This window comes from Salipiger sp. (assembly GCF_059781815.1).
The window spans coordinates 1-45,721 of the sequence record NZ_JBYNAH010000005.1; the positions used below are offsets into that span (position 1 = coordinate 1).

Sequence of the window (45,721 nt, forward strand, 5' to 3'; positions counted from 1 at the left end):
GCGCGGTGCCGGGCCTGCTCGCCGGGGCGCTGGAGCGGGGGGTGCGCATCGTCGCCGCCCGCGACGGCTGCTGCCCGGCGAGCCGGGAGCGCCTTGCGCGCGGATGGAACAAGAGCGCGGCCGCCGAGGCGCAGGCCGCGCAGCATCTGGGCCAGCTCGAGACCCTCGGGGTCGAGCTGGTCTGGGCCTCGCAACTCGACGGCGCGGTGGCGGGTGGGGCCGCCCCTGCGCCGGTGCCCCCGGACCCCGCCCCCGCTGCGCCGGAACCGCGCGGCGGCGGGGTGTTCGGCTGGGCCGATGCGAAGGCCTTTGAGGACGAGGAAGTGCGGCTGCAGAGGGGCGTGCTGGTCACGCCGCTGGCGGCCGAGGAATTGCGGGCCCGCCACGTGCGGCTCGTGCGGGTGTGAAGGAGAGCGACATGCATCTGGGACGCGTCATCGGAACCGTCGTCTCGACCAGCAAGGACCCGAGCCTGTCGGGTTCGAAACTGCTGATCGTCGCGCGGCTCAACGAGCAACAGGAGCGCGACGGCTTCACCGAGATCGCCGTCGACACCGTGGGGGCCGGCCATGGCGAGCTGGTCATCGTGACCGCCGGCAGCGCCGCGCGGCAGGCCGGGACGCTGGGCGGCTCGGTGGCCGATGCCAGCATCGTCGGCATCGTCGACACGGTCGAGACACACTGAGAGGAGGGCGCGACATGCAGACCGCAGAGCTGATCGACCGCCTTCTCGGAGACGCGCTGGCCACGGGGGCGCAGGGCCCGGTGACGCTGGCCGAGGCGCTGCGGCTCGCCGCCCGCGCCGAGGGCAAGGCGGCAGAGATCGGCGTGCCGGTCTCGGTCGCGGTGGTCGATGCGGAGGGCGCGGAGCTGCTGTTTCACCGCATGGCGGGCAGCCTTCCGGCCAGCGCGCCGCTCGCCCGCGACAAGGCCTGGAGCGCCGCCGCCTTCCGCATGAGCACCGAGGCGCTGGGCCATCAGGCGCAGCCGGGCGGGATGCTTCCCGGCGTGGAGACGAGCTGCGGCGGCCGCGTGGTGCTCTTCGGGGGCGGGCTGCCGCTCTTGCGGGGCGGGCGGATCGCCGGGGCCATCGGCATCAGCGGCGGCACGGTGGCGCAGGATATTGAGATCGCCGCCCATGCGCTGGGCGGAATTTTCGAACAGGCGGGCTGAGGCCCGGAGACGGAGTGGAACGATGAACGACGCAGATATCAGCAAGACAGTCGAAGCCTTCCTCGGAGGGCGCGACACCGCGGTGCTCGAGAAGCCTCCCGTCGCCGCAGCCCCAGTTTCGTCAGTGGCCCCGCCCGCCGTGCCTGAGCCGATAGCCGAGCGCGATCTGGTGGCCGAGATCCTCGCCGGGATCGCCGCCAAGACGCCCGGCCAGACGCCCGCCCAGATTTCGCCCGAGACACCGGCAAAACCCAGACGCGCCTTCGAGCCGGGCAGCAAGGGCTGCACCTGGGAGGCCGCCAAGGCCGAGGCCCCGGACCTGGTGTCCGAGGTGCTGACACGGGTGCTCAATGCGCAGGGCGCCGAGGACGAGCTGCCGCTCCCCGAGAGCCTTGCGGCCTCCTTTGAGGCGATCTCGGAGACCGGCTTTACCGCGCTTGGCGATGGCGTCTTCGCCACCATGGACGAGGCCGTCGAGGCGGCGGATGCGGCGCAGAAACAGTATCTCTTCTGCTCGATGGCGGCGCGGCAGCGCTTTGTCGACGGCATCCGCGAGGTGGTTCTCGCGCCCGCGATGCTCAACCGGCTGGCGCGCATGGCCGCCGAGGAGACCGGCATGGGCAACGCCGCCCACAAGGTGATCAAGAACCGCCTCGCCGCCGAAAAGACGCCCGGCACCGAGGATCTGACCACCGATGCCTGCACCGGCGACAGCGGCCTGACGCTGGTCGAGTATTCGGCCTATGGCGTGATCGGCGCGATCACCCCCACCACAAACCCGACCGAGACCATCATCTGCAACGGCATCGGCATGCTGGCCGCCGGCAACTCGGTGGTGTTCAGCGTGCACCCGCGCGCCACCAAGGTCTCGCTGATGCTGATCAAGCTGCTCAACCGCAAGCTCGCGGCGCTGGGCGCGCCGGAGAACCTCATCGTCACGGTGCAGAAACCCTCGATCGAGAACACCAACGCCATGATGGCCCATCCCAAGGTGCGGATGCTGGTCGCCACCGGCGGCCCGGGCATCGTGCGCGCGGTGATGGCGAGCGGCAAGAAGGCCATCGGCGCCGGCGCCGGCAACCCGCCGGTGGTGGTCGACGAGACCGCCGATCTCGACAAGGCGGCGCAGGACATCGTCAACGGGTCGAGCTTTGACAACAACCTGCCCTGCATCGCCGAGAAGGAGGTGATCGTCGTCGAGCAGGTGGCCGATTACCTCGTGGCCCAGATGCAGAGCCGGGGCGCCTATCTGGTTTCCGATCCGGCCCTGATCCGCAAGCTCGAGGAGACCGTGCTCAACGACAAGGGCGGCCCGGCCACCGATTGCGTCGGGAAAAGTGCGGCGCACCTGCTGGAAAAGGTCGGCATCAAGGCCGGCCACGACGTCAAGCTGATCCTGATCGAGCTGCCGAAGACGCACCCCTTCGTGCAGGAGGAGCTGATGATGCCGATCCTTCCGGTGGTGCGCGCGCCCAGCGTCGACGAGGCCATCGACCTCGCTGTCGAGCTCGAGAAGGGCAACCGCCACACCGCGATGATGCATTCGACCAACGTGCGCAAGCTGACCAAGATGGCCAAGCTCATCCAGACCACCGTCTTCGTCAAGAACGGGCCGTCCTATGCCGGGCTCGGGGCCGGGGGCGAGGGCTTCAACACCTTCACCATCGCGGGTCCGACCGGCGAGGGGCTGACCTCGGCCAGATCCTTTGCCCGCAAGCGGCGCTGCGTGATGTGCGAAGCGCTCAACGTGCGCTGAGGGCCGGGCGAGAAGAGAGAAGAGACGGGAGAGCGACCATGAACATGCGGATCATCAACGCACCGCAGGAGGGCGTGCTCGACATGCTGAAACGGCGTGTCGCCCCGCACACCCGCAAATGGGTGGAAGAGCACCACATCTCGGCCATCGGGATGGTGCAGGCCAGCGTGCCCGACCTCTTCTACTACTCCGACATCGCGCAGAAGGCCTCGGACGTGTTCACCGTCGAGCTGTTCGGGACCTGCCCGCAAACCACCACGACCCTTGCCGTCTTGGGAGAGACCTCCGCCGTGAAGGCGGCGATGGAGGCCATCGAGGCAGGGCAGTCGGCCGGGTTCTGACCCTTCGCGGGGCAGCGGCCGCCAGAGACAGAAAAAGGACGCATCATGACCGACACCGACTATGACTGCGAAGGCATCGTCTTCGACATCCAGCGCTACTCCATCCACGATGGCCCCGGTGTCCGCACGATCGTCTTTCTCAAGGGCTGCCCGCTGCGCTGCCGCTGGTGCTCGAACCCGGAAAGCCAGGCGCCGGAGCCCGAGCTCTTCTACCGCGATGCCAGCTGCATCAAGTGCGGCGGCTGCAAGCCGGTCTGCCCGGTGCAGGCGCTGTCGCGCGACAATCCAGGCTTTGTGGATCGCGATGCCTGCCTGAAATGCGGCCAGTGCGCCGCGGTCTGCCCGACCGAGGCGCTGACCCTCACCGGCAAGCGCATGAGCGTGCAGCAGGTGATGCAGGAGCTGCGCAAGGACGCCACGCAATACCGCCGCTCGGGCGGTGGGGTCACGCTCTCTGGCGGCGAGCCGCTGTTTCAGCACCGCTTCGCCCGCGAGCTGCTCAAGGCCTGCCACGAGCAGGGCTGGAACACCGCGATGGAGACCACCGGCTATACCAGCCGCGAGATCGTGCGCGATGTGATCCCGCATGTCGATCACGTGCTGATGGACCTCAAGGCGATCGACCCGAAGGTGCACAAGGAGAACACCGGCGTCGACAACCGCATCATCCTCGAGAACGCGCTGGCGATCTCGGAGATCAGCCACACGGTGGTACGGGTGCCGGTGGTGCCCGGGGTCAACGACACGCCCGAGGCGGTCGCGGCGGTGGGGGCCTTTGCCAAGCTGATGCACGGCGTGGGCGAGGTCCACCTGCTGCCCTACCACACCTTCGGCGAGAACAAGTACGCATTGCTCGGCCGCGACTACCCGATGGGCGACACGCCCAACCTGAGCGCCGCCGACATCGCGCCGCTGGCGGCGGTGGTCGAGGGCATGGGTCTCGACTGCGTCGTCGGGGGCTAGGGAAGGGGAGGCCGAGATGAGCACCTACACCACATCCGAGTCGGTGACCGAGGGCCACCCGGACAAGGTCTGCGACCAGATCTCCGACGCCATCCTCGACGCCTATCTCGCCCGCGATCCGCTGGCGCGGGTGGCGGTCGAGACGCTGGCCTCGGGCAACACGGTTCACATCGCCGGCGAGGTCACGGCCAAGGCGCATGTGGAGATCGCGCCGCTGGTGCGCGGCGTGCTGCGCGAGATCGGCTATGACGACCCGGCGCTGGGCTTCGACGCCGAGGGCTGTTTCATCCTGACCGACCTGCACGAGCAGTCACCAGACATCGCGCAGGGCGTGTCGCGCAGCACGGCGCTGGGCGCCGGCGATCAGGGCGTGTTCTACGGCTATGCCTGCGACGAGACGGTCTCGCTGATGCCGGCGGCGATCCACTATGCCCACCGGCTGACCGAGGCGCTGGCGGCGGCGCGGCACGAGGGCCGGCTGCCCTGGCTGCGGCCCGATGGCAAGGCGCAGGTGTCGTTCCGCAACGACGCCGATGGCCAGCCCTGCGAGCTCACAAGCCTCGTGGTCTCGACTCAGCACGCCGAGGAGGTCACGCGCGAGGAGATGGTGCGCGGGCTCTTGGCCGAGGTCATCGTGCCGGTGATGGGGCCGTGGCTGCGCCATGACACGCGGGTTCTGATCAATCCCACGGGGCGCTTCGTGCGCGGCGGGCCGGCGGCGGATACCGGGGTGACCGGGCGCAAGATCATGGTCGACACCTATGGCGGCATCGGCCGCCACGGCGGCGGCGCCTTCTCGGGCAAGGACGCCACCAAGGTCGACCGTACCGCCGCCTACATGGCGCGCTACATCGCAAAGACCGTTGTGGCGGCGGGACTTGCACGAAACTGTGAAGTGTCACTGGCATTTGCGATAGGTCAGTTTCTGCCGGAGATGGTGGATGTAAAGATTCACCCAGAGTGCGGAATCGACGTCGACACACTCGCGCAGGTCATCCGGGAGGTGTTTCCTCTGTCGGTCTCCGGCATGATCGAAACCCTCGACCTGCGCCGACCCAATTTCCGCAGAACCGCAAGCTACGGCCATTTCGGCCGTGAGGATGAGGGGTTCCGATGGGAATGGACGGATCGGACATCGGCGTTGCGCAGCGCTCTGGAACGGGCGGCGGCGCGCAATGGGACTTCGATCTGTCGCAAGTCGCTCTCCCGGTGCAACGGCCGGGATGTTCGACCGACGGCTCCCGCCGAAAGCGTCTGGCAGATCTGATGAGCGTCGCGACGCTGCAGAAGATCCAGGACAATTTCAGCGCGGCGGTCGGGGCGGCGATGGTGATCGTGGGACCGGACGGGGAACCTGTAACCGAGCCAAGTGGGTTTACCTCGTTCTGTGCCGCGATCCGGAGCCGCCCCGGCTGGCGGGAGCGCTGCTGCCACTGCGACTCTGTCGGTGGCCGTACCGCCCTGTCGAACGGCGAGCCCTGCATCTACAAATGCCATTGCGGGCTGGTGGATTTCGCCGCCCCGATCACCATCTGCGGCGAGTATCTCGGCGCGGTGATCTGCGGCCAGATGAACCTCGTGGAGGATGGCTCGGCGCCGAAATTCATGGACCTGTCGGAGCTCTTCCCGACCGAGGAGGCCTGGCGCCGCGATGACGAGCTGCTGCGGATGTTCCGCGAGATCGGCACCATCTCCTACGACAAGCTGCGCGCCGCGGCCTATTCGCTGTATTACATCTCCTCCTACATCGTCGAGGAAAGCTACCGTAACAGCGTCTCGGAGGAGCTCTACCGCAACAAGCTGCGGCTGATGGAGGAATCCAAGCGCCGGGCCGAGCTCGAGGGATCGCTGCGCGAGGCCGAGCTGCGGGCGCTGTCCTATCAGGTGAACCCGCATTTCCTGTTCAACGTGCTCAACACCATCGGGCGGCTGGCGCTGATCGAGGGGGCGGAAGAGACAGAAACCACGGTGCAGGCCTTCGCCGACATGATGCGCTATATCCTGCGCAAGAGCGGCGCGCCGTTGGTGCCGCTTTCAAGCGAGATCGAGCATGTCGAGAACTACCTCTACCTGCTGACCCTGCGGCTGGGCGACCGCTTCGATTTCGAGATCGTGGCGGGCGAGGGGACGGGCGCGGTGCTGTGCCCGTTCATGGTGCTGCAGCCGATCGTCGAGAACTGCATCAACTACGCCATCGAGCCGCGCGAGAGCGGCGGGGTGATCCGCATCGAGGCCCGGCGCGAGGGCGATGACGTGCTGGTCGACATTATCGACAACGGCGAGGGCATCTCGCCAGAGCGCAAGGCCGCGGCGCTGGCGGGCAACGCGGGGGGCGACGAGCGCAAGAGCATCGGCATCAGCAATGTCGACAGCCGGATGCGGCATTACTTCGGAGAGGATCACGGGCTGGAGATCGTCAGCCCGCACGCGGACGGGCGCGGTACGCTGGTGCGGCTGCGCATTCCCGCCGATTTCGACCCCGCGGCGACTCCGCTGCCGCTGTGATCGCGGCGCCCCGACCGGGGCGCGACAGGAAAGAGAGCAAACCCATGTTCAACATCGTCATCGTCGAAGACGAGGAGCTGGAGCGGCGGGCGCTGCGCAAGATCCTCGAGGACAGGCTGGAGGGCGCGCAGGTCATCGGCGAGGCGCGCAACGGCAACGAGGCGGTCGCGCTGCTCGACACCCGCGAGATCGACCTGATGCTGCTCGACATCCGCATCCCGCGCCCCAACGGCATCGAACTGATGCAGATGGTGCGCGACCGCGGGCTGGCGACAAAGATCATCATCCTCACCGCCTACGATCACTTCGACATCATGAAGGAGGCGATCCACCTCAAGGCCGACGAATTCCTGCTCAAGCCGATCCGCACCGAGGATTTGCTCAAGGCGGTGAGCGGCTGTCTTGGCAGCCTTCCAGAAAAGGCCAGTGCTGCGGCACAGGCGCCGGTGGCGGACCGGGTCGGCGAGCTGATCGACGCCAACGATTACCGCGAGTGCCTGGCCCTGCTGCGCCACAAGGTGGAGAGCATCTATGCCCGCGAGGGCGTCGTGCTGCGCCGCGAGGTGCGCGAGTTGCTCGGAGAGCTGGCGGCGATGATCCGCACGCGCGGGCTCGACCTGCCCAGGGGGCTGGAGCGCAAGCTCGCAGAGCTCGATCAGCGCAATCTCGACCTGCACAGCCATTATCAGGTGCAGGAGCTGGTGTTCCAGATCGCCGACGTGCTGTTCGAGGTGACCGAGCCCGGCGGCGCGCACGCCGCCAACCGCATCGCCGAGGTGCTGAACTATATCGAGCGCAACCTGCACAAGGGCGTCACGCTCGAGGATGCGGCGGAGTTCGCCCGGATCAGCCCGTGCTATCTCAGCCGGCTGTTCCGCAAGGAGATGGACACCACCTTCATCGCCTATGTGAAGACGCAGCGCATCGAGCGCGCCAAGGTTCTGCTGCGCGACAGCGACCTGCCGGTGGGCAATGTCTCGCTCGACCTGTCGTTCAACGACGCGAACTATTTCTGCAAGGCGTTCAAGAAGGAGGTCGGTCTGTCGCCGTCGGAGTATCGCCGGCAGGCACTGCGCGAGCGCGTCGCCTGAGCGCCGGCGTCAGAGCGTGCTCGACGCGCTCTCGCCGCGCAGCTTGTTGACCAGGTCGACCAGCTCGACCAGCGAGCGGATCTCGAGTTTTTCGAGGATACGGGCGCGGTGATGGTCGACGGTGCGCGGGCTGATGCCAAGCGAATTGGCGATCTCCTTGCTCGACACTTCTGCCGGGTTGGTGAGCATGCGCTTGACGATCTCTTCCTCGCGGGCGGTCAGCCGGTTGAACCGGGCCTGCAGAGCGCGCCGCATCTCGAGCGCCTCGCGCTTGGCTGAGGCGATCCCGAGCGCGGTCTCGATGCGCTCGACCAGCACCGACTGACGGAACGGCTTTTCAAGGAAATCGACCGCGCCGGCCCTCATCGCCTGCACCGACTCCGGCACCCCGCCATGGCCGGTGATGAACACCACTGCCAGCGGGCTGCCCTGCCCGTTGAGAAGCGCCTGCAATTCGAGCCCGCTCATCCCGGGCATGCCGTGATCCAGCACCAGACATGCAGCCTGCTCGCCATCATAGGCGGCGAGAAACTCGCGCCCGGAGGCAAAGGCCTCGACCTCGAAGCCGCGCTGCGTGAGCGCGCGGGTCAGCGAGGTGCGAATGTCCTGATCATCATCGACGATGAAGATCATCTGGTTGCTGTCACGCATTGAAAACCGAAACCCGAATTACGAGGAAGCGCGGGAAAATATTGCGCTTCACGAAGATATCACTGTGGAATGTCAGGTTTTTCAAGCGCACGCAACTGGCGCGGGCGCGATTGCAACCGGGTGCATCCGGGCGGACACGCCCCGGATTTCCGCCATTCAAAGCGCTTTCAGGATGTCGAATTCGCGGCGTTGACGGTGAAGCGGAAACAGGCGCCGTGCGGATCCGATCGCTCATGCCAGAGGCGGCCATCATTGGCCTGCACAATTGATTTGCAGATCGACAGGCCAAGGCCCATGCCGCTGGGCTTGGTGGTCTCGAAATCGGTGAACAGGTTGATATCGGGCGACACGCCGGGGCCGGTATCGGCCACGGTCACAAGCACCTGCTTGCCAAGCCTGTGCGCCCTGACGGTGACCCGGCGCTCGCCTTCGGTGGTCTCGGCCACCGCCTCGATGGCGTTGCGCAGCAGGTTCACCAGAACCTGCGCGATCTGCAGGCGGTTGGCGTTGACGAGCGGCAGGTCGTCGAGCTCGGTGGTGATGGTCACGCCGGCGGCGCGCGCTTCGGCGATCACCAGCCGCTGCGTCTGGGCGACCAGTTCGGCAAGGTCGAAATCGGTGCGGATGCCCTCGTCGCGGCGGATGAAGGCGCGCAGGGCGCGGATGATCTCTCCGGCCCGCACCGACTGCTCGGCGATCTCCTCGAGGGTGGCGCGCAGCTCGGAATCGACGGCACTCATCTGGTCGACCGCGTAGAGCGCGCTGTCGGCGTTCTGCACGATCGCGGTGAGCGGCTGGTTGAGCTCGTGCGCCAGACCGGCGGCGACCTGGCCCATGGTGTTGTCGCGCGACAGGTTCGACAGGTCCTTGCTGAGCTCGGCGATCTGCTCCTCGGTGTGCTTGGCCTGGGTGATATCGTCCATGGTGAGCACGAAATGCAGCGGGCGACCCTGCTGGTTGAAGATCAGGATGGCGTTGAGCGCCGTCCAGATCGCCGCGCCGCCGCGCCGCACGCAGCGCAGTTCCTGGTTGATCTCGCGGGGGCGGTCGCCGTCGTCGCCATCGAACAGGCGGAAGGGCGGATCGTCGGGATGGATCAGGTCCGAGATCGCCATGTCGTGCAGCGCCTCGGCGCTGTAGCCGGTGATCTCGCAGAACCGTTCGTTGACGCGCAGGAAGCGGCCGGTGCTCGCGTCGATCTGGGCCATGCCGCGCGACGACAGCGCGAACGTGCTGCCGTATTCCATCTCGGTCTCGCGCCGGGCGGCGATCTGCTGCATCAGCGTCTCGTTGGCGTTCTCGAGCTCCTGGTAGGTCTTGGGCAGCGGCTCGGAAGGATCGAGTTCGCCCTGCGAAATCAGCGCCGAGCGCACCGCGAAGGCGCGCACGGGTTTGTAGATGAAGTTGGCGAGCGCCAGCCCACAAAGCCCGGTGATCGCCGCGACCACCACCGCGATCCAGATATTGGTCAGGCGGTTTTCCTTGATCACCTCGGTGAAGTCGCTTTCGAGCGCATAGGCCGCGATGGTCCAGGGCAGGTGCTCGCTGATCGGCGGCATGACCACCGCCACGTAAGTCTCGCCGCCATAGCGGAACTGCGACAGGGTCTCCTCTTCGACCGCGGCCACGCCGTTTTCCATGACCTGCGCAAAGGCGGCGCGGGCGATCGGGTCCTCGAACTGGCGGATGTCGACGAAACGCAGCGATCCGTCGGCATCCTTGGTCTTCAGCAGCTCCTGATTGGGATGCGCCAGCACGTCGCCATTGCGGTGGATGATCAGCGCCCGCCCGGTGCTGCCGATGCGCAGACGGGCGAGGAAATCCGAGATGTCGCTGATCTCGATATCGACGCCGACGATGCCGCGCACGCTGTCGGGACCGTCCATCACCGGCGAGGCCAGCGTGATGCCGGGCTGTTGCGAGGAAAAGAAGATGTAGGGATCGGTCCAGATCGTGGTGAGCTGCTGGCGGGCGCGGATGTACCACGGGCGCTTGCGCGGATCGTAGGGGTCGTCGGGGTCGAGACGACGCTCGATCACCCTGAACTCGTCGTCGCGCCAGATCAGCTCGGTGGTGCGCTGGTCGCCCTCGACGCGGATGATCTTGGTCCGGAACGGGCCGGGGCCGTCATCGGCGCGCATGACATAGACGAAATCGCCATCCTCGCTGCCGTGATAGACGCCGGCGAATTGCGGTGCGAGCTGGAGCTGCTGGAACAGCAGCTGCTCGAGCAACTCGGGCACGTCGCTGGCGATCACGCGGTCCTGCGCCAGCCGGGCCGAGAGCTCGGCGGCGCCGCGCGCCGGGCTCAGGAAGCCGCGCGAATGCTCGATGGTGTTGGTGCCGACATCGCTCAGGAGGTCACGGGCGTGGTCCAGCAGGGCGCGTTCCGAGGTCACATAGGAGGAGAACACCACCGCCAGCACGGCGACGAACTGCAGCCCGGCAAGGCCGACCGCCAGCAGTGCTCCCAGTGAAACGCGCATACCATCCCCGTGCCAGATTTCCGCAGGCTGGCCGGAGGCTTACCCGCCCCGCAGTCTTTCCACAAAGGGGCGTTTCGGGCAACAACCCAAGGCGTTTCCGCACATAGGCAAAATTACGCAGGCAATCACGCGAATTCCATCTTTTTTCCATTTATGAGAGCTTAATCAGCGTCGAGACAGGGAAGCATCGAGTTCCCGTCGTCATCTCTGGATCGGCAATATTTTTTAAAGTTGTTTAACGGCGTTAGTGAGTGGCGCTTATAGTATTCTGTTTCAGCAAGGACCGGCGTCAAATATCCCCATCTGGCGCCGGTTTCCTTTTGAAAGACCCGCTCTGTCCCTGCGGCGGGATTGGATTTCTGGCGCAGGAAATGAGCGTTTCTTTATGCGGACATCTGATCGAATTTAACGTCGGAAAAACCCAGAATTGGGGATTTCAGAAACTGAGGTTTCTCAAGGCCATGCTGACGCGCAGGCCACGGGATCTCATTCGAAACAGTCGTCGCGCCCGTCGCGCTGGATCGTTGCGGCACCGTCTCGGATCTGTTTCGCGCGGCGTTGCACGAAGTTCGACGGGTGCGACGCCGAACGGCCCTTCGGATCGGGCAGGATCGCCGCGAGCATCGCAGCCTGCACGGCGCTCAGCTTGTCGGGCGCCACGCCGAAATAGGTCTGTGCCGCGGCTTCAACCCCGAAGACGCCCTCGTCGAACTCGGCCACGTTGAGATAGACCTCGAGAATGCGGCGCTTGGGCCAGACCGCCTCGACCAGCGGTGTCATCATCGCCTCGAGCGCCTTGCGCAGCCAGCTCCGGCCCTGCCAGAGATAGACGTTCTTCACCGTCTGCTGCGAAATCGTCGAGGCGCCGCGGTTGCCGCCGTCTTCGATGGCCTCGCGGATTGCCTTCATGTCGAAGCCCCAATGAGTGCAGAAATTCGCATCCTCCGCCGCCACCACCGAGCGCAGCATCACCGGAGCGATCTCGTCGGCGTCGACCCAGACCTGATCGACCGGCATCCCGAGCCGCTTGCCCTCTGACCACATGGTGAAGGTGGTCGGCGGGTTTACCACGCGAAAGAGCACCACAAGCAGCAGAACCAGAGCCACACCCACGAGCGTCAGGCGGAAAGCCTGCCGCATCAGCCAGCGCAGCGGGCGGAACGGCCGCTTCGGCCCCGCGACGGCCTTGCGCAGGGAGGAGTCGCTGGTCTGCTTCGCGCCGGTCTTCTTTGAGGTGGTTTTCTTTGCTGCTCGCGCCATGGATCATGGTCTACACGGGCGGACTCTTTCGGGGAAGCACTGTTCGCGAAAAGGGCCCGGTACGCCCGAACGTACCGGACCCGGGACCGCCTTTGTGCGGCAAAGTCGGTCCTGTCACTCGTACCCGTACACCACGCTGTGTTCCGGGAGGTCCGGAACAGTTTCCGTTATCGCACGCCATTGCGACCCTACTGAGAGGAGAATGAGGCGTCCGCTGGGCGGCCCTCATGCCAAGCCATTGAAAATACGAAAACGCCCGGGGGAGGCCCGGGCGTTTTTTTGTTTCCATGTCGGATCGGCTTACTCGGCCGGAACCGCGACGCTGTCCTCGATTCCCAGCGGGTGGGCGATCTTGTTGAGCATCTCCTTGGGGCAGACCTGCAGGAAGTTGCCCTTCTCGAGCTCCCAGTGCTGCAGGATGTCCTGCGCCTTGCGGCTCTTGGTCTCGGCGACGTGGCGCTCGATCAGGTCCTTGAGCTGGCCTTCCCAGTGCTCCTGAGTGACCGGGCAGGTGACGAGGCTTTCCATGTTCATCATGTCCTGCGCCTTGCCCTCGGGGTCGTAGAGATAGGCCATGCCGCCGGTCATGCCGGCACCGAAGTTGGCGCCGATCGGTCCGAGGATCACTGCCACACCGCCGGTCATGTATTCGCAGCCGTTGGAGCCGCAGCCCTCGACCACCACCTTGGCGCCCGAGTTGCGCACCGCGAAGCGCTCGCCGGCGCGGCCGGCAGCGAAGAGGTGACCATCGGTGGCCCCGTAGAGCACGGTGTTGCCGATGATGGTGTTCTCTTCCGCCTTGAGCGGCGACATCATCGGCGGGCGCACCACGATCAGACCGCCCGACAGGCCCTTGCCGACATAGTCGTTGGCATCGCCCGAGACCTCGATCTTGAGGCCCGGCGCCGCGAAGGCGCCCAGCGACTGGCCGGCGGAGCCGGTCAGCTTGACGTGCAGGTGATCGGGCTGCAGCGCGTTGCGCATGCCGAACTTCGACACGATATGCGACGAGGTCCGCGTGCCCACCGTGCGGTGCGTGTTCTGCACCGCGTAGGAGAGCTGCATCTTCTCGCCATCCTCGAGGAAGCGGTGGCCGTCGCGGACGATCTCGGCATCGAGCGTATCCGGCACGGCGTTGCGGTCCTTGTAGCGGTCGTAGACGATGTCGTCGGCGCCATCGACGCGGATCAGCAGCGGGTTGAGGTCGAGATCGTCGAGATGCTCGGCCCCGCGCGAGACCTGGCGCAGCAGGTCGGCCCGGCCGATCACGTCATTGAGGCTGCGCGCGCCGATGGAGGCAAGGATCTCGCGCACCTCGGTGGCGTAGAAGGTGATCAGGTTGACCACCTTGTCGGCATTGCCGGTGAACTTGCCACGCAGCTCCTCGTCCTGGGTGCAGACGCCCACCGGGCAGGTGTTCGACTGGCACTGGCGGACCATGATGCAGCCCATGGCAATCAGCGCGGCGGTGCCGATGCCGAACTCCTCGGCGCCCATCATCGCGGCCATGACGATGTCACGTCCGGTGCGAAGGCCACCGTCGGTGCGCAGCGTGACGCGGTCCCGCAGCTTGTTCATCGCCAGAACCTGATGCGCCTCGGTGAGGCCCATCTCCCAGGGCAGACCGGCATACTTGATCGAGGTCGCGGGCGACGCGCCGGTGCCGCCATTGTGGCCCGAGATCAGGATCACGTCGGCCTTGGCCTTCGCAACGCCTGCGGCGATGGTGCCGACGCCCGAGGAAGCCACCAGCTTCACCGTCACCTTGCAGCGCGGGTTGATCTGCTTGAGGTCGTAGATCAGCTGCGCAAGGTCTTCGATCGAGTAGATGTCGTGGTGCGGCGGCGGCGAGATCAGCGTCACGCCCTTGGTCGAGTGACGCAGACGCGCGATCAGGTCGGTGACCTTCATGCCCGGAAGCTGGCCGCCCTCGCCGGGCTTGGCACCCTGGGCAACCTTGATCTCGAGCTCTTCGCAATGGTTCAGGTACTCGGCGGTGACGCCGAAGCGGCCCGAGGCCACCTGCTTGATCTTGGCCGAGGGGTTGTCGCCGTTGGGCTCGGGCACGAAGTGTGCCGGATCCTCGCCGCCCTCACCGGAGTCCGACTTTGCGCCGATGCGGTTCATCGCGACGTTGAGGGTCTTGTGCGCCTCGGGCGACAGCGCGCCCAGCGACATGCCCGGGGTGACAAAGCGCTTGCGGATCGAGGTGATGCTCTCGACTTCCTCGATCGGGATCGCCTTGCCGAGCGGCTTCACGTCGAGCAGGTCACGCAGGTGGATCGGCGGGTTGGCCCGCATCGCCTTGGAATAGGTCTTCCACAGCTCGTAGGAGGCCTTGTTGCAGGCGGCCTGCATGAGGTGCATGGTCTGCGCCCCCCAGGCATGGGTCTCGCCCGACTTGCGCGCCTTGTAGAAGCCGCCGATCGGCAGCACGTCGCGGCCGCCCTGGAAGGCGAGCTCGTGGATTTCCTCGGCCTTGGTCTGGATGCCGTGCACACCGATGCCCGAGATCCGGCTCAGCATGCCGGGGAAATACTCGGCGCACATGGCGCGCGACAGGCCCACGGCCTCGAAGTTGAGACCGCCGCGATAGGACGAGATCACCGAGATGCCCATCTTGGCCATGATCTTGAGCAGGCCCTGGTCGATGGCCTCGCGGAAGCGCGCGACGTTCTCGGTCAGCGAGCCGTCGAGCAGGCCGCGGTCGATGCGGTCGGCCAGGCTGTCCTCGGCGAGGTAGGGGTTCACGATGGTCGCGCCGCAGCCCACGAGGACGGCGAAGTAATGCGGGTCGATGCACTCGGCCGAGCGGACGCCCAGCGAGCAGAAGGTGCGCAGGCCCTTCTTGGTCAGCCACGAATGCACCGCCGAGGTGGCGAGGATCATCGGCATCGCGACCTTGTCCTCGGACTGGTGCTGGTCGGTGAGCACAAGGTGCCCGCCGCCCGAACGCACCGCGTCCTCGGCCTCGTTGCGGATGCGCGCCAGCGCCTCGCGTAGCGCGCCTTCGCCGCCATCGACGGGGAAGGTACAGTCGATCTCGATCATGCCGGCGTTGAAGTGCCCCTTCAGCGCCTCGAACTGGGCGTTGCCGACAAACGGGCTCTCGAGCACGAGGATCTCGGTCTGCGAGGAGGATTCATCGAGCACGTTCTTGAGGTTGCCGAAGCGCGTCTTGAGGCTCATGACGCGGAATTCGCGCAGAGAGTCGATCGGCGGGTTGGTGACCTGGCTGAAGTTCTGGCGGAAGAAGTGGCTCAGGGGGCGGTACTTCTTGGACAGCACCGCAGAGGGCGTGTCGTCGCCCATCGAGGCCAGCGCCTCCTTGCCGTCCTCGGCCATCGGCGCGAGGATCTGCTCGAGCTCCTCGATCGAGTAGCCCGCCGCGATCTGGCGCTTGCGCAGCTCGGCACCGCTGAAGACCGGCTTCTCGGTGACGCCGGCCAGCGCCTCGTCGAGATCGGTGATCTTGCCGACCCACTCGCCGAACGGCTGCGAGGCCGCCAGACGGTCCTTGATCTGGGTGTCGTGGTAGAGCTTGCCCTCTTCCATGTCGACGGCGATGAGCTGGCCCGGGCCAAGCGCGCCCTTCTCGCGGACGGTGCCCTCGTCGACGGGCACCATGCCCGCCTCGGAGCCCGCGATCAGCAGGTCGTCGCCGGTCACCACATAGCGCATCGGGCGCAGGCCGTTGCGGTCGAGACCGCCGCAGACCCAGCGGCCATCGGTCATCGCCAGCGCGGCGGGGCCGTCCCACGGCTCCATCACCGAGTTGACGTAGGAATACATGTCGCGCCACGCCTGCGGCAGCTCGACCGCCTGCTTGGACCACGATTCCGGGATCAGCATGGTCTTGGCCATCGGCGCGTTGCGCCCGGCGCGGACCAGCACCTCGAACACCGCGTCGAGGGCGGCGGAGTCGGACGCGCCGCTGGCGATGATCGGCTTGATGTCCTCGGCCATGTCACCAAAGGTCGACGAGGCCATGCGGATCTCGTGGCTCTTCATCCAGTTGGTGTTGCCCTTCAGCGTGTTGATCTCGCCGTTATGGGCGAGCATGCGGAAGGGCTGGGCCAGCCACCATTGCGGGAAGGTGTTGGTGGAATAGCGCTGGTGGTAGATCGCGAAGGCGGATTCAAAGCGCTCGTCCTGCAGGTCGGGATAGAAATCCGCCACCTGCTCGGCCAGCATCATGCCCTTGTAGATGATCGAGCGGCAGGACAGCGAGGCGATGTAGAGCTCGTTGATGCCGGCGGCGGCGGCGGCCTTCTCGATGCGGCGACGGATGACGTAGAGCTCACGCTCGAAGGTCTCCTCGTCGACGCCCTTGGCGTTCGAGATCAGGATCTGCTCGATCTCCGGACGCGTCGCGTTGGCCTTCTCGCCGAGGCAATCCACGTTCACCGGAACGTGGCGCCAGCCGTAGATGTAGTGGCCCATGCGCAGGACCTCGGTCTCGACGATGGTCCGGCAGGTTTCCTGCGACCCGAAGTTGGTGCGCGGCAGGAAGACCTGGCCCACGGCCATCAGCTCGCCCTTGCGCGGTGCGTGGCCGGTGCGGTCGATCTGGTCGTAGAAGAACGAGACGGGGATCTGCACGTGGATGCCGGCGCCGTCGCCGGTCTTGCCGTCGGCGTCGACGGCGCCGCGGTGCCAGATCGCCTTCAGCGCGGTGATGCCTGCCTCGACAACCTTGCGCGACGGCTTGCCGTCGATGGACACCACGAGGCCCACGCCGCAGGACGAATGCTCATGCTCCTCGCGGAACATGGCGTTCTCTTCCATCCATTTGCGCTTGGCTTCCTCGGCGGCGGCCCAGTTCTGGTCGTAAGTGGTCATGGTCAAGCCTCCTTGATCAATGCTGCGGGTGATCGTGGCCGGCACCATCGTGCCCCCCGGTCCCGCCGCCATATCCGCGCAGACGCGCGTAAGTCTCTTTCTGGTCGTCGCTCAGCAGCGGCGTCACCGCGAGATGCGCCGCAAGATGCACCTCGCGCAGCCGCGACAGCGCCCCGGCCGAGCTTTGCAGCAGGGCGGCGAGCATGTCGGGCTCGGCGTGACCGGCGCGGAACATCTTTGTCAGATGCTCTTCGCTGGCGACGTATTCGGCGCCGGCACTCATCGCCGCACGCTTCATCTCGTCAAAGATCGCCTGCACCGAGGCGGTCTGTTCGTCTGTCAGTTCCAGCTGCGCGGCCAGCTCCAGCACGTGGGCCGGACCGGGATAGCCGTTGAGCTCGGCGGGCTTGGCCAGCCCCCAGCCCTCGCCCGCGAGGATCGCCGCGATGTCGTCCTCGCTCAGCGAGGCGATGTCGCGGGTCTCCTGCCCGGCATAGGGCTGGATCTCGGCGGCGGCGGGCGCGGCCAGCAGCGCGACAAACGCCAGGGGGGGCAGGGCGCGGATCATGCGCCGTCCACCTGCACGCCGTACTTGGTCAGCGTCTCGGCGCGGGTCATCCGCGCATGGTCGCCCTGCAGCGCCCAGCAGTCGGGCTTCTGGTCGGCGAAGATCTCGCGCTCGAGCACCAGCCCGTCGGCATCGTCGAGCAGGCCGATGGTGATCTCGTAATCGCCGGCGCCGTCGACGCCCTTGTCGTAGCGATACCAGAGCACCGAGCCGCAGCTGCCGCAGAATTCACGGCTGGCCCAGTCGGAGGAACGGAAGGCGCGGATGCTCGACGCGTCCTCGATCGCCATGTCGGCGACCGGCACGGTGACGGCGAACAGCGCCGAGCCCGCCCAGCGGCGGCACTGCTCGCAATGGCACACGCCGAAGCCGCCCATCGACTTCGCCGTGAAGCGCACCGCGCCGCACATGCATCCGCCTGTCCGTCCGGTCATCACCTTGTCCTCTGGCATGGCGCATCGGTCCATCCGACGCGCCGGCTTGCGGGGCGCGCCACGACGGCGCGCGCCCGGGATCACTCTGCCGCGACGGCGGCGGTCTTGTTGAAGTCCTGCAGCACGTGCTCGGCGCAATCGCGGCCGTCGCGGATCGCCCAGACCACGAGGCTGGCGCCGCGCACGATGTCGCCCACGGCATAGACGCCGGGCAGGGCGGTGCGACCGGAGGTGAACTCGGCCTTGATGGTGCCCCAGCGGGTCACTTCCAGCTCGGGCGCGCCCCACAGCGTCGGCAGCTCTTCGGGCTCGAAGCCAAGCGCCTTGATCACCAGATCGGCGGGCTCTTCATAGTCGGAGCCTTCGATCAGCTCGGGCGACTGGCGGCCCGAGGCGTCGGGCAGGCCGAGGCGCATCTTCTGCACCAGCACGCCGGTCACCGGATCGCCCATGAAGCCTTTGGGTGCGGTCAGCCACTCGAACTGCACGCCTTCTTCCTCGGCGTTCTGGGTCTCGCGCTGCGAGCCGGGCATGTTGGCGCGGTCGCGGCGATAGAGACACTTCACGCTCTCGGCGCCCTGGCGGATCGCGGTGCGGACGCAGTCCATCGCGGTGTCGCCGCCGCCGATCACAACGACCTTCTTGCCCTTGGCGTTGAGCTCGCCGCTCTCGTATTCCGGCACGCTGTCGCCGAAGTTGGCGGTACGGTTCGAGGCGGTGAGATAATCGATCGCCTTGACGATGCCCTTGGCGCCGGCGCCGGGGCCGCGCAGGTCGCGCGACTTGTAGACGCCGGTGGCGATGATTACCGCGTCATGCTGCTCGCGGATGTCCTCGAAGGACATGTCTTCGCCCACGGTGCAGTTCATCACGAAGCGGACGCCGCCGTCCTCGAGCTGCTTCATGCGGCGCATGACGATTTCCTTCTCGAGCTTGAAGCCCGGGATGCCGTAGGTCAGCAGGCCGCCGCCACGGTCGTAGCGGTCATAGACCGTCACCTGCACACCGGCGCGGCGCAGCATGTCGGCGGCGGCGAGGCCGCCGGGGCCGGCACCGATGATGCCGACGCTTTCCTTGCGCTCCTGCGCCGGGGCGGCGGGCTTGACCCAGCCGTTCTCCCACGCGGTGTCGGTGATGTATTTCTCGACCGAGCCGATGGTGACGGTGCCGTGGCCCGACTGCTCGATGACGCAATTGCCTTCGCAGAGACGGTCCTGCGGGCAGATGCGGCCGCAGATCTCGGGGAAGGTGTTGGTCGCCTGGCTGACCTCGTAGGCCTCCTCGAGGCGGCCGGTCGCGGTCAGGCGCAGCCAGTCGGGGATGTTGTTGTGCAGCGGGCAGTGCGACTGGCAATAGGGCACGCCACATTGCGAGCAGCGGCTCGCCTGTTCCGTCGCTTTCGCGTCGGCAAATTCTGCATAGATCTCGTCGAAGTCCTTGTTCCGGACATCTGCCTCGCGTTTCTCGGGCATGTCCCGCTCGATCTTCACGAATTTGAGCATCGGCTGCTTCGCCATGTTCCTGGGTCTCCGAACAAGTCCTTGGGTCGGGCTTCAATACTGAAAGCTGAAATGAAAGAAAAGTCAGAAAGACTGACCTATATTCGCTTTATTTTGCGAACGCGACTCGGCACACAGCATTCTTGGATGAAAACTGAGTAACAAACCGGACCTAATTGCCGCTTTTCCCCTTGAAACAAGGGCGTTATAGAAACGGTGTGAGGCTAGCCGGAGGTTAACGCCCATGCCAATGCTGCAGCTCATCCTGCTGGCCCTGATACAGGGCATTACCGAGTTTCTGCCCATTTCCTCCTCAGGTCACCTGATTCTTCTGCCGAATCTCACCGGTATGGCCGACCAGGGGCAGGCGATCGACGTCGCCGTGCATGTCGGCACGCTGGCCGCCGTGGTGCTGTATTTCTGGCGCGACGTGCGCGTCGCGGCGCTTGGCACCGTCGACCTGATCCGCGGTCAGCGCCAGACTCCGGGGGCGCGGCTGGCCTTCGGGCTGATCATCGCCACCATCCCGGTGATCATCGCGGGGCTCCTGATGAAGATCACCGGGCTCGACGAGGCGCTGCGCTCGGTCGCCGTCATCGGCTGGACGATGCTGGGCTTCGGCCTCGTGCTTTACTGGGCCGACCAGCGCGGGCCGGTGCACAAGGAAGAGCAGGACTGGGGTGCCATGGATGCGCTGAAGATGGGCCTCTGGCAGGTGGTGGCGCTGATCCCGGGAACCTCGCGGTCAGGCATCTGCATCACCGGCGGGCGCTTCATGGGCTACAACCGCCACGACGCCGCCAAGATCTCGATGCTGATGTCGATCCCGACCATCCTCGCCTCCGGTGCGCTGCTTGGGGTCGAGGTCGCCTCCGAGGCCGACGCGCAGGTCGCCATCGACGGTCTGATCGGCGCGGTCTTTGCTTTTGGCGCGGCGCTGGCGGCGTTGACGCTGATGATGCGCCTGCTGCACTCGGTGAGCTTCACGCCCTACGTGATCTACCGCGTCATCCTTGGCGCGGGGCTGCTGATCTACGCCTATTCCTGAACCGGCCCGGCCCGGGAAAGAAGGTGGCCCCGGAGTTTGGGGGACTCCGGGGCCGGTAGATGCGCCGACTCGCGGTCGGTAATTGACCGCTGGGGACAGGGTTGCCGACGCATTCGCGCGTTTTCAGGCAGCGAGCACACGCTTCAGAATCCTGCTAATTCAAGCGGCTCAGGGTTGGCAATGGTGCTGTGATACCGCGCGCGGAAACCCGCCGTCGTGGAATCGCAGGCGCGCGAATTCCCGCTCAAGTTTTGCCGATCAGGCGCTATACACGGTGATAGGGGCTTCCGGCGAGGATGGAGGCTGCCCGATAAAGTTGCTCTGCGATCATCACGCGCACGAGCATGTGGGGCCAGACCATCTGTCCGAAGGACAGCGCCATGTCGGCTTCTGCACGCAGCGACGGGTCGATGCCGTCGGCGCCGCCGATCACGATGGCCAGGTCCTGGGTGCCGGTGTCGCGCCAGCGGCCCAGCGTGTCGGCGAAGTCGGGTGAACTCATCAGCTTGCCGCGTTCGTCGAGGATGCAGAGCCGCGCGCCCGAGGGCAGGGCGCGGCGCAGCAGATCCGCCTCGGCGGCCATACCGCCGCCCTTGCGGTCGTCGACCTCCACCACGCGCACCGGGCCAAGCCCGAGCGCGCGACCGGTGCGGTCGAATCTCTTCAGGTAATCGTCAACAAGCTCGCGTTCGGGGCCGGCCCGAAGGCGCCCGACGACGCAAAGATGTACCCGCATGAGGCCGTGTCAGGCCATGGTCTGCGCGGTCTTGCCCAGCGGCATCCACATCTTTTCAAGCTGGTAGAACTCGCGGACCTCGGGGCGGAAGACGTGGACGATGACATCGCCCGTGTCGACCAGAACCCAGTCGCCGGTGTCCTGACCTTCGATTTTCGGCAGCACGCCAAGATCATGCTTGAGATCCTCGACGAGCTTCTCGGCGATCGAGACAACCTGACGCGAGGACCGGCCCGAGCAGATCACCATGTGATCGCACACGGAGGTCTTGCCGCGCAGGTCGATCTGCACGACGTCTTCCGCCTTGTTGTCATCGAGGCTTTCGAGGATGCGCGCGAGAATCTGCTCGCTCGTGACCTCGGATTGGGGCAGGCCGTTCATCGGTGCCCCCGGCTTTGCGGCACCGGCCGCACTGGCAGTAAGTGACAGGACATTGTCCTCCTTGGTTGCAAGCGCCGAAAGCCACCCCGGCGCCGGGCGTGCCTTTACGATAACATCGGAGTCGCAAAATCTCAATGATCGCAGGGCAGCGCACCGCTTAACGCCGCTGCCGCCGCGCTTCAAGCCCGCATCATGGGCGCGTCACGCGCCCGTCATGCACCCCATGGGATCCACACCGTCTTGACCTCGGTGGCGGCCTCGAGGAAGGCGCGGCCCTCGCCGTCGGCGCCCATCCAGTCGCGGTCCTGGGCGTAATTCACCCAAGTGCGCTTGAGGTTGCCGGCCGCGCCGCGCTCGATCTCTGCCGAGAGATCGCTGCCCGAGAAGCTCCAGACCGCTTCGATATCCATGTGGCTTGCCATGGTGGGCGCCAGCTCCGCATGGCTGCCGGTGAGGATGTTGACCACGCCGCCGGGCACATCGGAGGTCTCGAGCACCTGGTAGAATTCCGTGGCGGCGAGCGGGAAGGGCTCGGAGGCCACGAGAATCGCCCGGTTGCCCATCGCGATGGCCGGGGCCATCAGCGAGACGAGCCCGAGCAGCGGGAAAGCGTCGGGGCAGAAGCCGCCAATCACGCCGCAGGGCGCGCGCATGGCCAGCGCCGCGCCGCGCAACGGCACGTTGGCGATGCGGCCGTCGAACTTGTCGGCCCAGGCGGCATAGGTGAAGAGCCGCTCGACGGATTTTTCGACCTCTTTCGCGCCGGTGCGGGCGCCGGTCATGCGGTCGATGGTGGCGGCAAACTCCTCGGCGCGGGCCGAGAGGTTCTCGCCGATATAGTAGATCACCTGCGCGCGATTGTGGGCGCTGGCCGAAGACCAGGCGGAGGCCCCGCGCGCCGCCTCGACAGCGTTGCGGATGTCCTTGCGGTTGGCGAGCGGCGCCTGCCCGATGAGCTTGCCGCGCCGGTCGTTGACGGCGCGGGCATAGCCGCCATCGGGGCGCGCCTGCTTGCCGCCGATATAGAGCTTGGCGGTGCGGTCGACCGGCTGCGGCTCGGCCTCGTCGCCGTGGAACGGCGCGATGGGCTTGAGCGGTTTGGGTTTGCGGCTCTCGCGGGTGTAGGCCTGCAGCCCCTCCGGGCCGCCCTCGCGGCCAAAGCCGCTCTCGCGCAGCCCGCCGAAGGGGGCGGCGGCGTCAAACATGTTGGAGCCGTTGACCCAGACCACGCCGGCGGCGAGCTTGGGGGCGATGTCGAGCGCGGTGTTGATGTTCTCGGACCAGACGCTGGCGGCGAGGCCGTAGCGCGTGTTGTCGGCCATCTGCACCGCCTCGGAGGGGGTGCGGAAGGTGGCCGAGACCAGCACCGGGCCGAAGATCTCATCCTGCATCAGTCTTGAGGCCGGCGACAGGCCGGAGATCAGCGTCGGCGGGTAGTAGCAGCCCTCGGGGCAGGCGCCCGGCTGGAATATCTCGCCGTCGCTGTCGCTCACCATCGCGGCGATGCGGTCGCGCTGGACGGGGTCGACGATGGCGCCCACGTCGATGCATTTGTCGAGCGGGTTGCCGATGCGCAGCTTCTCCATCCGCGCCTTGAGCTTGGCGTGGAAGCGCTCGGCGATGCCCTCCTGCACCAGCAGGCGCGAGCCGGCGCAGCAGACCTGCCCGCCGTTGAACCAGATGGCGTCCACCAGCCCCTCGACGGCGCTGTCGAGATCGGCGTCCTCGAAGACGATGTAGGGCGACTTGCCGCCGAGCTCGAGGGTCAGCGCCTTACCGCTGCCGGCGGTGGCTTCGCGGATCTTGCGGCCCACTTCGGTGGAGCCGGTGAAGGCGATCTTGTCGACCTCGGAGGCCGTGATCATCTCGCCCACGGCACCGTCACCGGTGACGATGTTGACGACCCCCTTGGGCAGGCCGGCCTGACGGCAGATATCGGCGAAGAGCAGCGCGGTGAGCGAGGTCCATTCGGCGGGTTTCAGCACCACGGTGTTGCCCATGGCGAGCGCCGGCGCGACCTTCCACGCCAGCATCAGCAGCGGGAAGTTCCAAGGGATGATCTGGCCGCAGACGCCGAGCGCCTCGCGCCCCGGCATCTCGCTCTCCATCAGCTGGGCGTGGCCGGCGTGGTGATAGAAGTGGCGGGCGACGAGGGGGATGTCGATGTCGCGGCTCTCGCGGATCGGCTTGCCGTTGTCGAGCGTCTCGAGCACCGCGAAGAGCCGCGCGTGCTTCTGCACCAGCCGGGCGATGGCATAGAGGTGACGGGCGCGACCCGGGCCGCCGAGCCGCTCCCACTTGCCCTGCGCCGCGCGGGCGGCAGAGACGGCGGCGTCGACATCGGCCTGTGTGGCCTGCGTCAGGCTCGCCAGAACCTCGCCGGTGGCCGGGTTGCGGCTCTCGAACGTGTCACCGGGGGCGGTGAAGGCGCCGTCGATGAAATGGCCGAAGCGATCGCCCTGATCGACGAGCCAGGTGAGGGCCTCGGCGGCGCTTTCGGGGGCGGGACCGTATTCCATGCTCTCGAAGATCTCTTTCACGCTCATGCCGGGGCTCCTTCCTCTAAGGGATGTGGCCAGTGTTAGACCGTGTCAGCCGCGCGAGGGAAAGGAAAATCCCGCTCCCCGCGCGGCGCGCCGTGGCGTCACTCAGCCGCCCCCCAGAAGGTCGCGCAGGACCTGCTGGATGAAGTTGTCGCGCTGGCGGCGTTCCTTGGTCGGCGCCTGCTGTTGCTGCTGCTGGCGCTGCTGTTCCTCGACCACCTGCGGCGAGGGGCCTTGGGGGGCGATGGCGGGCAGCGGCTTGATCGGCAGGCCATCATTCACCCGCACCATGGTCTCGCGCCAGATGTCGGCCGGAAGGCCGCCGCCGGTGACGCCGCTGAGCGGGGAGTTGTCATCGTTGCCCATCCAGACGCCGACCACGTAATCGGCGGTGAAGCCGATGAACCACGCGTCGCGGGCATCGTTCGAGGTGCCGGTCTTTCCCGCCGCGGGGCGGCCATCCGGCAGCAGCGCACGGCGGCCGGTGCCCTCGGTGATGACCTTCTCCATCATCCAGGTCAGCTGGCCCGCGGCCTCGGGCTGGATCACCCGCTCGCGGATGCCGCCGCCGGTGCCCATGAGCACCTCGTCATCGCCCTTGAGCCGCAGCTCCTTGAGGCCGTAGGGCACCACCGCCGAGCCGCCGTTGAGAAAGCCGGAATAGGCGCCGGTCATCTCGAGCAGCGAGGCCTCGGAGGTGCCGAGCGCCATGGCGGGGGTGTCGTTGAGCTCGGACTTGATGCCGAACTCGCTGGCCACCTTGTGCACCAGATCGCGGCCCACGCTCTCAGAGATCTTGATCGCCGGGATGTTGAGCGACTGCTTCAGCGCATCCGTGAGCGTGACCGGGCCCTTGTAGTTGCGGCTGTAGTTCTCGGGGCACCACTGGCCCGAGCCGGGGATGTTCATGCAGAACGGCTCGTCGACCACGGTGTCATAGGGCGAATAGCCCAGTTCCAGCGCGGTGGCGTAGATGAACGGCTTGAACGAGGAGCCGGTCTGGCGCTTGGCCTGGGTGGCGCGGTTGAACACGCCCGAGACGCCGGTCTTCTTGCCGCCGACCATGGCGCGCACCGCGCCATCCGCCGACATCACCACGATCGCCGCCTGCACCACCGAGCCGGGCTTGGTGACCTTCTCGCGGTAGACGGTGTTCATCGCCTCTTCGGCGGCGCGCTGCAGCTTGGGATCGAGCGTGGTCGAGATCACCACGTCCTCGGTGGTGTCGCGGGTGAAGAACTCCGGCCCGGTCGACATCACCCAGTCGGCAAAATAGCCGCCCAGCCGACGCTGTGCCTCTTCCGAGAGCTGCGCGGGGTTGGCCTGCGCGCGCTGGGTCTGCTCGGCGGTGAGAAAGCCTTGCTCGTTCATCAGCCGCAGCACCGTGGCGGCGCGCGCCTGCGAGCGCTCGAGATCGTTGGTCGGCGACAGCGAGGAGGGCGCGGTCAGCAGCCCGGCGAGCATCGCCGATTCCTGCGGGTTCAGCTCGCCCGCGTGCTTGCTGAAATAGCGCTGCGCCGCGGCCTCGGCCCCGTAGGCGCCGCCGCCCATATAGGCGCGGTTCAGGTAGATCGAGAGGATCTCGTTCTTGGTGTACTTGGCCTCCATCGCCATGGCGTAGAGCGCCTCGCGGCCCTTGCGCGCCAGCGTGGTGCGGCGGCAGTCGGAGATGTACTCGCCCTCGTTCTCCCATTCCTTGGCGTCGTAGGGCACGCCGAGGCAGAGCAGCTTGGCGGTCTGCTGGGTGATGGTCGAGCCGCCGTGGCCGGAAAGCGGGCCGCGGCCTTCGGACATGTTGATGCGCACGGCGCTGGCAATGCCGCGCGGGGAGATGCCGAAATGGCGGTAGAAGCGCTTGTCCTCGGTGGCGAGGACGGCGTTCTTGAGATGCGGGCTGACGCTCTCGGCGGTCACGGCGCCGCCGAACTGGTCGCCGCGCCAGGCGAAGATCTGGCCGTTGCGGTCCATCAGGGTGACCGAGCCGCGGGCGCGGCCGTCGAGAAGGTCTTCGACCGGAGGCAGCTGGGCGTAGAAATAGCCCACCCCGATGGCCAGAAGCAGCGCCACCACCGCGGTGATGCGCCATGTGATCTTCCAGATCAGGCCAAAAACCCAGCGGAAGATGCCGAGGAAGAACGCAACGATCGGGTTGCGCTTGCGCGCGGGCGCGCGCCGCGTCGCCTTGCGGGCGGCTTTCTTCGGCTTGGTTTTCTTGGGCTTCTGGCTGGTCTTGTCATAGCGGCGCTCTGCCACCAGCCGACCCTTGCCCCGGCCTGAATCACTCATGTCGTCTTGCCTGGCATGCTGCTCTTTTGCGGCAGGATAACGGCTTTGATGCGTGATGTAGACCGCGAAACCGCCCGATTAATGACTTTTTGATGTGCATTAAAAATATGCAAACGGTCAATTTCAGCACTCTTTTTGTGCGTCGATGGGGTGTCGAACGAGCGTTGCAAGGGGCTTTTCTTTCCATACCGGGCATCGGGCGGCTTTCTGCCCATGCATACCGCAGGCAGCCGTCTGCAAAACTGAAAGGGACCAAGGTGAAACTGATCATTGCGACGATCAAGCCGTTCAAGCTCGAGGAGGTGCGCGAGGCGCTCACCGGTATCGGCGTGCGCGGCATGATGGTGACGGAAATCAAGGGCTTCGGCTCGCAATCCGGCCACACCGAAATCTACCGCGGCGCAGAATATGCTGTGAACTTCGTGCCGAAGATCAAGCTGGAGATCGTGGTTGCTGCCTCCATGGCCGACCAGGTTGTCGAAACGATCACCAAGACGGCGCAGACCGGCAAGATCGGCGACGGCAAGATCTTCGTGCTGGACGTGGCGCAGGCGGTGCGGGTCCGTACCGGCGAAACCGACGCGGACGCGATCTGATCGCGGTTCGATCGCAAGATTACAAGGGACAACGGAACATGAAACTTCTCAAGACTCTCGCCCCGGCTGCCGCGCTGATCGCGCTGCCCACCCTGGGCCTGGCACAGGACGAGGGCCCCGCTCCGGGCGTCAACGCCTCGACCGACACCGTCTTCATCTTCAACTCGCTGCTCTTCCTCATCGGTGGTTTCCTGGTGATGTGGATGGCCGCAGGCTTCGCCATGCTGGAAGCCGGCCTGGTCCGCTCCAAGAACGTTGCCATGCAGTGCATGAAGAACGTCGCGCTGTTCTCGCTCGCCGCGATCTTCTACTACCTGATCGGCTACAACCTGATGTACCCGCTCGGCACCTGGGCCTCCGAAGGCATCATCTCCGGCGTCTGGGGCCCCGCGGTTCTTGAAGTCGTGGGTGTGACCGCAGAAGGCGCGGATGATTACTCCTACGCCTCGACCGGCTCGGACTTCTTCTTCCAGCTGATGTTCTGCGCCACCACCGCGTCGATCGTTTCGGGCACCCTGGCCGAGCGCATCAAGCTGTGGCCGTTCCTGATCTTCGTGATCGTCCTGACCTCGATCATCTACCCGCTGCAGGCCTCCTGGAAGTGGGGCGGCGGTTTCCTCGACGCAGCAGGCTTCCTCGACTTCGCCGGCTCGACCGTTGTGCACTCCGTGGGTGGCTGGGCCGCTCTGACCGGTGCCATCATCCTCGGCCCGCGTATCGGCAAGTTCAAGGACGGCGCCGTGATCCCGATCCCGGGCTCCAACCTGACCCTCGCCACCCTCGGCACGTTCATCCTGTGGCTCGGCTGGTTCGGCTTCAACGGCGCATCGCAGCTGGCAATGGGCACCGTGGGTGACGTCGCAGACGTGTCGCGTATCTTCGCCAACACCAACACCGCTGCTGCCGGTGGCGCCGTCGCTGCGCTGATCGTCAGCCAGGTGATGTTCAAGAAGCCCGACCTCACCATGGTCCTGAACGGCGCCCTCGCAGGCCTCGTCTCGATCACCGCAGAGCCGCTGACCCCGTCGCTGGGCGCAGCCACCATCATCGGTGCCATCGGCGGTATCATCGTGGTCTTCGCCATCCCGGCGATCGACAAGATGAAGATCGACGACGTCGTCGGCGCGATCCCGGTCCACCTGATCTGCGGCATCTGGGGCACCATCGCCGTGGTCTTCACCAACGGTGACGCCTCGCTCGGCACGCAGCTCTACGGCATCGTCGTGGTCGGCATCTTCACCGTCGTCACCTCCGCGGTCGTGTGGTTCATCCTCAAGCTGGTCATGGGCATCCGTGTCTCGGAAGAGGAAGAAGTTGCGGGCCTCGACATGGGCGAGCTGGGCATGGAGGCCTACCCGGAATTCTCCAAAGGCTGATCTCCTCCTTCCTATCAGCCTTTCGTGACCAACTGCCCGGGCGTTCGCGCCCGGGTTTTTTGTTGCCTGGCGGGCTCGGTGCTGCCGGGCGGAGATGGCAGCCGTTCCGGGCTCTGTGCGCGGCACCGGGGCCTGCCGAAATCAGGGCAGTGGCAGCGCGCAGGGCGCGCCGGGCAGGCGCTGGGGTCCGGGCCTGTGCACCCGCACCCCAGCGCGTCTCTGGTGCGCCACAAGGGGGCGCAGCATTTGTCCGGTCATCAAAGAGCGGCACGCATGGCCCGGCCATGCGCATCCCGAGGGCGCGGCGGGCATGTCTCGAAAGTGGCTGCGGTGTTGCTCAGCGCAGCAGCCGGGCGATGCCCACCTGCAGCCCGCCGGCGCTGGCGAAGCTGACGCAGAGCAGGGCCGACCAGCGCAGCACTCCGTCCCAGCCGATCCGTGTCGGATCCACGAAGAAATACGGGTAGGCGCCATCCAACTGCCCGCGCAGCAGCGCGTAGCCCACATAGACCAGCGGCCAGAGCAGCCAGGTCGCGGCGCTCGCCAGCGACAGACCGTGTTTCGGGGCGCAGCAGAGCCAGAATGCCACCGTCAGAGCCGGCGTCGCCATGTGAACAAGGCGGTCGGCCACCGCGTCGAGCCCGCTCACCTCCTTGGCCAGCAGCGCATAATAGACCACGCCGACGATGGCGATCCAGAGCGTCAGCCCGCCCATCCAGAGCGGGCCGGGCATCCGCCCGCTCAGCGCCATTGACGTGAAGCTCACGGCGACCAGCGCGTTGGTGAGAATGGTGAAGTAGCGCGCAAGGCTCCAGGCCGCGTCCAGCGCATCCGCACCGGGATGGTCGATGCCGTAGGTGACGAATTGCAGCACCAGCCCGGCGACAGAGACCAGGGCGATCAGCGTTGCGAAGAGGCGGGCGCGGAGGGTCATGGGTCCATGATGTGACGCAACTTGCCGATCCCGGCAAGGCGAAGGATAGTCGCCGCCATGGACTGGCGCGACACCGGCATACTTCTCTCGGCCCGCAGGCATGGCGAGACCTCGGCGATTCTCGAGGTCTTCACCGCCGAGCATGGCCGCCACATGGGCGTGCTGCGCGGCGGCACCTCGCGCAAGATCGCGCCCTCGCTGCAGCCCGGGGCGCAGCTTGACCTGACCTGGCGGGCCCGGCTCGAGGATCACATGGGCGCCTGGACCGTCGAGCCGCAGCGCTCGCGTGCCGCCAGCGCCATGTCGGACCGGCTGTCGCTGGCCGGGCTCAACGCGGTGGTCGCGCTGCTGTCCTTCTGCCTGCCCGAGCGCGAGGCGCACCCGGCGCTCTATGCCCGCACCGAAAGCCTGCTCGACCTGCTGGCAGAGCGCGATCTCTGGCCGCTGGCCTATATGCGCTGGGAAATGGCGCTGCTCGACGAGATGGGCTTTGGCCTCGATCTCTCGGCCTGCGCGGTGACCGGCACCAACGAGCCGCTCGACTATGTCTCGCCGCGCACCGGGCGCGCGGTCTCGGCCTTCGGGGCGGGCGACTGGGTGGCGCGGCTGCTGCCGCTGCCGCCGGTGATGCTGGGCCGCGGCACCGCGCCCGACGCCGAGATCATGGATGCGCTGCGCACCACCGGTCACTTCCTCGAGAACCGTCTCGCCCCGGCGCTGGGCGACCGGCCGCTGCCCGCGGCGCGCGGGCTGTTCATCGACCGGCTGGCGAGACAGTCCGGCTGAACTGTCGCGTGCGGGTTCTCTTTCCTCGCCCGGAAAAGAGCGCTACGTAAGGTCCATGCGCTGGACCCTGCCCAATACCCTCACCGCCCTCCGCCTGCTCGCCGCGCCCGGCGTGGCGGTGATGTTTCTGTATTTCTCGCGCCCGCTGGCGGACTGGTTCGCGCTGCTGCTGTTCATCAGCGCCGCCGTGACCGACTGGTTCGACGGCTATATCGCGCGGGCATGGAGCCTTGAGTCGAAGCTTGGCGCGATGCTCGACCCGATTGCCGACAAGGCGATGGTGGTGATCGCGCTGATGGTGATCGTGGGCTATTCCTCGATGTCGCCTTGGCTGGTGCTTCCGGCGACCTTCATCCTCTTCCGCGAGGTCTTTGTCAGCGGGCTGCGCGAGTTCCTCGGCGACACGGCCGGCACGCTCAAGGTCACCAAGCTGGCCAAGTGGAAGACCACCTTCCAGATGGTCGCCATCGCGGTGCTCTTTGCGCAGGGCGTGTTCGAGCATTACCTCGCGGTCAGCATCGAGGGCGTGGCGCCGGATCAGGTCAGCGCCATTCTCAATCGCGAGGCGCCGGACGTGCACGGGCTGGTCTGGAAGGAGCAGGGCATGCTCTGGGCGGGTTATCTCGGGCTCACGCTGCTCTGGATCGCCGCCACGCTGACGCTGATCACCGGCTGGGATTACTTCGTGAAGGCCTGGCCCCATCTGAAGGACGACAGATGATCGACGTGCTGTATTTCGCTTGGGTGCGCGAGCGCATCGGCCTGCCCAAGGAAAAGGTCGAGACCTCCGCCGCCACTGTGGCGGCTCTGGTCGAGGAGCTGAAGGCGCGCGAAGAGCGCTACGAGGCGGCCTTTGCCGATCTTTCGGCGCTGCGCGTGGCGGTCGATCAGGAACTCACCGATTTCGACGCCCCGCTGGCCGGCGCCCGCGAAGTGGCGTTCTTCCCGCCGATGACCGGCGGCTGAGGAGGGCGGGGCGATGTCGGATCAGTCCGGACTTCGGGTCGTGGTGCAGGAGGCGCCGTTCGATTTCGGCGCCGAGGCCGAGCGCTTCGCCGCCGGGCGCACGGATCTTGGTGCCGTGGTGACCTTCACAGGCGTAGTCCGCGACGTGGCGGGCGGCCTCGAGGGCATGGAGATCGAGCACTATCCCGGCATGACCGAGAAGGCGCTGACCAAGATCGCCAGCGAGGCGCAGGCGCGCTGGTCACTGGGCGAGGTGCTGGTGATCCACCGCTACGGCAAGATGGCGGCGGGCGAGCGCATCATGATGGTCGCCACCGCCTCGGCGCATCGGCAGCATGCCTTCGAGGCGGCGGAATACCTGATGGACTACCTCAAATCCCGCGCGCCTTTCTGGAAGAAGGAAAGCGCCGGCGGCGACCAATCCTGGGTCGCGGCCAAGGACGAGGACGAGGCGGCGCTCGACCGCTGGTAAACGGCCGCTGCGACCTTCGTGGGGGCGGCCGCGACGCGGCTTGCGTCGGAGGTCCGCCCGGTCATATCATCTGACCAATTCCAGCAAGATCGGACCATCCCATGCCCTTCCGCCCCGTGCATTCGGAAAAGCTCGCCGCCGCGGTGGTGCGTCAGATCGAGGAGCTGATCCTCCGCGGCATCCTGCGCCCGGGAGAGCGGCTTCCGGCGGAGCGCGAGCTATCGGAGCGGCTCGGCGTGTCGCGTCCGTCGCTGCGCGAGGCGGTCTCGGACCTTCAGGCGCGCGGCCTGCTGACCTCGCGCGCGGGGGCGGGGATCTTCGTCACCGAAGCGCTTGGCTCGGCCTTCTCCGACACGCTGGTGCAGCTCTTTGCCCGCCATGACGAGGCGGTGTTCGATTATCTGAGCTTTCGCCGTGACATGGAGGGGCTTGCTGCCGAGCGCGCCGCGATCCACGGCACCGAAACCGATCTCAAGGTCATCGACGAGCTTTACGCGCAGATGGAGGCCGCGCACGGCAAGCGCAACCCGGCCGACGAGGCGCGGCTCGACGCCGATTTCCACCTCGCGATCATCGAGGCGGGGCATAACGTCATCATGCTGCACATGATGCGGTCGATGTACCAGCTGCTGCGCGAGGGCGTGTTCTACAACCGCTCCGTGATGTTCAAGCAGCGCACCACCCGCGAGGCGCTGCTCGACCAGCACCGCGCCATCAACACCGCGCTTCAGGCGGGTGATGCCGAGGCCGCCCGGGCCGCGGTCGAAGCGCATCTGAGCTATGTCGAGGCGGCGCTGGCCGCCGACCGGCAGGCCGAGCGCGACGAGGACATCGCCCGTCAGCGCTTTGAGCGCGTCCGCAAGAAGGGCTGAGCCCCGGGCTCGGAGGGTGCTGCCACGAAAGCGCGGTTCTAGCGGGCGACCACCACGGGCCGGCCCTTGTGGTGCAAGAGTTCGAACGGCGTGTCGAAGACGTCGCGCAGGGTGGCTTCGGTGAGAAGGGCGTGGCTCGCGTCCTGCGCCACGATGCGCCCGTCCTTCATCGCCACGATGTGATCCGCCCAGCCGGCGGCGGCGTTGATGTCGTGCAGCACGATGACGATGCTGCGCTTGCCGTCACGTGACAGCCCGTGCAACCGTGCCATCAGGTCTCGGGCGTGGCGCGGGTCGAGCGCGTTCAGCGGCTCGTCCAGCAGCATCCAAGGCGTGTCCTGCGCATAGGTCATGGCGATGAAGGCGCGCTGGCGCTGGCCGCCCGACAGCGTGTCGATGGTGCGGTCGGACAGATCGGTCAGCGCAAAGGCTGTCAGCGCGCGGTCCACTGCCTCCTCGTCGGCGCGGCAGGGCCGGCCCTGATGGTGCGGCCAGCGCCCGAACCCCACCAGCTCGCGCACCCGAAGGCGGCTCACCAGCGCCGGCGACTGCTGCAGCAGCGCCACCGTCCTGGCCCGCTGCCGGTGCGGCACCGAGAACGGGTCGATGTCGTCGATCCGCACGCTACCCGCAGAGGGCGTCTCGAGCCCCGAGATGCAGTGCAGCAGGGTCGACTTGCCGGCGCCGTTGGGGCCGATCAGGGCGGTGATGCCGCCGCGCTCGATCCGGGTCGAGATGTCGTGCAGGATCGGGGTCGGTCCGGCGTGGTAGCTCAGCGAGGAAATCTCGATCATCAACGTCTCCGTTTCAGCACGAGGAAGAGGAACACCAGCCCGCCGAAGAACTCGACGATCACCGCCAGCGCCGACTGGCTGCCGAGCAGGCGTTCGAAGACGAACTGGCCGGCGACGAGGATCAGCGCGCCGAGGATGGCGGCGGCGGGCAGCAGAACGGCATGGCGGTGGCTGCCGGTGAGCTGACGGGCAAGGCTCGCGGTGAGCAGCCCGAGGAATGTGATCGGGCCAACCAGCGCGGTCGAGACCGAGACCATCGCCGCCATCAGCAGGAGCGCGGTCATCACCACGCGATCGTGGTTGAGCCCGAGCCCACGCGCGGTGTCGCGCCCGAGCCCTGCCACGTCGAGTGCCGGGGCCATGCGCAGGGCGATGGCCATCGCAGCGAGCAGCACCACGGCGGCAAAGGCCAGCTGCTGCGGATCGACCCGGCCGAAGCTCGCGAACATCGCCTGTTGCACGACGGCGAAATCCGACGGGTCCATCAGCCGTTGCACCATGCTGGCAAGGCCGCGCAGCAGCACGCCGAGGATGATGCCGGTCAGGATCATCCGGGTGATGTCGCGTGCATCGCGGCGCAACAGCAGGCCGAAGAGTGCGACCGAGGCCACGCCGAGGGCGGCGACCTCCATCAGGAAGCGCGGGCCGGCGGGGATCGACGCCGCACCGACGCCGCCGAGCAGCAGCACCAGAAGCGTCTGCATCAGCACGAAGAGCGCGTCGAACCCCACGAGGCCGGGCGTCAGCAGCCGATTGCCGGCGACGGTCTGGAACAGCACCGTGGCGGCGCCGGTGGCGGCGCCGACGCAGACCAGCGCGCCAAGCTTGGCGGCGCGCAGCCCGAGGATGAACCCCACGGGCTGGCGCAGCTGCCACGCGAGGAAGGCGCCGCAGAGCAGCAGCAGCGCGAGGCCGAGCCAGAGAACGCGCCGCTCAGCCATGTCGGCGCCCCGGGGCCGCGTGCAGCAGCCAGAGAAAGACGCCCGCGCCGAACACGGCGACGACCGTCGCGGCTGGGATCTCGAACGGGTAGCGGATGGCGCGGCCGATGAGGTCGGCGGCGAGCAGCAGCATGCCGCCTCCCACCGCGATCAGCGGCAGGTTGGCGCGCAGGTTGTCGCCGCGCCAGCGCGCGATCAGGTTCGGCGCCACGAGGCCGACGAAGGGGAACGCGCCCACGGTGACCAGCACCAGCGCGGTGATCACCGAGACCACCACCAGCCCCAGGGCCCGCGTCTGTGAGTAGTCGAGCCCGAGGCTGCGGGCCTGCGCCTCGCCGAGGCCGAGAATGGTGATGCGGTCGGCGATGACATAGAGCAGCCCCGCCAGCGCGGCGATCGCCCAGAGCCATTCGTAGCGCCCGATCATCACCCCCGAGAACTCGCCCAGCCGCCAGGCGCCGAGGAACTGCATGAGGTCGGTGGCCCAGGCGATGTAGACGCCGACGGCGCCGAGGATGCCGCCATAGACCAGCCCGACGATGGGCAGGATCATCGGGTCTTCGCGCGGCAGTCGTGCCGCGAGGGCAAGATAGCCCGCCATGCCGAGCAGCGCGGCAGCGGCTGCGATCAGCATCTTGCCGGCCACCGCCAGCCCCGGGGCGATCAGCGTCACCGCCAGAAGCCCGAGGATCGAGGCCTCGGGCGCGCCGGTCAGCGACGGCTCGACCAGCCGGTTCTGCACCACCTGCTGGACCACCACCCCCGCCAGCGCGAGCCCCGCTCCGGCGAGCAGCGCCGCAGCGGTGCGCGGGATGCGGCTCACCATCAGCAGCCAGCCGGCGTCATCGCCGAACGAGGCCGCTCCGAGCGACAGGCTGGCCACGATCAGCGCGGCCAGCAATGCAAAGGTGAGGGTCCAGAGGCGCACGGCGGATCAGCTCTCGCTGGCCGCGCCGCCAAAGGCCGAGATGATCTCGTCGAGCGTGTGCATCATCGAGGTCGCGCCACCGCCCGAAACATACATCGGCGCGGCGTCGAGATAGACGATCTGGCCCTGCTGCGCGGCCTTGCTGCGGGCGACGAGCGGGTTGTCGAGGGTCGCGGCGGCGGCTTCGCCATCGGCGCCGATGGCGGCGGCGCGGTCGATCACCAGCAGCCAGTCGGGATCGGTCTCGGCGATGAACTCGAACGAGACCGCCTGACCGTGGGTGTCGTCGGACAGACCGGGATGGGCCTCGGGCAGGCCGAGCGCGCCATGCACCCAGCCGAAGCGGCTGTTCACGCCATAGGCCGAGATCTTGCCGCCATTGGTCAGCAGGATCAGCGCATCGCCCTTGCCGTCGATGGCGGCGCGGGCTTCGTCAAGCTTGGCGTCGAGCGCGGCGGTGAGCTCGGAGGCGGCCTCTTCGCGGTCGAAGAGCGCGCCGTAGGCGGCGATGCGGTCGCGCGACTGCTCGACCATGTCGCTGCCCCAGATCGTCATGTCGATGGTCGGGGCGATCTGGCTCAGCGGTTCGCGCTGTGCCGACGAGCGTCCGCCGACCACGATGAGATCCGGCTGCATCACCGCGAGTGCCTCGAAATCCGGCTCGAACAGGGTGCCCACGGTCTCGGCCTTTGCCTGCAGCTCGTCGATCCCGGCGATGTTGAGCGGCCCCGGCATCCCGGCGATGGGCTGGCCGAGCGCCGCGATGGTGTCGATTGCGGCGGGGTCAAAGACCACGACGGTCTCGGGCGCGGCGGGGGCGGAAGCTTCGCCGGCGGCGGTCTCGATGGTGACGGTGTCCGCAGCGGCTGACATGGCGGAGGCGCAGGCAAACAATCCTGCGAGCAGCAGAGGGCGCATGGGGATACTCCCGGTTCAGGGTGATTGCGTGGCGTGGCGTCAGCCGGCTTCGCGGGAATAATTGACTGATAACGGATTGTTCTTCGCGGCTGCAATGCGGTAACTGACATAAACGATCAACTTTTGGAGTGCAGCCATGGCTCTGCAGCAAACCGGCACGTTCCAGACGCCGCATGCCTCGAAATACCTGCAGCAGCTCTGCAAGCATTTCGCCCACAAGGTCGCCGTGATCTTCGATGAGTCGGAGGGGCGCGCCGCCCTGCCGCCGGGTCCGGCGCTGCTCAGCGCCAGTGCCGAGGCGCTGCTGGTCGAGATCAGCGCCCAGAGCGAGGCCGATCTCGCTCAGGCGCGCTTCCTGATCGACGATCACCTCAGGCGCTTCGCCCACCGCGAGGAGTTTTCGGGGATGTGCTGGAGCTGAGCCGGGTCTAGCGCGCTAGCGCCAGCAGGCCGCTGACGTCGAGATGCGTTTCCATGTGTTCGGCCAGCGCGTCGAGCACGGCCTCGACGGTGGCGTCATAGCTGCCGGCGCTTTGCACGTCGAAGCCGCCAAGCCAGGCGGCCCGGAAGCCATCGTCGCGAAACATGCCGTGCAGGTAACTGCCCGCGACGCGCCCGTCGGCGCTGACCGCCCCCTCGGGGCGGCCATCGACATGGGCGAAGGGGCGGGCGCGGTCCGGGCCGTCGCTGCGGCCAATATGGATCTCGTAGCCGTGGAAGTCGTGGCCGGTGGCGGCGTGGGTCGCGCGCGTCTCGGTGAGGCGCTTGTCGCCGGTCATCACCGTGTCGATCTCGAGAAGGCCGAGCCCTTGCGTGGTGCCGGGCGCGCCCTCAATACCCTCTGGGTCCGAGACGCTGCGGCCCAGCATCTGGTAGCCGCCGCAGATCCCCAGCACGCGCCCGCCGCGCCGCACATGGGCCCTGAGATCGACGTCCCAGCCCTGCGCCCGCAGGAAGGCGAGGTCGCCGCGGGTCGATTTGCTGCCGGGCAGGATCACCAGATCGGCGTCGCCCGGGATCGCGCGGCCCGGCCCCAGCATGGTGAGCCGCACGCCCGGCTCCTGCGCCAGCGGGTCGAGATCGTCGAAATTGGCGATGCGCGACAGCGCGAGGCAGACCACGTGCAGCCCCTCGGCGCGGCGCGGGGTGTGGATGTCGAAGGCGTCTTCGGCGGGCAGTTTCCAGGCATCGGCAAACCACGGCAGGGTGCCGAAGCCGCGCCAGCCGGTCTGCGCCTCGATCATCCGGAAGCCATCGTCGAAGAGCCGGATGTCGCCGCGGAAGCGGTTGATCAGAAAGCCTTTCACCATCGCCGCGTCGGCGGGATCGAGCACCGCCTGTGTTCCGACGATCTGCGCGATGACGCCGCCGCGGTCGATGTCACCGGCGAGCACCACCGGCACGCCCGCGGCGCGCGCGAAGCCCATGTTGGCGATGTCGCGCGGGCGGAGATTGATCTCGGCGGGGCTGCCCGCGCCTTCGGCGATCACCAGCTCGTGCCGGGCGCGCAGCCGGGAGAAGCTTTCGAGCACCGCGCCCATCAGGCGGGGTGTCAGCGCGCCGTAATCGCGCGCCTCGGCGGCGCCGAGCCGCTGGCCCTGCACCACCACCTGCGCGCCGGTGTCGGTCTCGGGCTTCAGCAGCACCGGGTTCATGTCACTGGAAAGCGGCAACCCGCAGGCCAGCGCCTGCAGCGCCTGGGCGCGGCCGATCTCGCCGCCATCGGCGGTGACGGCGGCGTTGTTCGACATGTTCTGCGGCTTGAACGGTGCCACGTCGATGCCGCGCCGGCGGGCGGCGCGGCAGAGCCCCGCGACCAGCAGCGACTTGCCCACGTTGGAGCCGGTGCCCTGGATCATCAGCGCGGTCATCGGCGCGGGCTCCGGCTCAGGCGTCGGGCTTGCGGCGGGCGCGGATCAGCGTGTGCTGGCTGACGATCTCGTAGCCCAGCCGCGCCACCAGTTCGGCGCGCAGGCGGTTGATCTCGTCGCTGGTGATCTCGATCACCTCGCCCGTCTCTATATCGACGAGGTGGTCGTGATCGGCGGAGGGCATGACCTCGAACCGCGCCGGCTCGTTCTCGAAGCTGAGGCGCTGGATCAGCCCGGCCTCCTCGAGCGCCGAGAGCGTGCGGTAAACGGTGGCAAAGGAGACCGAGCCGTCGATCTCGCGGGCGCGGGTGAAGACCTCGTCGGCATTGGGATGATCCTGCGCCTGCATCAGGATCGACAGCACGCGCAGACGCTGCTGCGTCACGCGCAGCCCCGCGGCGCGCAGCGCCTCGGCGAAGTCGGTTGTTTCCGCAGTCATGCGACCTGTCCGTTGCCCTGAATGGCCCTCTTGGTATCGCCGCGGCGCGGGGCTTGCAAGAAAAGGCCGGGGAGAGGCGCGGTGATTCGCAGCCTCAGCGGCGCGCGGCGGCGGCGCAAGCAGGGCCGGCGGGGCGCTCTGACACAAAACGGCATGTCGCGAAGCTGCGGCAAAGCGCCGGTTTCGAGCCCGCTGCGCAACCGGCGATTTCCTTGGGCAAACCCGCGTTTCGCATAGGCGACAGCGGTTTCCCGGCGCCGCCGCGCGCTGCCGGCGCGCGCGCCTCTGCGGTCAATTCTCATGCAATTGGCAAAAAGATTCGCTTGCTTTGTCGCTTCGGGAGGCTTAGCTCCGGCGGCGGGACACCCCTCCCCAACGAGGGGCATCTATCTGGAAGGTTAGGCAGATATGGCTACCAAGCACCCGTCCACGCGGCCAGCAAACCCGCGGTTTTCTTCTGGCCCCTGTGCCAAGATCCCCCAGTATTCCCTGGATATGCTCGCCGATGCTCCGCTCGGCCGCTCGCACCGTGCCAAGGTCGGCAAGGACAAGCTGAAAGCGGCCATCGAGGGCACCCGCGAAGTCCTGGGCATCCCCGCTGACTACAAGATCGGCATCGTCCCCGCCTCCGACACCGGCGCCGTCGAAATGGCGATGTGGTCGATGCTCGGCGCCCGCAAGGCCACCATGGTGGCGTGGGAGAGCTTTGGCGCGGGCTGGGTCACCGACGTGGTCAAGCAGCTCAAGATCGAGGCCGAGGTCAAAACCGCCGAGTATGGCGAGATCGTCGACTTTGCCGAGATCGATTTCGACACCGACGTGGTCTTCACCTGGAACGGCACCACCTCCGGCGTGCGCGTCCCCAACGGCGATGCGATCCCCGCCGACCGCGAGGGCCTGACCATCTGCGACGCCACCTCGGCGGCCTTCGCGCAGGATCTGCCCTGGGACAAGCTCGACGTGACCACCTTCTCCTGGCAGAAGGTGATGGGCGGCGAAGCGGCCCACGGCATGCTGATCCTCAGCCCTCGCGCCGTCGAGCGCCTTGAAAGCTACACCCCCGCCTGGCCGCTGCCGAAGATCTTCCGCCTGACCAAGGGCGGCAAGCTGATCGACGGCATCTTCACCGGCGCGACGATCAACACGCCCTCCATGCTGGCGGTCGAGGATTACCTCGTGGCGCTCGAGTGGGCCCGCAAGATCGGTGGCCTGCCGGAGCTGATGAAGCGCGCCGACACCAACGCCAAGGTGCTGTGGGACTTCTGCGACCGCAACGACTGGATCGCGAACCTCGCGGTGGATCCGGCGACGCGCTCGAACACCTCGGTGTGCCTCAAGTTCACCGATGACCGCATCCAGGATGGCGCGGCCTTTGCCAAGGCGGTGGCCAAGAAGCTCGAGGATTACAACGCCGCCTATGATGTCGGCGCCTATCGCGATGCCCCTGCCGGCCTGCGGGTCTGGTGCGGTGCCACCGTCGAGGCGTCGGATGTCGAGGCGCTGACCCTCTGGCTCAAGTGGGCCTTCGAGGACGTGCTCGAAGCGCAGACCGCGACCGCCTGAACCAAATAAAGCAGCCGCTCTTCCGACCCGTGCGGGCCGTCCTCGCGAGGACGCGCCGCAAGGGGCGGAGGAGCTGCACCCAAAGCCCCCCGTTTTTCGAAAAAGGACCAGACCCATGGCTCCCAAAGTTCTCGTTTCCGACAAGCTCTCCGAAACCGCCGTCCAGATCTTCCGCGACCGCGGCATCGACGTCGACTTCATGCCGGATCTCGGCAAGGACAAGGACAAGCTCGCCGAGGTGATCGGCCAGTATGACGGCCTCGCCATCCGCTCGGCCACCAAGGTCACCCCGACGATCCTCGAGCACGCCACCAACCTCAAGGTCGTGGGCCGCGCCGGCATCGGCACCGACAATGTCGACAAGGAAGCCGCGTCCAAGAAGGGCGTGATCGTGATGAACACGCCGTTCGGCAACATGATCACCACCGCCGAGCACGCCATCGCGATGATGTTCGCCGTGGCCCGCCAGATCCCCGCCGCCGACGCCTCGACCCAGGCCGGCAAGTGGGAGAAGTCCAAGTTCATGGGTGTCGAGCTCACCGCCAAGACCCTCGGCGTGATCGGCGCCGGCAACATCGGCGGCATCGTCTGCGACCGCGCCCGCGGCCTGAAGATGAAGGTCGTGGCCTACGATCCCTTCCTGTCGGAAGAGAAGGCCGCGCAGATGCAGGTCGAGAAGGTCGAGCTCGACGAGCTGCTGCGCCGCGCCGACTTCATCACCCTGCACGTGCCGCTGACCGATGGCACCCGCAACATCCTCTCGAAGGAGAACCTCGAGAAGACCAAGAAGGGCGTGCGCATCATCAACTGTGCCCGCGGTGGCCTCGTCGACGAAGCCGCGCTGGCCGAGCTGATCAAGTCGGGCCACGTGGCCGGCGCCGCCTTCGACGTGTTCGCGGAAGAGCCCGCCAAGGAGAACCCGCTCTTCGGTCTGCCGAACGTGGTCTGCACCCCGCACCTCGGCGCCTCGACCACCGAGGCACAGGAGAACGTCGCCCTGCAGGTGGCCGAGCAGATGTCGGACTACCTGCTGACCGGCGCCGTCAGCAACGCGCTCAACATGCCCTCGGTGACTGCCGAGGAAGCCAAGGTCATGGGCCCGTGGATCAAGGTGGCCGAGCATCTCGGCGGCTTCATCGGCCAGATGACCGAAGAGGCGGTGAAGGCGATCAACATCACCTATGACGGCGAGGCCGCCACGATGAACCTCGAGGCGCTGAACTGCGCGCTGATCGCGGGCATCATGAAGGCCAGCAGCCCCGAGGTGAACATGGTCTCCGCGCCGGTCATCGCGAAAGAGCGCGGCATCCAGATCGCCACCACCAAGCAGGAGCAGTCCGGCGTCTTCGAGGGCTACATCAAGGTCGCCGTGACCACCGAGAAGCGCGAGCGCTCGATCGCCGGCACCGTGTTCTCGGACGGCAAGCCGCGCTTCATCCAGATCAAGGGCATCAACATCGATGCCGAGGTCGGCGAGCACATGCTCTACACCACCAACGAGGACGTGCCGGGAATCATCGGCAAGCTCGGCACCCTGCTGGGCGACCACAAGGTCAACCTCGCGAACTTCACCCTCGGCCGTGCGGCGCAGGGCGGCGAGGCCATCGCCATCGCTTATCTCGACGAGGCGATGGACCCGTCGGTGGTCGACGCGCTGAAAGAGACCGGCCTGTTCCGTCAGGTGAAGCCGCTCGAGTTCGACGTGGTCTGATCTTTCAAAAGGTCATGTGAGACACAGAGACGCCGCCCTGGTCCCGGGGCGGCGTTTTCCGTTGCCGGGAGCTCAGCCGTTGCCATCGAGCGGCGGGCCGGTGAAATCGAGATGGTAGCGCTTGCCGGTCGCGACCACGTCCTCCATGTCCTCGGGGATCCGGCAACCGCGCTCGGCCATCTCGGCGAAGAAGCCCTCGAATCCTCCGGGCGTCAGGATCACCAGGTGCCGCGAGGGGCCGTCGCCGATGATCCGGAAGGTGTGCTCCTTGCCGCGCGGGATAAAGGCGGTCTCTCCGGGGCCGCGGGTGAAGGTTTCGCCTTCGAGCCAGAACAGGCATTGCCCGGTGAGCACCACGAAGGTCTCGTCGGCATCGTGATGGATGTGGCGGGGCGGGCCGCTGTGCAGCGGGCTCACGCTGTCGGTGACCGAGATCGCGCCGCCGCTGGCTTCCGTGGTGAGAGTGGTCTTGTAAAGCGTGCCCAGCCACTCGAGGGCGCCGGGCCCGAGATCGTTGCGTGTCATGTTTCCTCCCTTGGTGACGTTTACCGAACCGACGGGCGGCACGGGCCGCCCGGATGGTCACAATGCCCCGGTTCCGGCGTTTCCCAAAGCGATAGGTTTGGCTGATCTGGCCTGAGTTCCGTGCCTGAAAGACGCACGCTAACATTTTCCGGAGCGCGGGTTGCGCGGCAGTGCAGCAGTCGGCATCTAAAGAGCGACGGAAAGGACGCACATTATGCACCCCATCTTCGCGGTCGGCGACATTCACGGACAGATCGACCAGCTTCACAAGGCCCTCGAGTTGATCGCCAGAGACGACCTCGCCGGTGCCCCCATCGTGTTTCTCGGAGACTTTGTCGATCGCGGCCCCGACAGCCGGGGCGTGATCGAGTTTCTCATGCAGGGGCAGAGCGAGGGCCGGCCCTGGACCTGCATCATGGGCAACCACGACCGCTTCCTGCTGCGCTATCTTGCGGACCCGGCCTATCAGGACCCCGAGGTGAGCCGGCCGCTGCTCTACACGGACCCGCCGATCGGCGGCGACAAGACGCTGGCCTCCTACGGGGTCGACATGGACCCGCGACGCAGCGCCGAGGCCATCCACGCCGACGCGCTCAAGGCAGTGCCGCAGGCGCATCTTGACTGGATTGCCGCGCTGCCGCGCTACCACGAGACCGAGGATCAGATCTTTGTCCATGCCGGCCTGCGCCCGGGCGTGCCGCTGGAGGAACAGACCGAGGACGACTTGCTGTGGATCCGCAAGGGCTTTCTCGAGCATACCGGTGACTATGGCCGCCTGCTGGTGCACGGGCACACGGCGCTGGACCTGCCGCAGCTCTACCCGAACCGGCTCAATATGGATGGCGGAGCGGGCTACGGGCGCCCGCTCTACCCGGCGGTTCTACTGGGCCGCGACGCCTTCCTTCTCGGACCCTTCGGGCGCGCCCGGCTTTAGCGCACACCACGCGTCGTATTGCGACAGGAACACCCGGCCCGAGAGATCGTGCAGGAAGTGCGAGCGTTGCAGGCGGTCCATCACCGGCCCCTTCACCTCGGTGAGGTGCAGGGTGATGTCCTGTTCGGCCAGCCGTCGGTTCAGTTCCTCGAGGGTTTCGAGCGCGCTGTGGTCGACCTCGTTGACCGCCGGGAACATCAGCACCACGTGGTTCAGCTTCTCGCATTCCGCCACCCGTTCGAGCACGTAATCCTCGAGGAAGCGGGCGTTGACGAAATAGAGGCTCTCGTCGACGCGCAGGGTGAGCACGCCCGGCAGGGTCTCGACCTTGTGGCGCTTCACGTTGCGGAAATGCTGGGTGCCGGGCACCAGCCCGACCTCGGCCACGTGCGGTTTCGAGGTCTTGTAGAGGTGCAGGAAGATCGACAGCAGCACGCCCGCCGAGACGCCGACCTCGACGCCCACCAGCAGGGTCAGCACGATGGTGGCGGTGACGGCGGTGAAGTCGACCTTGGAATAGCCCCAGGTCTTCTTGAGGATCGAGAAATCGACGAGGCTCAGCACCGCCACGATGATCGTCGCGGCAAGCGTCGCTTTCGGCAGGAAGAACAGCAGGGGGGTCAGCACCAGCGTCGCCACGCCGATGCCGATGGCGGTGTAGGCGCCCGCCGCCGGGGTCTCGGCGCCGGCGTCGAAATTCACCACCGAGCGCGAGAAGCCGCCGGTGACCGGGAAGCCGCCCGAGATCGCCGAGGCGATGTTGGAGGTGCCCAGACCGATCAGTTCCTGATCCGGGTCGATGCGCTGGCGGCGCTTGGCGGCGAGGGTCTGCGCCACCGAGACCGACTCGACGAAGCCGATGATCGAGATCAGCACCGCCGGCAGCAGCAGTGTCTTCCACATGGTGAGATCGAAGGACGGCGCCGAGAGCGGCGGCAGGCCGGTCGGCACCTCGCCCACCAGCTTCACGCCGTGATCGCCGAGGCCAAAGGCCCATGCAGCGAGCGTGGTGACGACCACCGCCGCGACCGGGCCGGCCTTGGCGAAGATGTCGGCCATGCGCGGGCCGAGCCCGGCCTTGCGCAGCAGCGGCTTCAGACCCTTGCGGACCCAGAACAGGAAGGCCGTCGCCGAGACGCCGATCACCAGCGTGATCAGGTTGGTCTCGCCGATATGCGCAAGGATCGAGATCACCAGTTCGACCAGCGTGTGCCCGCCCGCGTCGATGCCGAAGATATGCTTGAGCTGCGAGGCGGCGATCAGCACGCCCGAGGCGGTGATGAAGCCCGCGATCACCGGGTGCGACAGGAAATTGGCGAGGAAGCCCAGCTTCAGCACGCCAAGCAGCGTCAGGAACACGCCCGAGATGAAGGCCAGCGTGATCGCGGCGAGCGCGATGTCGCCGGGGCTGGAGAGCCCGAGCTGACCAATGGCCGCCGCGGTCATCAGCGAGACAACCGCCACCGGGCCCACCGCCAGCGCCCGCGAGGTGCCGAAGATGGCGTAGGCCACCAGCGGCAGGATCGAGGCGTAAAGGCCCATCTCGGCGGGCAGGCCCGCGAGCAACGCGTAGGCCAGCGATTGCGGGATCAGCATGATCGTGACGATCACCGCCGCGACAAGATCCGAGGTCGCGGTGTCGCGGTTGTAGACCCGCGCCCAGGTCAGAATGGGGAGATAGCGGAACAGCGTCTCGCGGGTGGGTCGGGGCACGTTCATGAAGAAGGTCCTGCGGATCGGTGGCAGAGAAGGCGGCTGGGGAGAGTCGCCGGGATGCCGCTACATATATTCAAAACATAGAATTTGTGAAGGGGGAAATGGAATATCGGTTTCACCATCCCTCGATAAGAGGGAAGCCGGCCCCGGATCAAGTCCGGAGCCGGGCGGATTTCCTTGCGCGGCCTGCGCGGCTCAGCCGGCGGTGACCTTCTCGGGCTTGGCCATCCACTCCTTCCCGCGCAGCATCGCCTTCCAGTAGACCGGCGGCAGAATCTGCTCCTTCAGGAGCCAGGCGGCGCGGGTCGGCTTGGTGCCGTCGAGCAGCCACTTGGGGAAACTCGGCAGCAGCGCGCCGCCATAGCCGAACTCGGCCAGCACGATCTTGCCGCGTTCGACGGTAAGCGGGCAGGAGCCGTAGCCGTTATAGACCGCGTGCGGCGACAGCCCGTCGATATCGGCGGCGACGTTCTCGGCCACGATCGGCGCCTGCATCCGGGCGGCGGCGGCGGTCTTGGCGTTGGGCGCGTTCATCACGTCGCCAAGGCTCCAGACATTGTCGAAGCTCTTGTGGCGCAGGGTGTTCTGATCGACATCGACCCAGCCCGCCGCATCCGCAAGAGGCGAGACGCGGATGAAATCGGGCGCGGTCTGCGGCGGGCAGACATGCATCATGTCGAACTCGACCTCGACAGTGGTCGGCTCGGTGTCGGGCGCGTTGACCGCGAAGGTGGCTTTCTTCGCCGGGCCATCCACCGCCAAGAGGTTGTGGAAGAAATTGAGCGTGGCGTCGTAGCGCTTCACATAGTCCATCAG

At 67.0% G+C, this 45,721-nt stretch carries 41 protein-coding genes and 1 pseudogene; 21 read left to right on the forward strand and 21 right to left on the reverse strand.

Annotated features, from left to right (window positions below; genetic code table 11):
- From AC6RA4_RS01035 to AC6RA4_RS01075, 9 genes and pseudogenes are all read left to right on the forward strand, one after another.
- A pseudogene (locus AC6RA4_RS01035) lies at window positions 1–407 on the forward strand (hypothetical protein); the annotation flags it as partial.
- Between the two features lie 11 nt (window positions 408–418).
- Window positions 419–685, forward strand: a complete 267-nt coding sequence (locus AC6RA4_RS01040) for a EutN/CcmL family microcompartment protein (protein ID WP_222602337.1) — start codon at window positions 419–421, stop codon at window positions 683–685.
- 14 nt (window positions 686–699) lie between these two features.
- On the forward strand, window positions 700–1,173 hold the full coding sequence (locus AC6RA4_RS01045; RefSeq protein ID WP_500156529.1) for a GlcG/HbpS family heme-binding protein: 474 nt from the start codon (window positions 700–702) through the stop codon (window positions 1,171–1,173).
- 22 nt (window positions 1,174–1,195) lie between these two features.
- Entirely contained in the window at window positions 1,196–2,929 is a 1,734-nt protein-coding gene (locus AC6RA4_RS01050; RefSeq protein ID WP_500156531.1) for an aldehyde dehydrogenase family protein, read from the forward strand.
- Between the two features lie 38 nt (window positions 2,930–2,967).
- Window positions 2,968–3,270 (forward strand): BMC domain-containing protein, encoded by a 303-nt coding sequence (locus AC6RA4_RS01055; RefSeq protein WP_222602334.1) that lies wholly within the window; start codon window positions 2,968–2,970, stop codon window positions 3,268–3,270.
- Between the two features lie 45 nt (window positions 3,271–3,315).
- Window positions 3,316–4,233 (forward strand): glycyl-radical enzyme activating protein, encoded by a 918-nt coding sequence (locus AC6RA4_RS01060; RefSeq protein ID WP_500156533.1) that lies wholly within the window; start codon window positions 3,316–3,318, stop codon window positions 4,231–4,233.
- Between the two features lie 16 nt (window positions 4,234–4,249).
- On the forward strand, window positions 4,250–5,500 hold the full coding sequence (metK, locus tag AC6RA4_RS01065) for a methionine adenosyltransferase (protein ID WP_500156535.1): 1,251 nt from the start codon (window positions 4,250–4,252) through the stop codon (window positions 5,498–5,500).
- Entirely contained in the window at window positions 5,500–6,738 is a 1,239-nt protein-coding gene (locus tag AC6RA4_RS01070) for a sensor histidine kinase (protein WP_500156537.1), read from the forward strand. Before metK ends, AC6RA4_RS01070 begins: the two co-directional genes overlap by 1 nt.
- 44 nt (window positions 6,739–6,782) lie before the next feature.
- A complete protein-coding gene (locus tag AC6RA4_RS01075; RefSeq protein WP_500156539.1) occupies window positions 6,783–7,829 on the forward strand; it encodes a response regulator in 1,047 nt (348 codons plus the stop codon).
- A 9-nt stretch (window positions 7,830–7,838) separates the two neighbouring features.
- Here the strand turns inward: AC6RA4_RS01075 and AC6RA4_RS01080 are convergent, their stop codons facing one another.
- The 7 genes from AC6RA4_RS01080 to AC6RA4_RS01110 all read right to left on the reverse strand — a co-directional run bounded on the left by AC6RA4_RS01080 (window position 7,839) and on the right by AC6RA4_RS01110 (window position 19,587).
- Window positions 7,839–8,480 carry a response regulator transcription factor gene (locus AC6RA4_RS01080; RefSeq protein ID WP_500156541.1) on the reverse strand — a complete coding sequence of 214 codons (642 nt, stop codon included), beginning with the start codon at window positions 8,478–8,480 and terminating at the stop codon, window positions 7,839–7,841.
- Window positions 8,481–8,647: 167 nt separating this feature from the next.
- A complete protein-coding gene (locus AC6RA4_RS01085; protein ID WP_500156543.1) occupies window positions 8,648–10,966 on the reverse strand; it encodes a sensor histidine kinase in 2,319 nt (772 codons plus the stop codon).
- A gap of 486 nt (window positions 10,967–11,452) precedes the next feature.
- Window positions 11,453–12,226, reverse strand: a complete 774-nt coding sequence (mtgA, locus tag AC6RA4_RS01090) for a monofunctional biosynthetic peptidoglycan transglycosylase (protein ID WP_500156545.1) — start codon at window positions 12,224–12,226, stop codon at window positions 11,453–11,455.
- Between the two features lie 300 nt (window positions 12,227–12,526).
- Window positions 12,527–17,068: a glutamate synthase large subunit gene (gltB, locus tag AC6RA4_RS01095; protein ID WP_500156547.1), complete on the reverse strand. Its 4,542-nt coding sequence runs from the start codon at window positions 17,066–17,068 to the stop codon at window positions 12,527–12,529.
- A gap of 16 nt (window positions 17,069–17,084) precedes the next feature.
- A complete protein-coding gene (locus AC6RA4_RS01100; RefSeq protein WP_500156549.1) occupies window positions 17,085–17,636 on the reverse strand; it encodes a Spy/CpxP family protein refolding chaperone in 552 nt (183 codons plus the stop codon).
- Entirely contained in the window at window positions 17,633–18,070 is a 438-nt protein-coding gene (locus AC6RA4_RS01105) for a GFA family protein (RefSeq protein ID WP_500156550.1), read from the reverse strand. The genes AC6RA4_RS01100 and AC6RA4_RS01105 overlap by 4 nt, the downstream gene beginning before the upstream one ends.
- An 80-nt stretch (window positions 18,071–18,150) precedes the next feature.
- Entirely contained in the window at window positions 18,151–19,587 is a 1,437-nt protein-coding gene (locus AC6RA4_RS01110) for an NAD(P)-dependent oxidoreductase (protein ID WP_500156552.1), read from the reverse strand.
- Between the two features lie 226 nt (window positions 19,588–19,813).
- Here AC6RA4_RS01110 and AC6RA4_RS01115 point away from each other — a divergent pair, with 226 nt between their 5' ends.
- Window positions 19,814–20,617, forward strand: coding sequence for an undecaprenyl-diphosphate phosphatase (locus AC6RA4_RS01115; protein WP_500156554.1), 804 nt, complete (start codon window positions 19,814–19,816; stop codon window positions 20,615–20,617).
- A 265-nt stretch (window positions 20,618–20,882) separates the two neighbouring features.
- Here the strand turns inward: AC6RA4_RS01115 and rlmH are convergent, their stop codons facing one another.
- From rlmH to AC6RA4_RS01135, 4 genes are all read right to left on the reverse strand, one after another.
- Window positions 20,883–21,353 carry a 23S rRNA (pseudouridine(1915)-N(3))-methyltransferase RlmH gene (rlmH, locus tag AC6RA4_RS01120; RefSeq protein ID WP_500156555.1) on the reverse strand — a complete coding sequence of 157 codons (471 nt, stop codon included), beginning with the start codon at window positions 21,351–21,353 and terminating at the stop codon, window positions 20,883–20,885.
- Between the two features lie 9 nt (window positions 21,354–21,362).
- Window positions 21,363–21,734 (reverse strand): ribosome silencing factor, encoded by a 372-nt coding sequence (rsfS, locus tag AC6RA4_RS01125; RefSeq protein ID WP_500156557.1) that lies wholly within the window; start codon window positions 21,732–21,734, stop codon window positions 21,363–21,365.
- A 212-nt stretch (window positions 21,735–21,946) separates the two neighbouring features.
- Entirely contained in the window at window positions 21,947–24,280 is a 2,334-nt protein-coding gene (locus tag AC6RA4_RS01130; RefSeq protein WP_500156559.1) for an aldehyde dehydrogenase family protein, read from the reverse strand.
- Between the two features lie 102 nt (window positions 24,281–24,382).
- A complete protein-coding gene (locus AC6RA4_RS01135) occupies window positions 24,383–26,563 on the reverse strand; it encodes a transglycosylase domain-containing protein (RefSeq protein WP_500156561.1) in 2,181 nt (726 codons plus the stop codon).
- Between the two features lie 257 nt (window positions 26,564–26,820).
- Here AC6RA4_RS01135 and AC6RA4_RS01140 point away from each other — a divergent pair, with 257 nt between their 5' ends.
- Both AC6RA4_RS01140 and AC6RA4_RS01145 read left to right on the forward strand, forming a co-directional pair.
- The gene (locus tag AC6RA4_RS01140; protein ID WP_007794645.1) at window positions 26,821–27,159 is read left to right on the forward strand and encodes a P-II family nitrogen regulator; all 339 of its coding nucleotides are present in this window, start codon (window positions 26,821–26,823) and stop codon (window positions 27,157–27,159) included.
- 38 nt (window positions 27,160–27,197) lie between these two features.
- Complete coding sequence (locus AC6RA4_RS01145) at window positions 27,198–28,535, forward strand: ammonium transporter (RefSeq protein WP_500156563.1); 1,338 nt, start codon at window positions 27,198–27,200, stop codon at window positions 28,533–28,535.
- A gap of 337 nt (window positions 28,536–28,872) precedes the next feature.
- Here AC6RA4_RS01145 and AC6RA4_RS01150 read toward each other — a convergent pair whose 3' ends face one another.
- On the reverse strand, window positions 28,873–29,469 hold the full coding sequence (locus tag AC6RA4_RS01150; protein ID WP_500156565.1) for a Pr6Pr family membrane protein: 597 nt from the start codon (window positions 29,467–29,469) through the stop codon (window positions 28,873–28,875).
- A 57-nt stretch (window positions 29,470–29,526) separates the two neighbouring features.
- Between AC6RA4_RS01150 and recO the strand changes: the two genes are divergently transcribed.
- The 5 genes from recO to AC6RA4_RS01175 all read left to right on the forward strand — a co-directional run bounded on the left by recO (window position 29,527) and on the right by AC6RA4_RS01175 (window position 32,565).
- Entirely contained in the window at window positions 29,527–30,255 is a 729-nt protein-coding gene (gene recO / locus AC6RA4_RS01155; RefSeq protein ID WP_500156567.1) for a DNA repair protein RecO, read from the forward strand.
- A 55-nt stretch (window positions 30,256–30,310) separates the two neighbouring features.
- Entirely contained in the window at window positions 30,311–30,976 is a 666-nt protein-coding gene (gene pgsA, locus AC6RA4_RS01160; protein ID WP_500156569.1) for a CDP-diacylglycerol--glycerol-3-phosphate 3-phosphatidyltransferase, read from the forward strand.
- Window positions 30,973–31,221, forward strand: coding sequence for a molybdopterin converting factor subunit 1 (gene moaD, locus AC6RA4_RS01165; RefSeq protein ID WP_500156571.1), 249 nt, complete (start codon window positions 30,973–30,975; stop codon window positions 31,219–31,221). Before pgsA ends, moaD begins: the two co-directional genes overlap by 4 nt.
- A gap of 13 nt (window positions 31,222–31,234) precedes the next feature.
- A complete protein-coding gene (locus AC6RA4_RS01170; protein ID WP_500156573.1) occupies window positions 31,235–31,693 on the forward strand; it encodes a molybdenum cofactor biosynthesis protein MoaE in 459 nt (152 codons plus the stop codon).
- 101 nt (window positions 31,694–31,794) lie between these two features.
- The gene (locus AC6RA4_RS01175) at window positions 31,795–32,565 is read left to right on the forward strand and encodes an FCD domain-containing protein (RefSeq protein ID WP_500156575.1); all 771 of its coding nucleotides are present in this window, start codon (window positions 31,795–31,797) and stop codon (window positions 32,563–32,565) included.
- A gap of 38 nt (window positions 32,566–32,603) precedes the next feature.
- On the opposite strand, the gene AC6RA4_RS01180 is transcribed toward AC6RA4_RS01175, so the two are convergent.
- The 4 genes from AC6RA4_RS01180 to AC6RA4_RS01195 are packed head-to-tail and all read right to left on the reverse strand — an operon-like array spanning window position 32,604 to window position 36,146.
- The gene (locus AC6RA4_RS01180) at window positions 32,604–33,359 is read right to left on the reverse strand and encodes an iron ABC transporter ATP-binding protein (protein ID WP_500156577.1); all 756 of its coding nucleotides are present in this window, start codon (window positions 33,357–33,359) and stop codon (window positions 32,604–32,606) included.
- Window positions 33,359–34,300: an iron chelate uptake ABC transporter family permease subunit gene (locus tag AC6RA4_RS01185; RefSeq protein WP_500156579.1), complete on the reverse strand. Its 942-nt coding sequence runs from the start codon at window positions 34,298–34,300 to the stop codon at window positions 33,359–33,361. Before AC6RA4_RS01185 ends, AC6RA4_RS01180 begins: the two co-directional genes overlap by 1 nt.
- Window positions 34,293–35,228, reverse strand: a complete 936-nt coding sequence (locus tag AC6RA4_RS01190; RefSeq protein ID WP_500156581.1) for an iron chelate uptake ABC transporter family permease subunit — start codon at window positions 35,226–35,228, stop codon at window positions 34,293–34,295. Before AC6RA4_RS01190 ends, AC6RA4_RS01185 begins: the two co-directional genes overlap by 8 nt.
- 6 nt (window positions 35,229–35,234) lie before the next feature.
- Window positions 35,235–36,146, reverse strand: a complete 912-nt coding sequence (locus AC6RA4_RS01195; RefSeq protein ID WP_500156583.1) for a siderophore ABC transporter substrate-binding protein — start codon at window positions 36,144–36,146, stop codon at window positions 35,235–35,237.
- Window positions 36,147–36,282: 136 nt separating this feature from the next.
- Here AC6RA4_RS01195 and AC6RA4_RS01200 point away from each other — a divergent pair, with 136 nt between their 5' ends.
- The gene (locus AC6RA4_RS01200) at window positions 36,283–36,567 is read left to right on the forward strand and encodes a DUF2218 domain-containing protein (protein WP_500156585.1); all 285 of its coding nucleotides are present in this window, start codon (window positions 36,283–36,285) and stop codon (window positions 36,565–36,567) included.
- 7 nt (window positions 36,568–36,574) lie between these two features.
- Here AC6RA4_RS01200 and AC6RA4_RS01205 read toward each other — a convergent pair whose 3' ends face one another.
- Both AC6RA4_RS01205 and AC6RA4_RS01210 read right to left on the reverse strand, forming a co-directional pair.
- Window positions 36,575–38,017: a cobyric acid synthase gene (locus AC6RA4_RS01205; protein WP_500156587.1), complete on the reverse strand. Its 1,443-nt coding sequence runs from the start codon at window positions 38,015–38,017 to the stop codon at window positions 36,575–36,577.
- 16 nt (window positions 38,018–38,033) lie between these two features.
- On the reverse strand, window positions 38,034–38,456 hold the full coding sequence (locus tag AC6RA4_RS01210) for a Fur family transcriptional regulator (RefSeq protein ID WP_500156589.1): 423 nt from the start codon (window positions 38,454–38,456) through the stop codon (window positions 38,034–38,036).
- Window positions 38,457–38,864: 408 nt separating this feature from the next.
- Here AC6RA4_RS01210 and AC6RA4_RS01215 point away from each other — a divergent pair, with 408 nt between their 5' ends.
- Entirely contained in the window at window positions 38,865–40,019 is a 1,155-nt protein-coding gene (locus AC6RA4_RS01215; protein ID WP_500156591.1) for a phosphoserine transaminase, read from the forward strand.
- Between the two features lie 115 nt (window positions 40,020–40,134).
- Window positions 40,135–41,730: a phosphoglycerate dehydrogenase gene (gene serA / locus AC6RA4_RS01220; RefSeq protein ID WP_500156593.1), complete on the forward strand. Its 1,596-nt coding sequence runs from the start codon at window positions 40,135–40,137 to the stop codon at window positions 41,728–41,730.
- Window positions 41,731–41,802: 72 nt separating this feature from the next.
- Here the strand turns inward: serA and AC6RA4_RS01225 are convergent, their stop codons facing one another.
- Window positions 41,803–42,255 carry a cupin domain-containing protein gene (locus AC6RA4_RS01225; RefSeq protein WP_500156595.1) on the reverse strand — a complete coding sequence of 151 codons (453 nt, stop codon included), beginning with the start codon at window positions 42,253–42,255 and terminating at the stop codon, window positions 41,803–41,805.
- 214 nt (window positions 42,256–42,469) lie between these two features.
- Here AC6RA4_RS01225 and AC6RA4_RS01230 point away from each other — a divergent pair, with 214 nt between their 5' ends.
- Complete coding sequence (locus tag AC6RA4_RS01230) at window positions 42,470–43,189, forward strand: metallophosphoesterase (RefSeq protein ID WP_500156597.1); 720 nt, start codon at window positions 42,470–42,472, stop codon at window positions 43,187–43,189.
- Here AC6RA4_RS01230 and AC6RA4_RS01235 read toward each other — a convergent pair.
- Both AC6RA4_RS01235 and AC6RA4_RS01240 read right to left on the reverse strand, forming a co-directional pair.
- Complete coding sequence (locus AC6RA4_RS01235; protein ID WP_500156599.1) at window positions 43,136–44,908, reverse strand: SulP family inorganic anion transporter; 1,773 nt, start codon at window positions 44,906–44,908, stop codon at window positions 43,136–43,138. The two genes, AC6RA4_RS01230 and AC6RA4_RS01235, sit on opposite strands and share 54 nt — an antisense overlap.
- Window positions 44,909–45,100: 192 nt before the next feature.
- On the reverse strand, window positions 45,101–45,721 hold a 621-nt coding region (locus AC6RA4_RS01240; RefSeq protein WP_500156601.1), incomplete at its 5' end, for an NAD(P)/FAD-dependent oxidoreductase.

Coding starts and splice junctions, on each gene's coding strand:
- AC6RA4_RS01170 (WP_500156573.1), top strand. CDS start 31,235: ATGTCGGATCAGTCCGGACTTCGGGTCGTGGTGCAGGAGGCGCCGTTC.
- AC6RA4_RS01040 (WP_222602337.1), top strand. CDS start 419: ATGCATCTGGGACGCGTCATCGGAACCGTCGTCTCGACCAGCAAGGAC.
- AC6RA4_RS01085 (WP_500156543.1), bottom strand. CDS start 10,966: ATGCGCGTTTCACTGGGAGCACTGCTGGCGGTCGGCCTTGCCGGGCTG.
- serA (WP_500156593.1), top strand. CDS start 40,135: ATGGCTCCCAAAGTTCTCGTTTCCGACAAGCTCTCCGAAACCGCCGTC.
- AC6RA4_RS01185 (WP_500156579.1), bottom strand. CDS start 34,300: ATGGCTGAGCGGCGCGTTCTCTGGCTCGGCCTCGCGCTGCTGCTGCTC.
- AC6RA4_RS01075 (WP_500156539.1), top strand. CDS start 6,783: ATGTTCAACATCGTCATCGTCGAAGACGAGGAGCTGGAGCGGCGGGCG.
- AC6RA4_RS01230 (WP_500156597.1), top strand. CDS start 42,470: ATGCACCCCATCTTCGCGGTCGGCGACATTCACGGACAGATCGACCAG.
- AC6RA4_RS01060 (WP_500156533.1), top strand. CDS start 3,316: ATGACCGACACCGACTATGACTGCGAAGGCATCGTCTTCGACATCCAG.
- AC6RA4_RS01175 (WP_500156575.1), top strand. CDS start 31,795: ATGCCCTTCCGCCCCGTGCATTCGGAAAAGCTCGCCGCCGCGGTGGTG.
- recO (WP_500156567.1), top strand. CDS start 29,527: ATGGACTGGCGCGACACCGGCATACTTCTCTCGGCCCGCAGGCATGGC.
- AC6RA4_RS01225 (WP_500156595.1), bottom strand. CDS start 42,255: ATGACACGCAACGATCTCGGGCCCGGCGCCCTCGAGTGGCTGGGCACG.
- AC6RA4_RS01080 (WP_500156541.1), bottom strand. CDS start 8,480: ATGCGTGACAGCAACCAGATGATCTTCATCGTCGATGATGATCAGGAC.
- pgsA (WP_500156569.1), top strand. CDS start 30,311: ATGCGCTGGACCCTGCCCAATACCCTCACCGCCCTCCGCCTGCTCGCC.
- AC6RA4_RS01135 (WP_500156561.1), bottom strand. CDS start 26,563: ATGAGTGATTCAGGCCGGGGCAAGGGTCGGCTGGTGGCAGAGCGCCGC.
- metK (WP_500156535.1), top strand. CDS start 4,250: ATGAGCACCTACACCACATCCGAGTCGGTGACCGAGGGCCACCCGGAC.
- AC6RA4_RS01100 (WP_500156549.1), bottom strand. CDS start 17,636: ATGATCCGCGCCCTGCCCCCCCTGGCGTTTGTCGCGCTGCTGGCCGCG.
- AC6RA4_RS01150 (WP_500156565.1), bottom strand. CDS start 29,469: ATGACCCTCCGCGCCCGCCTCTTCGCAACGCTGATCGCCCTGGTCTCT.
- AC6RA4_RS01210 (WP_500156589.1), bottom strand. CDS start 38,456: ATGACTGCGGAAACAACCGACTTCGCCGAGGCGCTGCGCGCCGCGGGG.
- AC6RA4_RS01195 (WP_500156583.1), bottom strand. CDS start 36,146: ATGCGCCCTCTGCTGCTCGCAGGATTGTTTGCCTGCGCCTCCGCCATG.
- AC6RA4_RS01055 (WP_222602334.1), top strand. CDS start 2,968: ATGAACATGCGGATCATCAACGCACCGCAGGAGGGCGTGCTCGACATG.
- AC6RA4_RS01050 (WP_500156531.1), top strand. CDS start 1,196: ATGAACGACGCAGATATCAGCAAGACAGTCGAAGCCTTCCTCGGAGGG.
- AC6RA4_RS01200 (WP_500156585.1), top strand. CDS start 36,283: ATGGCTCTGCAGCAAACCGGCACGTTCCAGACGCCGCATGCCTCGAAA.
- AC6RA4_RS01205 (WP_500156587.1), bottom strand. CDS start 38,017: ATGACCGCGCTGATGATCCAGGGCACCGGCTCCAACGTGGGCAAGTCG.
- rsfS (WP_500156557.1), bottom strand. CDS start 21,734: ATGAACGGCCTGCCCCAATCCGAGGTCACGAGCGAGCAGATTCTCGCG.
- gltB (WP_500156547.1), bottom strand. CDS start 17,068: ATGACCACTTACGACCAGAACTGGGCCGCCGCCGAGGAAGCCAAGCGC.
- mtgA (WP_500156545.1), bottom strand. CDS start 12,226: ATGGCGCGAGCAGCAAAGAAAACCACCTCAAAGAAGACCGGCGCGAAG.
- AC6RA4_RS01130 (WP_500156559.1), bottom strand. CDS start 24,280: ATGAGCGTGAAAGAGATCTTCGAGAGCATGGAATACGGTCCCGCCCCC.
- AC6RA4_RS01235 (WP_500156599.1), bottom strand. CDS start 44,908: ATGAACGTGCCCCGACCCACCCGCGAGACGCTGTTCCGCTATCTCCCC.
- AC6RA4_RS01115 (WP_500156554.1), top strand. CDS start 19,814: ATGCCAATGCTGCAGCTCATCCTGCTGGCCCTGATACAGGGCATTACC.
- AC6RA4_RS01105 (WP_500156550.1), bottom strand. CDS start 18,070: ATGACCGGACGGACAGGCGGATGCATGTGCGGCGCGGTGCGCTTCACG.
- AC6RA4_RS01045 (WP_500156529.1), top strand. CDS start 700: ATGCAGACCGCAGAGCTGATCGACCGCCTTCTCGGAGACGCGCTGGCC.
- AC6RA4_RS01215 (WP_500156591.1), top strand. CDS start 38,865: ATGGCTACCAAGCACCCGTCCACGCGGCCAGCAAACCCGCGGTTTTCT.
- rlmH (WP_500156555.1), bottom strand. CDS start 21,353: ATGCGGGTACATCTTTGCGTCGTCGGGCGCCTTCGGGCCGGCCCCGAA.
- AC6RA4_RS01145 (WP_500156563.1), top strand. CDS start 27,198: ATGAAACTTCTCAAGACTCTCGCCCCGGCTGCCGCGCTGATCGCGCTG.
- AC6RA4_RS01070 (WP_500156537.1), top strand. CDS start 5,500: ATGAGCGTCGCGACGCTGCAGAAGATCCAGGACAATTTCAGCGCGGCG.
- AC6RA4_RS01180 (WP_500156577.1), bottom strand. CDS start 33,359: ATGATCGAGATTTCCTCGCTGAGCTACCACGCCGGACCGACCCCGATC.
- AC6RA4_RS01110 (WP_500156552.1), bottom strand. CDS start 19,587: ATGGCGAAGCAGCCGATGCTCAAATTCGTGAAGATCGAGCGGGACATG.
- moaD (WP_500156571.1), top strand. CDS start 30,973: ATGATCGACGTGCTGTATTTCGCTTGGGTGCGCGAGCGCATCGGCCTG.